The organism is Enterococcus sp. E5-37 (genome assembly GCF_035726925.1).
Lineage (GTDB): Bacteria > Bacillota > Bacilli > Lactobacillales > Enterococcaceae > Enterococcus_B > Enterococcus_B faecium.
In genome coordinates, this window is sequence record NZ_JAPMLG010000005.1 from 57,672 (window position 1) to 115,342 (window position 57,671).

The following is a 57,671-nucleotide window of genomic DNA, read 5'->3' on the forward strand; positions in this document are numbered from 1 at the left end:
CAGGCAGTCGGTGATCGCCAAGGGCTTGCCACCGCTAGCAATAATATTTCTAGCAGCTTCTGCCACTGCTATTTGTCCTCCGATTTTTGGATCCAAATAGAGATAGCGAGCGTTGCAGTCTGTGGTCATCGCTAATGCTTTATTCGTCCCTCTAACCCTCATCACAGCAGCGTCGCTTCCTGGACGGACAACTGTATTGGTTTGTACTTGTGAATCATAAGTTTCATAGATTGAACGTTTCGAAGCAATCGTCGGTTGCTGCAGCAGATCAAGCAATACTTGTCCAGGTTCTTCGATAACTGGCTGATAAGGAGCTAACTGCTGAAATTCTGCGATTCGAGCTGGTTCTTTCATTTCTTTATGATAAACTGGTGCATCTTCAGCTAATGCATCGACTGGCAGATTTGCTACTTCTTCTCCTTGATGATATAGCCGATACTGCCCGTCGTCTGTTACTTTCCCGATAGTGACTGCATCTAGATCATACTTCTGAAATAGTTCTTGGATTTTTTCTTCCTCTCCTGATTTGACACAAATCAACATCCGTTCTTGTGATTCCGATAGCATCATTTCATAAGGCGTCATTCCAGTTTCTCTTTGTGGGACTTCATCTAATGTCAATATAAGTCCTGAACCAGCTTTTGAAGCCATTTCCGCACTAGATGAAACAAGTCCTGCTGCTCCCATATCCTGTATACCTATTAGAGAATCCGAATGATGCAAGATTAATTCCAAACACGCTTCAAGCAGCAGCTTTTCCATAAAAGGATCGCCTACTTGTACAGCAGAACGTTGCTGTTCTTCTTCTTGATTAAATTCTTCTGAGGCAAAAGTTGCTCCGTGGATACCGTCGCGACCTGTTTTTGCACCTACATACATGATCGAATTACCGACGCCAGCGGCTTGCCCTTTCTGGATATGTTTGTGTTCAATCAAACCTACGCACATTGCATTGACTAATGGGTTTCCTTCATAACAAGGATCAAATGCAATTTCGCCGCCTACAGTCGGTATGCCGATACAATTGCCGTATCCGCCGATACCTGCAACTACTTCTTCTAGTAAATATTTCGTTCTTGGATTATCTAATTCGCCGAACCTCAATGAATCTAGCAACGCAATTGGACGAGCCCCCATGCTGAAAATATCTCTGATGATTCCGCCAACTCCTGTCGCAGCTCCTTCATAAGGCTCCACGGCTGAAGGATGATTGTGACTTTCTGCTTTGAAGACAACTGCTAGTCCATCACCGATGTCGACGATGCCTGCGCCTTCTCCAGGGCCTTGCAACACATGAGGTCCACTAGTAGGAAATTTGCGTAGAACCGGTTTAGAATTTTTATAGGAACAATGTTCGCTCCACATAACAGAAAACAGTCCAGTTTCCGTATAATTAGGCATTCTTCCTAAGATATCTTCTTCGATCATTCGATATTCTTCATCAGTCAATCCCCATTCGGCATAGATTCTTTTTTTCTTGATCTCTTCAGCTGTCGGTTCATTCAATGTTTTCATCTATACGGTCACCTTTCCGAAGTTTTTTAAAATGGAAGCAAAGAACCGTTTCCCATCTTCTGATCCTAGCAAGTCTTCTACTGCACGTTCTGGATGAGGCATCATTCCTAACACATTCCCTGCTTTGTTCGTAATCCCTGCAATGTTTTCCACGCTGCCGTTGATGTTGTCATTATAAGTAAAGGCAATCTGATTATTTTTTTTTAGTTCTTGAAGTGTTTCTTCGTCACAGAAATAATTTCCTTCCCCATGAGCAACTGGAAGATAGATTATTTCGTCGGCTTCATACTCTGAAGTAAAGGCCGTCTTGGGGTTGACTTTCAATGGTACAGTTTTGCAAATAAAATGCAAAGACTCATTTCGTCTCAGTACACCTGGCAAAAGTCCTGCTTCTGTCAATATCTGGAATCCATTGCATGTACCGAATACTGGTTTCCCTTCTTCAGCAAAACGAATCACTTCTTCCATGATTGTAGAAAACCGGGCAATCGCACCACATCTTAAATAGTCTCCATATGAGAATCCTCCTGGCAGTAAAACACCATCAAATCCTTCTAAAGAGGACTCATCATGCCGAACGAATTCGGCATCAGCACCCATGATCTCGCGAACTGCCCATAACATATCTGCGTCACAATTTGAACCTGGAAAAACGATGACCGCAAATTTCATGTTATACTTCCTCCATTTTTTTGATTTCATATCGGTATGTTTCCATATTTACATTTGCAAGCAGCTTGTCACAAATCATTTCAATCACTGTATCGATTGGTTCTTCTGCATCAGCAAGTTGTATCTCAAAGTATTTTCCTATACGGATATCTTCGATTGTTTCATATCCCATACGATGGACTGCTTTTTTTACTGCCTCCCCTTGAGGATCTAACACTGAATCTTTATAGGTTACATATACTTTTACGAAATACATCAAACTCGCTCCTTTTCTTCAGTTAGTTCCGATAGACGGTTATATACTTCTTGATAGACTGGGATCAAATCACCTAGATCTCTGCGGTAAACGTCTTTGTCCATATGTTCATTCGTACGTTCATCCCATAATCGGCAAGTATCCGGTGTTACTTCATCCGCAAGCAAAATTTGTCCATTCGACCGGCCAAACTCTAGCTTGAAATCTACTAAAATCAAACCGATCTTAGCAAATAATTCGGTCAAAATTTCATTAATAGCCAACGCTTGGGCTTTCAGCTCACTGATTTCTTCCGGTTTTGCAAGTTGTAAGAAATAGATATGCTCTTCATTGATAAATGGATCATCCAACTGGTCATCCTTATAGTAGAATTCAACGATTGGTTTGATTAATTCTTTACCTTCGGGAACACCTAGACGTTTTGAGAAACTTCCTGCTGCAATATTTCGGATAACCACTTCCAGAGGGATAATTTGTACTTTTTTTGCTAATTGTTCGGTTTTAGACAATTGTTTAATAAAATGATTTTTTATTCCTCTTTGAGTCAGATAACGGAAAATTGCACTTGTGATTTGATTATTCAATTCTCCTTTTCCACTTATCTGGTCTTTCCTCGCTCCATTCAACGCAGTTGCTTGATCTAAATATTCTATCCAAATCAAGTTCTCATCAGAAGTAAGATATATTTTTTTGGCTTTCCCTTCATACAAAAGTTCTTTCTTCTCCATGTACGTCTCTCCTTTTTATTTACATTAAAAGCAAATAAATCGTTTTTTGTTCGTGTTTTCACTTTAAATTTTAGCAATCATCTTTTTATAAATCAACAAAAATATGTACATTTAAGGCATTAGATTCTTTTAATGTTCGTGTTTTATCAGAAACGAAAATCTTACACCATCAACAAGCGTTTACATTTATACTTAATGATGGTATATTAGAATTAACTAAAAATTTGGATAATGGGTTCGAGGAGGCACTTGCCGATGGAAGATGCAATAAAACAAGGTCAGCTTTTTTTATCAGAATTAACAGCTGAAGAACGTTCCTGTCTATATAATGATTTGCTGTCGATCAAAGACGTTTATTTATGCAATAAAGATACTAGTTTTTATACATTCCGAAAAATCCGCCGAGCAACCAAGCGCTGTGCTGAATGCCGTAAAAGGACTTTTAGTTATCGGACAGAACACAAAGGCGAACTTTTAATCAGTCAGATACACGAGCAGAAACGTTTCAAAAATCATTATCGTATCCAGATCTTATTCAATGGGCAAGAGATGGAATACGCTTTTCTCGAAAACTTGCTGCAACATCTCCATAACGAGCATTTTAGTTATAATAGTCACGCCATTTATGCTTGACTCCTACATTTTGTATAGATAAAGGTACGATAAAGCAGTAGTATGTCGCTTTTAAAGTCAGGTTCCTATCATTGATAAGAAAACATAATAAACTAAAAGAAGCAGAACCGCTAACGGATCTGCTTCTTTTTTGGTTATTTTTGCTATTCTATTTTAATTGAATTTTGCAACTCACTCTTCTTTATTCCAAACCTACTCGTTTGAATATCACGTCAACGTTTTTCAAATGATGATGATAATCAAAGGCATCGTCTATTTCTTCTTTAGATAATACCGATGTGATGGTTGGATCTTCTTCTAACAGCGGGCGGAACTGCACTTGGTTATCCCAAGCGTACGCAGTTTTTGGCTGAACAAGATCATAAGCTTCTTCTCTTGTCATTCCCTTATCGATCAATTTCAGCATAACGCGCTGGCTATAAATCAAACCAAATGTTGCAGACATATTCCGCTTCATGTTTTCAGGAAAGACCGTTAGATTTTTAACGATATTGCCAAAACGATTTAACATGTAATTCAATAAAATCGTGGTATCAGGCAAGATGATTCGTTCTGCTGAAGAATGAGAAATATCTCTTTCATGCCATAATGTGACATTTTCATAGGCAGTGACCATGTGTCCGCGCACCACTCTGGCTAGACCAGCCATATTTTCTGAACCGATCGGATTCCTTTTGTGCGGCATAGCAGAAGAACCTTTTTGACCTTTCGCAAAAAATTCTTCTACTTCACGTGTTTCGGATTTTTGCAATCCGCGTATCTCTGTTGCAAAACGTTCAATACTTGTAGCAATAAGCGCCATCGCTGAGAAATATTCAGCATGTAGATCCCGAGGGAGAACTTGAGTAGAGATTTCTTGCGGACGGATCCCCAATTGTTTACATACATACTCTTCAATAAATGGCGGGATATTTGCGAACGTCCCCACTGCTCCTGAGATTTTTCCTGCTTCTACTCCTTTTGCCGCATGTTCAAATCGTTCGATGTTCCGTTTCATTTCTGAATACCATGTGGCAAGTTTCAATCCAAAAGTAGTTGGTTCAGCATGGACACCGTGTGTCCGACCCATCATCACTGTATATTTGTGTTCTTTTGCTTTTTCGCCAATGATTTCTGTAAAACGTTTCAAGTCTTCCCGTAAAATATCATTTGCTTGCTTGATGAGATAGCCATAAGCAGTATCTACGACATCCGTACTTGTTAGACCATAATGGACCCATTTTCTTTCTTCTCCCAATGTTTCAGAAACCGCTCGTGTAAACGCAACGACATCATGGCGTGTTGATTTTTCGATTTCCAAGATCCGATCGATATCAAATGATGCATGCTCACGGATTTTTTTCACATCTTCTTGCGGGATTTCACCAAGTTCTGCCCAAGCTTCATCTGCTAAAATCTCGACTTCAAGCCACGCACGGTATTTGTTCTCTTCCGTCCAGATATTCCCCATTTCAGGGCGTGTATAACGTTCTAACATGTTTTTTCTCCTCTAATCCCAAATATTCGTTTGTTTGATTTCTTCCAGCGTTTGCTGGATGTCTTCTGTCAAGATAGTGATATGTCCCATCTTGCGACCTTTTTTCGCTTGTTTTTTTCCATAGAAATGGAATTGCCAGTCTGGCTTATTCTCGATCAAGCGATAGCTTTCCAGCAGTTGTTCTCCCAAAACATTGACCATCACTGCATTGCTTGTCAGACGCACTTTTTCTCCTAATGGCCATCCGCAAATACCTCGAATATGGGCATCGAACTGACTCATAGAACAAGCTTCGATAGAATAATGTCCAGAATTGTGAGGACGAGGAGCTAATTCATTCACATATAGCCCGCCTGTTTTTGTTAAAAACATTTCTACCCCTAAAACACCTGAAAGGCTCACTGCTTCTGCAATCACACGGGCAATACGCTCAGCCTCTTCAATCACATCCTGATCAATCGCGGCTGGAGCAATCGTTTCATGAAGAATATTGTTGTGGTGGATGTTTTCCACGACCGGAAAAGTCGTGAAATCTCCTTGACCATTTCCTGCCACCATGATCGAAATCTCTTTTTCAAACGGGATCCATGCTTCTAAAACACAGGTTCCTTCTCTTAAAAGGTCCATGGCAGGAGCTAGATCCGCCCGACTTTTCAAAACATACTGCCCCTTGCCATCATAGCCGCCTCGAGTGGTTTTCAAAACACAAGGATAGCCGATCCCGTCAATCGCATCTTGGATATCCGTCGGACTGACGATCGTTGCATAAGGAGCAATCACGATGTTGTTCGTTTCCAAAAAAGATTTTTCTAACAGGCGGTCTTGCGTAATCGCAAGCAAGTCTGTCCCTTGAGGAATAAATGACATGGGTAAAATCGCATTTAACGCCTCTACACTGACATTTTCGAATTCATAGGTAATGACATCTGTTCTTCTGGCAAGCTCTTTCAGCGCAAAGGTGTCATCATAGACACTTTCAATGTGCCAATCTGCAACTTGTGCGGCTGGACAATCGCTCACAGGATCCAGCACACCTACTTTAAAGCCCATTTCTTTTGCACTAATCGCCATCATACGACCTAATTGACCGCCACCGACGATCCCGATCGTTGAACCAGGCAACAAAGGTTTAACCAAGTTGATCACTACTTTCTATAACAGTTTTAGCCAACATTGAACGTCTTTCAGCCAATTTAGCCTCCAATTCTAAATCATACATGGAAAGCATCTGTATCGCAAGTAGTCCAGCATTAATTGCTCCCGCTTTTCCGATTGCTGTAGTAGCTACAGGTACTCCTCCAGGCATTTGGACAATCGAAAGAAGCGAATCCAAACCATTTAATGTTCGTGATTGGACCGGTACACCGATAACCGGCAAAGTTGTTTTTGATGCGACCATACCCGGCAGATGCGCGGCTCCCCCTGCCCCTGCAATAATGATCTTGATTCCTTTCTTTCGAGCGTTTTGTGCATATTCAAACATCAAATCTGGGGTTCGATGAGCAGAAACGACCTTTTTTTCATAAGACACACCGAATTCATCCAATATTTGACATGCTTCTTTCATTGTTTCCCAATCTGAAGTACTCCCCATAATCACAAAGATTTTTGCTGTCATTGTTTTTCCTCCCAGTTTTTCTACATTCATATTTTAACAATCACTTTTTTTGATGTCAAAGAAATTTCGAATGTTAACAAAGAAAAACATTTTATTGTTCGTGTTTATTAAAGATGAAAAAAAGGAATGTGACAAAAGTTAGGTCACATTCCTTTTTATGGATAAACGGTGTTCTCCTGCCAACTCCTCGGTCACAAGTCACAATATTCAACAAACATGAGAAGCTGTTTTTTGAAATTGTTCCTTGTGACTCGGAGATGAACGGCAGGCTCACGACCTCTTCCTTCAACGGTGTTCAATCAGCTGCCCCTCGGTATTAGCTCAAACAAACGGCAAAATACGAGGAACTATTTTTCCGTTTGTTTCTCTAATAATCAGGTAAAAACGCTGATTTCACAACCTTTCTTTTGCTCTATTACTTCTTGAAGGCTTCTTCCAATATTTCTTCATCTTTTTTCAATCCATTAAAGATCAAATTTAATATGATAGCCGTAATGCTACTCATTACGATGCCATTTCCAGTAAACATTTGCAATGTTTGCGGCATTTGACTGAATAATGTCGGCGTAACATTGAAACCTAGCCCAAATCCAACAGAAACAGCAACGATCAATAGATTTTTATCATTGCTGAAATCAACTTCCAACAGCATACGGATTCCTTGGACTGCCACCATCCCGAACATGACTAACATTCCTCCACCAAGTACCGGCTCAGGGATGATTTGTGCTAACGCACCGATTTTAGGGAATAAACCTAAAACAATCAAGAAGAATGCAGAGAAATAGATGGGTTTTCTTGTTTTGATTCCCGAAAGTTGAACCAATCCGACATTTTGAGAAAAGCCAGTATAAGGGAATGTATTGAAAATACCGCCTAAGATAACGGCAAGTCCTTCTGCACGATATCCCTTTTTCAATTCTTCTTCTCCAACATTTTTCCCAGTAATGTCACCAAGTGCAAAATATACACCTGTTGATTCTACCATGCTGACCATGGAAATGATGATCATTAGTAAAATCGACCATACGTCGAAAGTTGGTTTACCAAAATAAAAGGGTTGTGGAACATGGAACAACGGCGCATCTCCAATCGCGCTCAGATCAATCATTCCCATGAAAGCAGCTAAGATGCTTCCTCCGACTAAACCAATCAGTACCGCGATTGAACGAATGAACCCTTTTGCCAGCATTTGCACGCCTACAATTAGGAGAATCGTCACAAATGCAAGTAGCAGATTTGTTTTGTCACCAAAATCAGCTGCTGTTGCATTACCTCCACCCATTTTCTCGATTGCTACAGGAATCAAAGTCAAACCAATAACGGTGATAACCGTTCCTGTTACTATAGGAGGGAATAGTTTTTTAATTTTAGAAAAGACACCAGAAACTAACACAACAAAGATCCCAGAAGCGATAATAGATCCGTAGATAGCTCCTACTCCTTCATTGGTTCCGATCAAGATCAGTGGAGCTACTGCTTGTATCGCACATCCTAAAACGACAGGCAAGCCAATTCCGAAAAATCGGTTAACTGTCAATTGCAATAATGTCGCTAATCCACACATAAAGATATCAATTGAAATCAAATAAGTCATCTGTTCTTGATTAAAGCCTAGTCCTGTACCGATCAAAAGAGGCACCGCTACTGCTCCTGCATACATCGCTAGCAGATGCTGCAGCCCTAAAACCGCAGCTTTTCCATTTTGTGTTTCTTTTTCCACGATTATGCGTCCTCCTCAAGAAACTCAACTTGTCCATTCGTCAAGGAAGCAATACGCGCAAGAGAAACGACTCTCAATCCCATTTCTTCAAGTAACTGACGTCCATCTTGGAAAGACTTTTCGATGACGATCCCGATTCCTTCTACTTGAGCTCCAGCTTGCTGGCATAATTCGATCAATCCTTTTGCCGCTTGTCCGTTTGCCAAGAAATCGTCGATAATCAATACTTTGTCTTCTGAAGATAAGAATTTACGAGAAATAGAAATCGTACTTGTCACTTGTTTCGTAAAAGAATAAACAGAAGCTGTCAATAATTCTTCATCCATCGTCAAACTTTTTGCTTTTCTAGCGAAGATCATTGGGACATCTAATTCTTTTGCAGCAAATAAAGCTGGTGCGATCCCAGAAGCTTCAATGGTCACAACTTTCGTGATTCCTTGTTCTTTAAATACTTCTGCAAACCGTTTTCCCATTTGTTCCATCAATACAGGGTCTACTTGGTGAGTGACGAAGCTGTCGACTTTTAATACGCCCTCGCCTAATATACGTCCGTCTTTTTGAATACGTTCAACTAATTCTTTCACTTTATTTGCTCCTTTATCATTTATTAATACCGAAATAACCGCTTTTGTGCAAAAACCTACTATGTTTCTGTTAAAGAAAAACACCCTCCACTTTATCATAAGAAAAGAAGGGTGAAATAGCCAATCTTTTACTTATAGTCCAGCATTTACGGTACTGGCTAGAAACTGTCATCCATATTATGACGATATATAAGTAGGTATGTAAAACTAATAATAGTGTAAATTCATTTTCTTGCAACTGTTTTGCACGTGAAGGCAGTTTGCCATATTTGAATAAAAAATGTTGTTTCAAATATTGAAAACAGTCTAACACTACTTTCTGAAACTGACAACGTGGTTTACTTATTTTTTTGTAAAATCTAATGATTTTTAATGCATTATTCCTTTTTGTTCGGGTTTAAATAGTTATTTTTATTTTCTCCTATCTAAAAAAGCAGCCCACATAAAAAGAAGGCATGACAAAATGCATGTCATAGCCCCTTTTTCCGAATAAATAGTGTTCAAAAGACAGCCTATCGGCAATAAGGCAAGATTTTATAAACTACGGGAAGTAATTTCCGTAAATCTATTCTTATTCTTTTAAGCTGACAAGCTCGTCAATCACTACTGCTTTTCCTGAAGCAATAGAATGATTTGCTGCGATTCCTGTCAAAATCGACAAAATACCATCTACGTGAGTTGCTGCCCGATTCCACGAATCTTCTTTTTCTTCACCAAATAGATCATCTAATAAACGCGGATCTCCTCCGCCATGTCCGCCCGCTTCTTGTTCGACGATTACCTCATATGGCTCACCGAACATCGGATAGACATGGATGGACTGAAGAACAGCTGCTCCTTCATCCTTTTTATCTCCACCTGCATTGATGTAAGACTTTTCGATCACTTTCATTTCGATCCGTCCTTTGCTGCCATTGAAAGAAACATTGAATCCTTCCCACGGCATATACGCATTTAGCGAATACGTCAAAATCGCACCAGTTTCATATTTGACCGTTACGCCTAGTGTATCTTCAATAGAGATATCATCGGAAAATACACTGCGGTCACGAATATATCCACTGTCTTTTTCTGCTTCTAAATACATTTCTCGCAATTCCTCATTGGCTGACAGGTCTATAGCAAATGGATCAGCTTTAGCTAGTTCGCTTCCATAGCATCGACTGTAAAATGTTTCTACTCCGCGTTTCTCCGCATTATGCATCCCATAAAAGTTTAATCCACCGAATGCAAATACCTTTTTGGGACGGCTGTTCAACCAAAAATTCACTAGATCAAAATGATGGGTAGATTTATGAACAAGAAGCCCGCCGCTATTGTGCTTATTTCGATGCCATCTTCTGAAATAATCTGCCCCGTGTTGCGTATTTAACAGCCATTCGAAGTGGATAGAAAACACATCACCAATCACATCACTTTCTATCAGTTCCTTTATCTTCGTGTGATACGGTGCATAACGATAATTGAAAGTGACTCGCAGGCTTCTCCCCGTCTGTTTTTGGACCGTTATTATTTCTTGAGCTTTTTCCTCATCGATAGTCAGAGGTTTTTCGCAAATAACATCATATCCTTTTTTCATTGCACGAATGATATAATCATGATGCGTTCGATCTACTGACGTAATAATGACTTCAGCCGGCCGTACGTCATCCAGTAGTTGCTCAAATTGTGATGGCATACATGTCTTTACTTTTTTCTGTCCATACTTGTTCACAAGTATCCGATTTGCATAATCCATCCTTGTTTGAGATACATCACAAAAACCGACTAGTTCACAAGTTTGATGATACGTAGAGGCAATTGCCTCATAAAAAAAACGCGCTCTCCCACCAAGTCCGACTTGTACATATTTTTTCTTCATTTAAAGTCATTCTCCTTTTCTTTTAAGCAAAATACTGTGACAAATGGCAACCCTGGATACAGTAATGCAGTGAGTAAAAAATCATGCTGTATACACCAGAACAGTCCATACAAAAGGCATAAATACCACAGAAACCCTTTGACGTTTTTTGACAACAGCCAGATATTCCTTTTGATCAAATAACCAAGACTATCTGCTTTATCTTCTTTGCAGATATCAATTAGCGTACTAAAAAAACTATGGGATACAAAAAGCAACAGACACAATAGAAAAGGAATCAGATACCAAGCTCCAATCTTTCCCACTAATAAATACCAATCAACTGCAAAAATAATGACAAACAGCTGAAACAACGTAATGATGAAACACATCCGTTTGATTTTTTCTTTCCTCCAACATACCTTTTTTTCTGCCAAGTAATGGACAGATAGATAATAAGAAGGATACATCATCAAAAAATAAATCAGATAGACAACACGAGCAGACAGCACTAATCCTAAAGTGAACAAACATCCTAGGACTAAAGCGAAAAGAGCATTACTGATAAGACTGGTTAAAAAAATCCGACAGAAATAGTAGTTGAGCTTGTAAAGAAACATCTCTTCTATTGGCTTTTTCATATTCAGCCCTTCAGACCGCTTGTACTGATTCCTTGGACGAGATATTTATTGAAGAATAAGAAAATCAGAAAAACCGGTAGCAGAGACAGCGTAGACATCGCAAACATACTGGCGTAAGTCGTGCTAGATCCAGCGTCTGCAAATAATTTGATGGCAATCGATACCGTGTAAGATCTCGGCTTGTTTAAATAAATCAATGGTCCCATGAAGTCGTCCCATTTCCAATAAAACTGGATGATGATCGTCGTGATGATCGAAGGTTTCAGCAAAGGAAAAATAATTTTGGTAAAGACACTATACTTGCTGCATCCGTCAATAATCGCTGATTCATCTAACTCTTTGGGGATGCTGACCATGAATTGCATGATCTGGTAAATGAAAAATGCTTGTCCAAAAAAATGTGGTAAAATCAGCGGCACATACGTCCCAACCAAATTCAGCCGATTGTAAATAATAAACTGCGGAATCAAAATCACTTGTGCAGGAATCATCATCGTTACTAACATGACGACGAACCAGAATCTTTTTCCTTTGAAATCGATTCTCGATAATGCGTAAGCAATACAAGTCGAGCTCAGAACTGTCCCCATCGTCGAAACTGCAGAGATGACAAACGAATTCCTAAAGAAAGTAAAAAATGAAATTCCAGCAAACCCTGCCCATCCTTTTGCGTAATTTTCCCATTGAAAAGTCTCTGGAATCAAATTCAGCGAACCACTCAGGATCTCTTGATCCGTTTTAAAAGAACCTGCGATCATCCATAAGACCGGATAAATCATGACTAGACCTAATAGCAAAATAAAACCGTATTGAAACCATTTCGTTACTGTTTTATTCATTTCTTCCTCCTCTCATTCACACAACGACCCATTTTTTTGATGATTTGAAAATCAGAAAGGTGACAGCTCCCATAATCAACAGCATGATCCACGAAATAGCACTAGCATACCCCATAGAATTAAAAGAAAAAGCTTGGTTATACACATAAAGAGCATAAAAGTTCGTGGCATCATTCGGACCACCTTGGGTAATGATAAATGCCTGCGTAAAAGTCATAAACGCCGCGATTGTCTGCATGACCAAGTTATACAAAATGATCGGTGAAAGAAGAGGTAACGTGATCTTGTAAAACGTCTGCCATTTGTTCGCTCCATCGATCTCTGCCGCTTCATAATACGAGCCTGGGATCTCTTTGATACCTGCAGCAAAGATGATCATTGCCGAACCGAATTGCCAAGCAGACATCAAAACAAGAGGGATCATGACCAGTTTTTGATCGCTAAACCAGGAAAGCGCAGGTGCGCCTAATCGTTCCAGAAAAATATTCACTAACCCGTTTTTAGAAAACAACTCCCGCCAAACTAGAGCGATAGAAATGCTGCCACCAATCAAACTAAGCACATAATACAAAGAACGAAAGAAAGTCGTTCCTTTGATATTCCTCGTTAAAAGATAAGCAATCAATAGACCAAAGATCAGTTTCACAGGTACAGATGCAAATACATAGAGAAAAGTGACTCGGATGGAGTTCAAAAAACGGGCATCACTCAGCATCTTTATATAATTATCCAAGCCGATCCATGAGACTGGATTTCCCAAACGATAATCGGTGAACGAATAATAAAGTGACAAGATCATCGGTATCACTGTTATCAATAGAAATCCTAGGATGAAGGGAGAAGCAAATACGTAACCAACCACATTGTCTTGATCCAAGAACCGTTTTAGTTTTTCTTTTTTCATGCCTTCCTCCTGCTGCTATCCTAGAATGTTTGACGCAAACTCATAAAGACTCTCTGCTGCTTCTTCTGCTGTTACTTCTTCATAAATGACTTTTTCAACTAAAAGATTGTATTGGTCTTGAATTTCCGGATTCAAAGCACTATCAAAGACATTCACTTTACCGTTATCCATATCGGAAATCATTTCTAAATAGTCAAATGTCGCTTGCAAAGTTGCATCATCTGTACGAGCGAGCTGTTCTCGAATATTCGACATGATTGGTACACCACGTTCTCCTTTTAAAATTTCATTGGCTTCTTCACTGTTTTGAAAGAAATCAATAAACTTAGCAGCTTCTTCTTTATGTGCTGAGCTTTTTGCCATACTCAGCATTTGCGAAGAACGCAAAGGGATACCAGATTCTCCATCTGCTTTTCTGCGAGGTGGATTAATCAACTGGATCTCCATATCTTCAGGAGCCCCTGACAATATTTCTGTCAACTGGTTACTTGATAGAAACACCATTGCCGCTTCTCTATCCCTAACCGCCTGAAAAGACAGATCCGTCGTACTTGCAGCTCCACCACCTGGTTCCGGATGGGCCCCTTTGTCTACCAGATTTTTACGCAGCTGGAAAAAATCTGTTAGATAGTCTGGATTTTCAAATCCCAAGCTGTTAGATAGATCTTCCCGATTATAAAAATTCAATCCTTTCTCAACTTGTGGTATTTGAATAATACAGCCAGCTATAAAATCTTCGAATCTTGAAATAGCATAGATTCCTAATTCTTCAGTGATTTGATAGCTGATTTGTTCAAATTCATCCCATGTCCAATTTGAAGCAGGTTCAGGGATATTTAATTGTTCAAATATATTTTTATTGTAAGCAATCGCAAACGAATTCACCCCGTTAGACAGTCCAACTAATTGCCCGTCGTAAGTCGTCGTTGCTAAATAGGATTCATCTGCATTAGAAATATCAATTATCCCTTGCTCCACATATTCATCTAATGGTTCAATCTGATTGATGTATTGAGGAAATTGATTGTTCAGTTGGAAAATGTCCCAGATATCATCTGATGCTGCTAGTGTACCTAATTTTGTGTAATATCCTTCATAATCATAAAATTCATAATCGATCGTCACATGGGGATTTTTTTCTTCATAAAGCTCGATTACTTTTACTGTTGCATCGTGTCGGACTTGCGAACCCCACCAAGCCATGTTCAGCGTGATTTTTTTGTCATCTTCTTGCCCACAAGCCGTCAAGAAGAATAACATAACACTTAAAGCTAAGATGATTCTCATTCTTTTCTTCATTCTCTGCACCTCTACTTCCATTGTTATTTTTCAATATACTGTATTTTTATACAGAACATATTTATTAAACGATCTTTTTTAAGGGGAATAAAAACCAAGACTTGCCTTATCGTTCTGCCTAGGATGAACAACTCAATACTTTCAAGGAAAATTAGATCGTGCTGATTCTTCTTTCATCGCTAAAAACACTTCTTGCTTCAAGGATGGGAGGATAATTACGCAAAGAAAAAAGGATATCAGACAACTGTCCAATATCCTTGACATAGCTAAATAAGCATGCTTCTTCGTGTACGCTCTTCCCTAAAAAACAGAAAAATAACTAGTAATTCTTTATGAAATTAGGTACAATATACACGTCGATGCACAAGCATTGACTATGGCAACTTGATTGGTCAGTTCCCGCTGACTTTTCAAGCCCCGACAATTTAGCTGCTACTAAATTGTCGGGTGCCTTTTTTAGTTTTTATTCGTTTTTCATTCTATAGAAAGCGCTTCAATAAATCAAGACATTTTTTTGTTAGAATGCTAATAATAACAAAAGGTTTTGACTCTTCTTATGTACATTACAGATAAAAAAACAAAAAAATTTCTCTTTTTTTGAATTCTGAACAAATAGTACTGGAGTACAAAAGACGAGGAAGAGCCACTATCTGCTCTTCCTCGTCTTTTGATTCTCACCTGTTATTCATGATTCTTTTTCTCAGTTTCCCGATATTTTTCCATTTTACGACTAAAAAGCTCTCCGCTACTTGGTGGCGTATATGTGATGGCATTTGCTCCTGCTTGAATGGTCTCAGCAATACTTTCTTCCGTTGGACCACCTGTCGCAATGATAGGAAGTTCAGGATATTTTTTACGAAAATGGCGTACTGCTTCTGCAGTTTCTTTACCTGCACTGATATTGATAATCGAAATACCAGCTGCTAACTTTTCATCTATTTCTGTATATTTCGACGTTACCGTACTGATAACTGGAATATCAACTACTCGACAAACTTCTTTTACTGTCTCTAAAGGCGTAGGACCGTTCAAAACGACCCCTAACGAACCTTGCGCTTCTGCGAACATGCTCATGTAGGAAGAACGAGTACCTTGTGTCAAACCACCACCTACACCGGAGAAAACTGGAATGTCAGCTGCCTCAATAATGCTTTTAGTAATCGCTGGATGAGGTGTAAAAGGATACACAGCAATTACTGCATTCGCATTTGTATTACGTATGATCGCAATATCCGTAGTAAAGATGATCGAACGGATCAATTTTCCAAATATCTTGATCCCGCTTGCTTCTAAAATGATTTCCGGTACTCTTACGATATCTTTTCTCAATTCCGTCATGATTTCTGGCGTAAATTGTTCTGCCATCAGCCACTTCTCCTTTGCTATCTCCGGTCATACTGATTCAAATGATACGTCTCGATGACCTGGATGATTTTTTGCGCATAACCGGGGTCTGTCGCATAACCTGCATCTTGCAATGCTTGTGCGGCTTCCTGATAGTTGGTGGCCGTAATCACTTTTTCATACAGCGCAGGATTCCAATCTACTCCTTGAACGAACAGTTGTGTATGGTCATCCATGGACTGTTCCCATGAATCATACACTTTGAAGTCTCCTTGGATAGTTATCCATTCTTCGTTAACAAATTCCTTTGTTTCCAGGCTTACTTTCTTCTGATCCCCATAAGCCTTGATCCCGAAAAGATTATTGTATTTGCTAGCCAAGGTACTTTTTCCCCAATTTGATTCTAATATAGCTTGTCCTAAAATGATACTAGGAAGCACTCCATAACCATCTTGTAGTTCTTGGGCATGCGGAACAAGCCGTTCAATAAATTGCTGATGGGATTGCGCTTCATTTTCTTGCTGATTATCAGTAAAAGGAGAAGACAGATTCTTCAAGGAAAAAACAAAGGCTAAGAGTATCACTGCTACACCGGCAACCACTGCTGGCCAACGGATATTCTTGCGCTTTTGCTTTTTCCACTTTTTTTTCGCCATGATCAATTCCTACTTTTCATTTAATTCATTCAGATATTCTTCTAGCGTCAATTGGTGTTTGGTGATATACTCAGCATTTTCTTTACCGACATAACGTAAGTGCCAAGGTTCATATGTGATCTTAGTTATATCTTCGTGTCCTTTTGGATAACGAACGATAAATCCATACTGCGCAGCATTATCTGCGATCCATTTAGCTCCAGGCTGATCTCCGTAACTTGCATCCAATACAGTAGAAGGATAACTGTTGTACCAGTTTTGATCGACGACATCGACTGCCAGACCTGTGTGGTGTTCGCTGTATCCTGGCTCCGTAATCGTCTCTTTAGTAATCTTTGTCGCCTCCTCTTCTGATACACCTTGACGACTCATCACATCGTGGACATTTTGTTCGAAAACTTGTTGTTGGGATGATACAGACCGGTAAGCTGAGACCATCACTAATGGAAATCCAGCTGCTTCAGCAGCCTTAGCAAATGCTTCATATTCTGGAGCAATGCGTTTGTCGATCAAGTATCCGTTACTTAATGATGCCAATTGAGTAGACTCATCGATTTCTTTTTCTAATTTGTGATCTGGACCAACCAAAACTAGCTTCCAATCGTCTGTTTTAACATCTGGCAATTGTTTGGACGTACGATCTTTTGTTTCTTTGTCCTTTACCTTGCTGCTGGTTGTTTGACTGTTCTTTTCTTTACTAGCAGTTGTTTTGGTGCTTGTTCGTTCGACTGCTTGATTACCGGCTTGAACATGCGAATCATCATCGCTAAAAATAACATAGCCCATTGCTGCGATCATAATCACAACTGCTCCAAATCCTAAAAATTTATTCACTTGAAAAATCCTTTCGTTGTTCTTCACGTTCCCCGTTCACCTCATGAACGTAAGTTTCTTCCAGATTTTCATTCACCCAATCGAGAAGTTCGATTTTTTCTCCTTCGATCTGTTTTTGAACATCTGCTGGCAGACGAAAATTCAAAATATCATCATAGCCCCATTCATCATATTGAATACTTACTTTCAAGTCAAGGTATCTACCAGCCTGCTGATTATTTTTCAAAGGGATCAGCTCGACTTTTGCTGCTTTGCTGCTAAGCCATTTTTGCGCGATGCGTGTTTTGATTTGCTTGTACTCTGCAACGGCAACGTTTCGTTTTTCGGGAAAAATAATCGTTTGACGCAAAATCTTTTGCGTTAGCATCCATTCATAATCAGTGAAAAGATTTTTTACTTTCTGCATCGCTTCAGATGGCAGGTTTTTCTCGCCATCTTTCCATTTTTGCCATTGTTCTGGACTGATCAGCAAGTATTCATCTAAAAAATTTTTTTCAGTTTCAAACTGTTCTAATAATACACTCATAATAAGATCAATATATACTTGATGCACGTTTATCCCCTCCTTTTAACTATTCTACTTAAGTTTTGATCAAAAAGCACCTCTTAAATCGCTGCTTTCATTTTTTTTAATGTTTCAAGTCCTCTCCCCTTTATTCTTCGTGATTTTTGTTATAATAATAGACAGACAAGAAACTCAATCCAACTATGAAGGAGCGTTTTCAGATGAAAAAATATCAATGGGGAATCGTTGGTCTTGGTACCATCGCACATGAGTTTGCCGAAAGCTTCAATCAAGAGACGAGCGAGCTAACAGCAGTTGCTTCCAGAACTTCAGAAAAAGCGGAAAACTTCGCTCACCGTTACAATATTCCAAAAGCTTACGGAAGCTATCAAGAAATGTTAGACGATGCTGAAATCGACATCGTGTACATTGCTGTACCAAATAGACAGCATATCGACCATATCTTGGCAGCCTTGGCAGCAGGCAAACACGTTCTATGTGAAAAAGCCATCACGATGAATAAAAAAGAACTGGCTGACGCTATGCGCTTAGCAGAAGAAAAGAATTTGATCTTAGCAGAAGCGATGACAATCTTCAACATGCCACTTTATCAGCAGTTACGCTCAATAATGGATACAGGAAAACTAGGGGCTTTAAAAATGATCCAAGCACCTTTCGGCAGTTACAAAGAACCAGACCCCAAAAACCGGTTCTTCAATCCAGAATTAGCTGGAGGAGCTCTGTTGGATATCGGTACGTATGCTGTATCTTTCGCTCGTTTCTTTTTAAGCTCTCAACCTGAAGTAGTTGCCTCTACAATGGTTCCTTTTGAAACAGGCGTGGACGAACAATCCGTCACTGTCTTGCGTAACAAAGAAAATGAACTTGCTGCTGTCAGCTTGACTTTTCAGGCAAAAATGCCAAAAGTCGGCATCGTTGCCTTTGAGAACGGTTATGTGACGATTGCTGATTACCCGCGTGCTGATCGTGCGGAGATCTTATTTACAGACGGTACAAAAGAATTCATCGAAAGCGGGAATACATCTGAAGCAATGAATTACGAAATAAAGAATATGGTACACATGATTGAAGGTGACTTGCCCAATCGCTCTCTCTTCTTGACAAAAGATGTCATCGACATCTTGGATCAGATGCAAGTTTTATGGAAAAAGATGTAATTTTAAAAGATTGTGAAAAAGATGTTCTGCATCAAGTAATAAGAACAGCCAAACAAAAATAGCTCCTCCTATTTTCGTTTGGCTGGACTTATTACCGCAGATGCAAGCTTTTGAACACCGTTTAAGAAAGAGATCGTGAGCCTGCCGTTCAGCTCCGAGTCACAAGGAGCAATTTCAAAAAACAGCTTCTCATGTTTGTTGAATATTGTGACTTGTGACCGAGGAGTTGGCAGGAGAACACCGTTTAAAGAAGAGGTTGTGAATTCAGCTAATACCGAGGGTCAGCTGAATTCACAACCTCTATTTTTGGATTTTTTGTTGGGAGAATTCTGCCTTGATTTCAATAAAACTTTTAAAAGACTGCAAAAACTGGAACAATTCTGCTCGATCCTCGAATTCAGGGCGGCTAGTCGGCAGAGGCATTTGCCGATACAATACATAAACTTCTTCAATACGTGCTAAAATTTGTCTGCCATCATTTGACTCTGAAAATGTTTCTGCAGTATAAATCAATAAACCATAGATATGTTTTCCATAATAAGCTGGTTGCTGGATTCTCTCTAGGTTTTCCAACATGTCTTTAATCACATTGGCCTGTGCTCTTCTCATAGAGAAGTAAGTTTCGTAGTATAGCGGCTGTCTGAGCCAGTAGTTTTCTTGATGTTCTCTGGCATCTTCTTGGCTTTCGCGAATGAATGTCAGTAAATGTTCGCATTTGATCTGCACATCTTCTTTATTTTCTGATAAAAGAAATTCTGCCATTTGTCTCAAAATATTTCGAAATTCTTTTTCGATCTGTATTTGGTTTTCCTTCAGCTGCTTCGTACGATCTGGCATGTAAACATTTGCAAGCAAAGCAAATACTAATCCAATCGCCATTAATCCCGCTTCATTGCCGATCAGCTGCCAAGACATGTTTTCCTCCACTAAATAATGAGTGACCAAAACCGAATTTACTACGATCCCTTCGGTTAATTTGAAGCGAGAGGCAAGCGGGATGAACAGGAATAAAAAAAGACTGAAGCCAAAAATAGTATACCCAACAGCAAAAAAACTGAACAGTGCTGTTGCCGTAGCTAATATAAAGGCTGCGATTCGATTCATGCCCGTACGCAATGTAGAGCGCTTGGTATTTCCTACACTTAATAATGCAATGATCCCTGCAGCTGGCCAATACAACAGCGATAAGCTACCCGCTGTGACCATCGAAAAGAAGACACTGATCACTGTTTTGACTGTTCGCATTCCTATACGCATTTACTTCCCCCTTTTTTTATTTTAATTATACTTGAATAATGAAAAACTAGCTATCAGACAAAAGTTTAGGTATGATAGTAAAAAGACCAAAAAGGAGAATCTCTATGCAATTTGGCCGTTTTCGACTAGGTATGCGTACGATCAAAAGTGCCTTAGCTGTTTTTTTATGTATCTTATTTTTTCATTTGACTCAACGAGGAATCCCGATGATTGCTGCATTATCTGCTGTTTTTTCTTTGCGTCAGGACTTGACTACAACCGTTTCTTTTGGAAAGTCTAGGATCATCGGCAATACATTAGGTGGTACATTAGCTATCATTTATTTTTTTGTCAAAAGCTATTTTCACAATGATTTTTTGGTAGAATTGATCTTGCTTCCTATTCTAGTTATTATTGTGATCGTCGTGTCAGATGGTATTAACAATAATTCCGGTATCATTTCCGCAATCGCTACGTTGTTGCTGATTGCGTTGAGCATCCCTCAAGGCGAATCCGCTTTGTATGCGATCCAACGTGTACTAGATACTTTTATAGGGACATTCATTGCAATCGGTATCAATTTCTTTCTTCGTCCTCCTGAAACAGAAAAGAAGGAAGAACTATCAGAAGATTTGGTCGAACTCCAAAAGAAAGAACGATTGCTAAGAACAAATTTACAAGAGATAGAAGCTAAGATCCAAAAACAAAAGAAAAATAGCGAGGACTAATTTTCTTTTGCAATAAAATAAAAAAATGGAGAGAAGAACTTTAAAAAGTCTTCCTCCATTTTTGATTGAACGGTGAAGTGTACTACTTTATTCTTCCTTCATCGAGTTTTGTTCTGCCTCTTTTGGTGCTTCATACATATTTACTTGGCTAGTAGTCCCACGTGTCGACAAATTCTCTACGATTTCCTTCAAGTCAAGTCCTGTTGTCGCTTTTAATGTTTCTTGAGTAGTAGAAAGCAAGTTTGTGGCATAATTTGTCACTCGGTTCGCTCCACTGGTTTCTCCTGAGCTGCTTCCTGTATCGACAACAGAGATTTTTTCGATATTTCCTAGCGGCTGTGCTGCTTCGCGCATTAATTGCGGTAACATATCGATAACCATGCTCAAGACAGCTGCTTCGCCATATTCCTTGAAGGCATTGGCGATCTTTTGTTTTGCTTCGGCTTCGGCTTTTCCTTTTGCTAGTGCTGCTTCGGCTTCAGCTTGTCCAGCTAAACGTGTCTTATTGGCTTCGGCTTCTGCCAGTGCTTCCACACGGAATCGTTCTGCTTCGGCTTCAGTCACTTCTTTGACTTTTTGAGCTTGTGCTTCTTGTTCTTTGGCATAACGGTCGGCATCTGCTTTTTTCTTCACTTCCGAATCATATTGCTTTTCACGACGTGTGATTTCTTTTTCTTCCAGTTCGATTTGTTTTTGACGTTCTACGATTTTAATCTGCATTTCCTGTTCGATTACTTGTTGTTGTGCTCGGGCACTTTCTAAATTGTAGGCTTGGTCTGCTTTTGCTTTAGCAACATCTTGTTCTTGTTTGTAGGTTGCTAATTTCAGTTCTTTTTCTTTTAATGATTCTGCGATCTCTGTTTGTCGCTGTAATTCAGCTGCTTGTGATTCTTTTTCTGCTTGAGCTTTTTTGATACGCGTTTCTTTTAGAGCTTCCGCTTCTGCTATATCTGCATCTCTTTTGACTTGGGCGATTCTTGGTTTCCCTAAAGAGTCAAGATAACCGTTTTTGTCTCTGACCTCTTTGATAGTGAAAGAAACGATGATCAACCCCATTTTTGCAAGGTCTACAGAAGCGACTTCTTGTACGCTTTGACTGAACTTATCGCGATTTTGATAGATTTCTTCTACAGTCATAGAACCAAGAATCGAGCGCAAGTGTCCTTCTAATACTTCTCTTGCTTCATTTTCCAGTTCTTCTCTTGTCTTGCCTAAAAACTGTTCTGCTGCTGTAGCAATCTCTTCTACAGATGAACCGATTTTGATGATCGAAGTACCATCACACATCACCGGTACGCCTTGTTCCGTATACACTTCAGGGGTGGAGACGTCCAATTTACTCGATAATAGACTGATCCGATTCGAACGTTGAAAAACCGGCAAGACGAATGCGCCACCTCCACGCACAATTTTGATTTTGTTATTGCTTTCATCAATGTGCACATTTTTGCTTCCTAAATAACTTCCACTGATGATCAACGCTTCATCCGGTTTTGCTGTCTGGTACTTCGCTACAAAGACGATCAGCAACATCAGTAAAATCAAAGCTGCAATTGCGATCGCGATAAAAACAACTGGTATTTCCATTTAACACACGCTCCTTTAAGCTTTTATCATGCTTTCATAAGGCATGACATAACAGATTCTTTCCTTGATCTCAATGATCAATACTTTCGTTCCCCGCTCAGCTGTCTGTTCTTGGGGGCTGTAAAAACAAGCTGGACGACTAATGGAACCGGTAACACTTTTCAACTGAATTTCTCCCATACCTCGTACAGGGATCGGTGTGATCACAACAGCTACTTGTCCTTCCAGAGTTTTTTCAGAAGACGACATCGTTGATTCGGCATGTTTCATCGGCATCAATATATAGAAATTAAGCAAAAATACCAACACTATCGATATGCCTCCACTAGCAATAAATAAAAATAAAGATGATTGATCTGTTAAACGCTCACCTAGAAAACCAAATAAGCTTGTGAAAGTTAACCAAGGGATAATAAGCATCGGATCAAGCGGGCCATCAAAATCGAATACATCTCCAAAAATAATCAATAGGACTGCCAATCCTGCACAAATCAGCAATGTATACCAATAAATCGTCTCAAGTGCGATTCCCCCTATCATATACACGCCTCCTTCCATTTCTACGTCTATCATACCAATGTTTGAAAATTCTGTATAGCTTCTTTTACCGACTCAGTGGTGTTTTTTATAGGAAGGTTGTGTTTATCGTTGACAATTTGTTAAATTTTTGTTTTCATGTTAAAATTTTCACAATAAATTCTTTCGAGGTAGCCTATGTTTCCTTTTTTAAGAAAAAACCATTAAAGCTCCAGAACACGATCATCCTTGTCGTTTGTTTCTCCACATTCGTTTCTTTGATTGTTTCTGCCATATTGATCAGGAATTTTATTCTTTCGATGAACCGATCTAGTGTGTCAGATAGAATCTCTAGCATTGCTAAAATCGTTGCCAATGATAAACTCATCCAAAAAAAGCTGCAGACTGGTGACCCGACACATGCGATTCAAGGAATAACAAATGAAATCATGATTGCATCAAATTTAGATTTTATCGTTGTCATGGACCCTAAAGGTATTAGATATTCTCATGCGGATCCTAGTTATATTGGTCTTCCTTTCTCAAGTCATGAAGATGTGAAGAAAGTAATTGGCGGACAAGAATTTTTCTCTGAAAAAGAAGGAATGCTAGGGTTCGGCTTCCGCTATTTCGTTCCTATCTATTACAATCAAGAAATCATTGGTGCGGTTTGTGTTGGCTTAACAAACAACACGATTGACAATCAAGTCAAAGATGGACAGAAAATGATTGTTTTTTCCTTGATCATCGGACTTAGCGTAGGCATCATAGGTGCTGTTTTTCTTGCTCAAAAAATGAAAAAAATACTGTTTGGACTTGAACCGCAAGAAATAGCGGAGCAGTTAAGCGAAAAAACGATTATTGAAAATGAAGGAGATGAAGGAATCTTAGCCATCTCTTCTGATAAAACTATCCTCTTGATCAATACACCTGCAAAAAACATTTTCTACCAAACAGAGCAGCTATTGGATTTCGAAGTAGGAAAAAAAATCAGTGATAATCTATATGACGTTTTGTTTAAAGAGACGATTGAGCATCAAACGACCGTTCGCACTCAATCCATGTATTTAAATGGGATAGAAACTATTTCTAGCGTTACACCTCTTTTTAGCAATGACCGGTTTTTAGGAGCAGTCGCAACTTTGCGGAACCGATCGGAAGTAATGAAATTAATGGAGGAGCTTGGGGGGACGAAACAATATATAAACTCCATGAGAGCTCAAACCCATGAATTCATGAATAAACTTCATGTCATTTCTGGTTTGATTGATTTGAAGAAGTATGAAGAAGTCACCCATTTTATCCAGCAGCTAAATCAAAATTATAAAAAAGAGATTGGCCAAGTCTCAAGTCTGATCAAAGTTCCTGCAATTGCCGGTTTTTTATTAGGCAAAATAAATGAAGCCAAAGAACAATCTGTTGAAATGCTGTTAGAAAGCGATTCTTTTATACCTAAAATGGAGATGGATGACTCCATCCATTCACTTTTGCAAGTGTTAGGGAACTTACTTGATAATGCAAAAGAAGCCGTGCTACAAAAGCATGAAAGAAACGGACAGGTCCGGATTCATTTAAACTATGACACAGAAGCTGAAGTATTCATCGTGACCGTCTGCGATGACGGTGTCGGGATATCAGAAGAAATCTCAGAAAAAATATTTACGCTAGGTTTTTCGACGAAGGGAATCAATCGTGGGTTTGGGTTGAATCTCATCCATTCAATCGTCAAACGCCACGGTGGATTTTTAGAATTTTCCAAACAAACAAATGGCGGTACAATCGTCTATCTAGAATTACCAAAAAAGGAAGATCAAAATGATGACAAATGTCCTGATAATCGAAGATGATCCAATGGTTGCAGAATTGAATCGTACTTTTGTGGAAAGCATCCCTAATATGAACGTAATCGAAAGTTTCAGAAATGTAGAAGAAGGAAAAAAATATTTCAGACAAAAAAACGCAGATCTGCTGCTGCTTGATGTATACATGCCTGGCGAAAGTGGTATCCATTTTTTATCTTGGCTTAGACAGCAAGGAAATGATATCCCAGTGATTTTGATCACTGCTGCAGATGATATCGAAACCATAAAGAATGTGATCCGCTACGGTGCCTTAGATTATTTGATCAAACCGTTCACTTTGCAACGTTTTCAGCTGGCGATCGAAAAGTATCTTGCTTTCTCTCAGACAATCCAAACGACTGAAAAAGCCGATCAGAAATTGATCGATCAAGTATTCAACCACACCACTCCCATTCACGAAATACCAGCATTCATCGATTTGCCTAAAGGTCTGTCAAAACTGACTTTAAAAAAAATAAGTGCATTTATTCTAAAAGAAGATACTATTTTTTCAACAAAAGAACTGGCTCAAAAAAGTTCACTGTCACGTATATCCGTCAAGAAATATTTGAATTTTTTAGTAGAACAAGATATATTGAACGAAAGAATCAAATATTTGGAAATCGGCCGGCCGCTAACCTGTTATGAATTGACAAAGAATGGGCGGAAAAAGCTCACAGATTACTGTTGAGTCATCGAATTATCCCATACAAAATAGTCCAAGTATACAGAAGTAACAACTGTTTACTTGGACTATTTTTAAACATTTTATTGACGAATATCCATGTTTTCTTATCTTAATTGACGGGCTTTAGGAAGAGATACCTCATTTTTCGTTTTTCCAGTTTCTATTATTTCACGAAAGTTCTCGAAACTTGTCGAAATCATATTTGATAATGCCTCATCTGTATTTGAACCTACATGCGGGGTTACAAGAACTCTAGGGTACATTTCTACTAATTGCTGGATAGCAGGGTCTGGAATCGTCTCCCATGGCTTGAAGGATCGGAAAAAAACCTCTGTTTCATTTGCAAAAACATCGGTTGCAAAACCAGCTAAATGATTGCTTTTCAAAGCTCTTAAAATAGCTTCATTATCTTGAAGCTCTCCACGGGCTGTATTGATCAAGATGCTGCCTTTTTTCATTTGAGCTAAAAATCCTTCATTGATCATTTGATCGTTTTCACCTGGGATATGAGGTACATGAATACTGACAATATCGCTTTTGGCTAATAACTCTTCAAGCGAGTGGAACGTCAATACTTTTTTAGCAGCTTCTGTCTGATGAATATCGTAGCCGATCACTTTAGCTCCTAGTCCCTTAAACAAAACAGCTTCCGTCAACCCTATCCTGCCTGTTCCTATGATCCCTACTGTGCAATTTCTGATTTCACGACTAAACATTTGCTCATCCACTCGAAAATCTTTGAAAGATGTTCGGATCGTCGTATACGCAGTATTTCTCAAAAGCATCATGGCAAAAGTCAAAGATAACTCTGCTATCGCATTTGGCGAATACGATGGTACACGGGCTACCGTCATACCAAAATCAGCTGCCGCTTGTAGATCGATATGATTGACTCCCACAGTCCGTGTAAAAACATAACGAATCCCATATTCCTGCATTTTTGCAAGATTGGTCTCATCTGCTATACAATTTCCCCTCAACAATACAGCATCATGGTCCTTTGCTGACACGATATTGTCATGTGTCAACAGTTCTTCATAAAGACTGAGATCATAATGGTAAATATTCAATTTTTCAAAAAAATCTATCTCGTTCGGACGAACACCGTAACATGCGATTCTCATACTTTCTTCCTCCATTTCTTATGAAAACAAACCTATGCCATGAATCATTTGTAATACAACGATCCATACAGGTGTCAGTACCACAGCAAAAATAGTTGACAGTAAGGATGCATTGGAGGCTAAAAGTGCCTCCCTATCAAAACTGATAGCATAGGCTGCTGCCACTGTTGCAGCTGGTGTAGCCATCATGATAACGATTGTTGCCAGTGCTTCAAAATTGACTGGTAGAATATTCGTTGCCGTCAAAACTGCTAGAATCACGATATTCAATGCAGGTACAAATACCACTTTGACTAGACTGTAATACCATGAAGTTTTTTCAGATGCAGCTTTTTTGAAGCTTACTTCACCTAATGTTGCGCCGATTGCTAGCCACGCCAATGGTGAACTTAAACCAGCTAAATAATCCATCGGCTGAAATAGCCACGGTGCAGTCTGGTCAATTCGCAAAAACGCTACTTGGCTTATCTCTCCTTCTGCACCTATAACTGACACTTGTGGCAGATACCCTTGGAACAGCCAAATGAAAAGGCCGGCAAAAGTAGCGATAATGATTGGATTGACGAACATCGCTTTGATATTTTTAGCTTCCATCTTCAAGCCACTCATTTTTATGTATCCATAAGAATACAAAAAGATTCGGTACCCAATATTGAAAATTGAGGAATACATCACGCCGACAGGACCATAAATCGCACTGACGATAGGCGTTCCGAAAAAGGTCGTAGAACCAAAGATCGTCAGGACACGCAACGTTGTTTGCTTATCCCCTTTATAGCTTAAGAAAAAAGGTTTTGAAACTAGAATAAGAATAATATAAATAACTAATCCCCAAATCAAGACATTGATTCCTTGCATCAGTAATTCTGTATTGATATCTTGCATGAAAGCTCGAAATGCCAGTGCTGGCAAAGCCACTGTTAAGACGACTTTCGATAGAATTTTTCCAACAGATTCAGAAAAAATCCCCTTTTTTCTACAAACAAACCCTAATAATATAATAAAAACTGTTGAAGTGATTGCACTGACAATCGACATATCTGTCAAAGTCGATCGAAAAATGTCAAATAAGTTCATCTTTCTCCTTCTAATTATGTTCATTTATTCACAATAAAAAACGCTTTTATTTTGCTAATACGTATTAACATTTTTAATTTTATCTTTATATTGTTACTTATTGAACAATAGGAAATTAAAGAAACTTTTGAAACTTATGTAAAGTGATTTTTACTAGAACGCAAAAAAAACCTTAAAACCAAACTTAAGAAGTTTAGTTTTAAGGTTAACTTAAATTATATTATGCGTGGAAACGTTCCACGCCATCTAGATAAGTTGCTTCCAATGTCATATCAGGGTTCAATACGATAAAGTCTGCATCGCGTCCTTGAGCGATTTTTCCACATGTATCATCGATTTTACAGCTGATTGCTGGAATCAGACTAGCCATCATGACTGCTTGTTCTGGTGTTGCTAATCCCCAGTCTACAACATTTTTAATTGCTTCTTTCAATTTCAATATACTTCCAGCTAAGTTGCCAGATTCTAGACGTGCTGTTCCTTCTTTTACTACTACTGGAAATTCGCCTAAATTGTAATTTCCATCAGGCATCCCACCTGCCATCATACAGTCTGTAATTAATGCGACATGATCATGTCCTGCTTTTTCCATTAGGATTCCTGCAGCATTTGGATGTACATGATGGCCATCACAAATCAATTCAGAAAAGACATGTTCTAAAGATAATAACGCACCCACCATACCTGGTTCGCGATGATTCAATCCACGCATACCATTGAAAGCATGGACAAATACACTTGCGCCTGCTTCAACAGCTTTTTGCGCTTCTTCTAGTGTAGCATTACTGTGTCCTAGAGAAACAACTACTCCTTCTTCAGTCACTTGTTTGACAAACTCTTCCACACCTTGACGTTCTGGTGCTAAAGCAATCTTTTTGATCAAACCGCCTGAAGCTTCTTGCCATTCATGGAAAGTATCCAAATCAGGATCACCAAAGTAACTTGGGTTTTGTGCGCCTTTGTGTTCTTCCGTGAAGAAAGGACCTTCAAAATAGATTCCTTTGATTTTAGCTCCAGGTGCTTCTTGATACATTTTACCGATTGTTTCAGCTACATCTTTCAAACGTTCTTTGCTTGACGTTAATGTTGTTGGTAAAAATGATGTCACACCACAAGATAACAGACCTTCAGACATCACTTTGATGCCTTCTGCATCATTATCCATTACATCATGATTCATATAGCCGTGAATATGTGTATCTACCAAACCAGGAGCAATCCATTTGCCGCTTTGGTCAATAATGTTGACTTCTCCCTCAGGTAGTTCTTTAGTGTATTCACCAAAACGTCCATCGGTAATTTCAAGATAGCCTGCATGTTTGACACCTGACGCTAAAAAGAATTTGTCAGCATAGATAAAAGTTCTCATTCTATTCTCTCCCTTTGTTTTTCTACCTCTAAAGTACTCTTATTTAGAGAAGAAGTCAAGAATGGTCTACACCATTTACAAATTTTTTGAAATTTGTTTCACAGCTTGTGCTAAGCCTTCATAGAATGCTGCTCTTTCTGGTTCTTCTTTACGCTTGTATATTAAGCTTTTAAGCACAAATAAATCATTGAGATAATAGTAACTATTTTTCTCTTGAGCCCAATAGATTCCTTGGTTCACTTGCTCTAGTGCTTCGTCAATTTCATTTTGATGGAATAAGAAATTTCCATAATTATAAAAAATTTGCGAAAATTCACTTTTTGATCGTTCGTCAGCTGATTGGTGCAACAGTTGAATGCTTCGACTCAAATAATAGCGTGCTTCAGCCGTTTTTCCTGCAACACCATATATTTTTCCAATGCAACTGATCAGTTGTATTTCTGTGTCAGAGACATGAATTCTTTCTTTTTGGCTAGAGTAACTCAATGCTTCTTTCAAATAATAAAGGGAATGAGAGATATTTTGACGCAACGTGAATTCGCAAACACCGAGATAATAATAATAGCGTTGAAAGTCAGTTGCTTGATACAGATTTTCAGAAATATCAGAAGATTTTAGTACTTGTTCTAACTTCCGATAATCACGTTTTTGGAAACAACTATCCAACAGTTCAAATAATTTATCGTTTGTCCGAGTAGTTTTTCGAGAGAGATTCATCACATGATCAATCGTTACCCCTAGCCGTTGACAAATCTGCATCATCACCAATACATTCGGCAGTTCCTCATTATTTTCGATCCGACTTAATACACTTTGTGAACAAATATCTTGCGAAAGCATTTTTTGCGTCATTTTTTGTTCTTTTCGAATCTCTTTAATGATCGTTCCAAAGGACTCGATTAACGTTTCCATAAGTATCCTCCCCAAAATATGCGTATTCGCATTCTATTCGTATTTTACTTTAGGAAGTCGCAAACTTCAAGAAAAGACTTGCAACTAAATAATATACTTTAGTTATTTAAGAAAACTCCACTAGAAAGAGAGCCTCAGTGTGTTTGTCTGTGGCCCTCCTACTGAAAAATTTGGTTTTTAAAATCATTTTTGGCGATAGGTTGCTAGGAATTCTCTCATTTTCTTAGCTGTTTGTTTCAAATCATCCATTTTAGGAAGATAAACGATTCGAAAATGATCTGGCTGGTTCCAATTAAATCCACCACCATGTACAAGTAGAATATGATGTTCATGTAAAAAGTCCAAAACGAATTTTTCATCATCCAAAATATTGAATCGCTTTGTATCAATTTTTGGGAATATATAAAAAGCAGCTTTTGGTTTTACGGCTGAAAGACCAGGAATATCATTGATTGCATTATAGATATATTCTCTTTGCTCATAGATCCTTCCGCCTGGCAGGAGCAGCTCATCGACACTTTGATAACCGCCTAGCGCGGTTTGGATAATTTGCTGAGACAATACATTGGAACACAAACGCATGGAGGACAACATATTCAGCCCTTCTATATAGCCTTTGACGTGTGACTTATCTCCACTTAGGACCATCCAGCCTACTCGAAATCCTGCTACACGATGAGATTTGGATAAACCATTCAGCGTAACAACGAACAAATCAGGCGCTAATGTAGCAATCGGAATATGTTCTAGACCATCCATCACTAAGCGATCATAGATTTCGTCGGAATAAATAATCAGGTTGTTTTGTCGAGCAACTTCAACGATTTCTTCTAATAATTCTTTTGGATAAAGTGCCCCAGTAGGATTATTAGGATTAATGATAACAATAGCTTTTGTCCGACTCGTTATTTTTGATGTGATATCATCAATATCAGGATACCATTCTGCCTCTTCATCGCAAATATAATGAACAGGTGTGCCTCCAGCTAATGCAATAGAAGCCGTCCACAACGGATAGTCCGGCATTGGAACCAGTACTTCATCTCCATTGTCCAGCAAACCCTGCATACACATCGTGATCAATTCGCTCACTCCGTTGCCGGTGTAGATATCATTGATCGTCACATTCGGAAAATGTTTCAGTTGGCAATATTGCTCAATTGCTTTTCTAGCAGAAAAGATCCCCTTGGAATCTGAGTAGCCTTCTGAGTCACGGGCATTCATGATCAAATCACGAATGACTTCGTTTGGTGCTTCAAATCCAAAAGGTGCGGGATTTCCCGTGTTCAATTTTAAAATACTAATGCCCTCTTCTTGCATCCGCTCCGCTTCTTCTAGAACGGGACCGCGAACATCGTAACTGACACCTTCTAATTTGTTGGATTTTTCAAATTCTCTCATCACTTAGCCAATCCCTCATTTCAAAAAGTTAGAACTTTCCAAATTTTTTGTTATTTACTATTTCAATATCATACTCCATCCTAGAAAATTTTGCCACTTATTTAGGAAAAACGTAAGTATTAAAAAAACACAAACAAGCGTTAAGAACTTAATTGTCATGATAGTCATTCCATAGATTCGCTGCCCAATCCATTGCAATTCCACAAATGATTCCTAGCATAAAACCAAGCAAAAAACGTCCGAATGCAAGTCCAATCAATACACCTAAGATCATTCCCAGTCCTGAAAATTCTCCGTCATATTTCTCCATCTTCATAAGTCCTCCCATTTTTGAGCTTGACAACTATGTAAAACCTCGCTATCATTATTGTGTTATTATTACGCAGACGTGATGGAATGGCAGACACGCCACTTTCTATTAGTAGATCTGTAGTTTTATATCAAGCAGATGTGTTGGAATTGGCAGACAAGCATGATTGAGGGTCATGTGAGCGTATGCTCGTGTGGGTTCGAGTCCCATCATCTGCATCCATCTTTCCAAAACAAGCGGCTAGGACATTTTTGTCTCAGCCGCTTGTTTTCTAGTTTATTCTTTCATCCTGTCGGACCTTTTTTCTTGGGTATAGACTTTTCTCATATTCTACCACAATTTTGGGTTTCCCTAACACATGATAGGATCTCACAACAAATTGCTTTCTATTATTATAATAACCTGTAACGACTAACTTCATCCCTTCGTCTACTTCAGCTAGGAAGTTCAAACTATGGGAAGCAATCAAACAATTGACCCCATTTAAACTGAAACGGATCAACGGTCTGGCACTGACTTGCAAAGTACGGATCTTATCTACTGTTCCATATTTTTTCTCCATAACCTTCACCTCAACACCATTATACGAACATACATTCCCTTTGTAAAGAAGAAACTCTGTTTTATCTTGTTGACTTTTTGTCTATTACCTTTCTTAAAATCATATTGGCACTTCCTGCGAAGATGAAGGACATGTACTAAAAAAAGAGGCAGCAGTATAGATTACTGTTGCTTCTTTACTAATTCAGGTTTACTTGTTAAGAAAGATTATTTACGCAAATGTTGTTCAACAATTTGCTGAGATTTATCAGCTGTATCTTCCACTTCATCTTTTGCTTTTTCTAACTTTTGAATATATTGTTTCAAGCTTGAGTTTTCAGCAGTTGCTTCGTCTAATTTCTTTTGTGTATCTGTTAACTGAGTTTCTACATTTGTTTTTTCTTGTGTAAGTGTTGTGATTTGTTGGTTCAAACCATTTACAGTATTTTGTAATTCTGAAAGTTTTGCTTGTGCTTCTTGTAGTCTTGCAGTCCAATCTGCATTCAAACGATTGATTTCATCATTTTTTTGGTTGATTTCGTCTAGTTTCGCATTGATTTCATTTTGTTTGCTTTGTAGTTGTGCATCCTTGCTGACTAATTGACTTTCTAAGTTTTGTTTTTCTGCTGCCGATTGATTTTTTTGGTTTTCTAATTCATTTACTTTTGTTTGGTATTCTTGGACATCTGCCTTTGAATCTTGCAATGTCTGTTCTTTTTGTGCTAGTCGAGCGGTAAGATCTGTAATCGCTTGCTCTTTATCTGTCAATGTATGATCAAGCTGTGTCAGATTCTCATTGATTGTATCAATATCTGTCTCTCCACCCCACAAAATAATTTCATTTGCGTACCGCGTGCCTGTGTAGCCAATTAGACATAGAAATGCAACGACAATCCCACCAGTAATAAATTTCTTTTTCATTTGCATAGCTCCTTAATCCAATACTTTTACATACTAAAAGTAAGTGATCTCAAACACAATGTCAAGCGTTTTCAAATTACATATGTAATTTTAATATAATTACTATCAAATACTCATTTAATCCTCCTTTTTTATAGAGAAAAATGCAGGTTAATACTTTCTTAAATAAATATTTATGGTGAACAAAAACAAAAAAGCAAGTTTTATTAAACGTAACCCTTTTCATTTCATAGATTACTGTATTTATTACAAAAAACGTGGATTTGTCATAAATTGTCATGCTTCTTTTACCTATGAAATATTTTCACGTGTTAAAGTATTCCTCGTTGAACACAACAAATAAAACTTTTTAACGAATAAAGGAGATTTTTCATGACATCACTTAAAACTTTACTTTTTGGAACAACTTTGGCTGCCGGCGCTGCATTCTTCATGGGAACGACTGCTCATGCGGACGAAGCTTATACCGTTCAATCAGGTGATACTCTATCAACGATTTCTCAAAAATACGTTGGTGATAACTCCTTGATCAATGCCATTGCAGAATCAAATTCAATTTCTGATATTAACCTGATCTACTCAGGACAACAATTAACAATCCCAACAGAAGGCTCTGCACAAGCAGCTGCTGAACCTCAAGCAGCCGTTCAAGAAGCACCCGTCCAAGCTGAACCTGTTCAAGCTGAACAACCTGTTGTACAAGAAACGGTTCAAACGGAAACACAAGCAGCGCCTGTAGCTGAAACACAACCTGCTCCTGCTGTAACAGAAACTGCTGCTACTCCAGCAAGCACAAGCTCTGCAAAAGAATGGATCGCACAAAAAGAATCAAGCGGTTCTTACACAGCAACGAACGGACGTTACATCGGACGTTACCAATTAGATTCTTCTTACTTAAATGGTGACTACTCTGCTGCAAACCAAGAAAGAGTAGCAGAACAATATGTTACTTCACGTTATGGTTCTTGGGAAGCGGCGAAAGCATTCTGGGAAGCAAACGGTTGGTACTAAGATTCATTTATTAATCGAACGGTTTACTTTTATACAAAGAAAGCCAAAAAGGAGGTGTGACACAACTAGTGTCACACCTCCTTTTTATTTACCTAATCTAATGAAACGTTCCAAGTTTTGATAAGTATTTTTCTTAACTTCTTCAACTGATAGCTCTTTGATCTCAGCGATTGTCTTTAACTGTTCTTCAAGCAGTGAGACATAATCTTTTTCTGAAAAAATCCCCCCTAATGCCCACTCTGCTGCATGTAGTCCATCCGTTTCAATAAGTAAGTGGTCGATTGGGACTGCTTTAGCTAGTTGCCAGACTGCTGGATTCTTTTTCAAATCAAGACCAATGCTGAAATAACAGCCTAAATCAATATAGTCTTGTTGATAGTCCAAAGAAGAATACCAATGGATCAAATAGTGATTAGGGTAAGCTTGGATATAACTTAAGATCTCTTTTTCGCATCCTTTTGTATGCAGTACAACAGGTTTCTTATTTACGGCTGCAAAAGCAAGCTGTCGCTCAAATACTTTTTTTTGTGTAGTCATCGGTACATTCGTCCAAATATTATCTAACCCTATTTCACCGATTATTCTTGTTTTTTTCAAAAAAGGCTCAACTTGTTCAAACGTATAGCTATCTGCTTTCCAAGGATGGATACCGTAACTTAAGGCTTGATTCTTACTTGCTGCAAGCTGTCTGTTTTCCTCCCATTCTTCTGGCGAATCACAATTGATGATCGTCAAAATCGTGTGTTCCTGCTGAAGGAGTGCTAAATTTTGACTCCCATCTAAATGACAATGAGCATCACTTAACATCTAATTCACCTGCCAATAACTGATAAATCGTTTGCTTCAACTCTGATTGCTGTAGCAGCCATTCACGTGACCGTCGTTTTTCAGGCACTTGAATCTCAGCAATCACATGTGCCGGACGGGCGGAAAGCACAAGAATCCTGTCTGATAAATAAATTGCTTCTTCAATATCATGTGTCACGAGCAAAGTAGTCCGCTTTGCTTTTTTAGGCAGTTTCAGCATCCAATCTTGCATCTGCCCTCTGGTCATAGCATCTAACGCTCCAAATGGTTCATCAAGAAGCAAGTAAGAAGAAGGATTCATGATTGTTCGTAACAAGGCCGTTCGTTGCTTCATCCCGCCAGATAATTGTTCCGGCAAAAAATGTTCATAGCCGTTTAACCCAAAGATATCCAAATAATCCCTTACTTCTTCTTCATCAATTGCTAGATGATTGATTTTTTGATATAACGTAACGTTTTGATAGACGCTCAGCCAAGGAAGTAACATATCTTCTTGTGGCATATAACTAAATGCTGTATGAAGACCAGTTATTTTTTGACCGTCTACTTTGATCGTTCCAGAAGTCATAGGCTGGACTCCTGTTAAAGTCTTCAGCAATGTTGACTTACCGGCTCCGCTTGGCGCGACAATCGATGTAAAGGTATCTTTAGGGATAGTGAAATGGATGTCTTCTAATATTTTCAGGTTTTCAATGACTACATTCAAGTGGCTGATTTGGATTGACATATCTATCACTCCTATTTTACAAATTGATTAGTGAATAGTTCTTGCGAAGGTACGTTTTGCTTGATCAATCCGTTTTCTTGCATGAAATCTGTATAATTGCCCCAAACTTTTTCTTCCATCATTCCCCATTTCTCAGGATCATCCGTATAATTTTTTGACAAGAATGCTTGTGATTCTTCTAAAAATGACAATTCATTTTCTTTTGCATATTTTTGCAACAGTTTAGCACTGTCATTTGGATCCTTAATAGCTTCCTGATAGCCTTTTTTCGTTGCATTCATAAAAGACTGTACCAATTCTGGATCACCTTTGATTAGCTGGTCATTCGTAATAATTACTGGAGTATAGTAATCTAACCGTTCATCTAATTCTTTCAATGGGATATAGTTGAGTTTGATACCGGCTTCTTTTGCTTTGATCATATCCCAACCTTCAAAGTACCATTGGATATCTGAGGATTTTCCTAAGCTTTCTGGCCCTTCTCCATTGCTTCCTACCATTGTCAGTTTCGAAAAGTCCCCGCCGTCTTTTTCCATCACAGCTTTTAAGACAGCTTCTTCACTTGGACTTTGCCAACCTGCATATGTTTTGTCTTCAAAATCTTTTGGTGAATGGATATTACTGTTTGATAAGGCAGCAAACCCAGAAGTATTATGTTTGATCACTGTAGCAATTGCTTTGACTGGTATATTCTGTCCATCTGCGTGAGCATAAGTGACGTCTTCTTGATAACTTACACCAAATTGTGCTTTGTCAGCACCTACTAGACCAATACTTGTCGAATTGTCTCCTGGTTCGATGATTTGGACATCTAAACCAGCTTCTTTATAGTAGCCTTTTTCTTTTGCTAGGTAGATACCAGTATGATTAGTATTCGGTACATAATCCAAAACAAGTGTCACTTTTTTCAGATCCTTCGTTTCTTGCTTGCTACTCGTTTCTTTTGCTGTGCCACAAGCTGATAGAAGCAACAGTAGCGGTAATAAAAGCCATATTTTTTTCATTTGATCCCCTTCTCTTACAAAATATAAAGCATACGATAATACCCTTTTTTCAATAATGAACAAGCGCCATTGAGCAATAAACTCAGTAGAATAACACAAATGATCGCAGCAAAAACTTTATCGATCTGGTAGCTGTTTTTTACGCGTATCATATAATAACCCAAACCTGCTTGAGCACTTAGCCATTCTCCAACGACTGCTCCGCTGACACAATAAGTAGCAGCCACTTTTAAACCGGAAAAGAAGCCGGATAAACCCGCTGGTATTTTATATATTCGATAAATCTTCCCTGTATCTGCCCCCATCGTTTTCAAAAAGATGATTTGCTCTTTTGATACTTTCCTCAATGTATCCGAAAAAGAAACTACGATCGGAAAATAGCTTATCAAGACAACAAGGATCACTTTTGGAAGCATACCGAATCCAAACCATAGGGTCAGCAATGGTCCTAAAACCATAATTGGCAACATTTGTGAAATCACTAGTAACGGATAAAAAGACATTTCTAAAAACTTCCAATAATCCATTGCCAAGGCAGTAATAAAAGAAAGAACGCTAGCTATTACCAAACCAAGCACTGCTTCATTTAATGTCGTGACAGAATGGGAAAGTAATACTTGTGCATCTGCCGTTAATGCAGAAAATACAGCAGCAGGTCCGGGTAAAATAAAGGCAGGTATTTTCCAAACTATGACAACAATCTGCCAAATAATTAAAATGAATGCCATACTGACTGCTGGATAAAGATTTTTCTTCATTTTGTTACCTCCTTTCTTCTAATATGAATAACAAAAAACGCTTGAAATGGGCACGACATAGTAACCTGCTTCAAGCGTCTGCTATGTTTCTCCCTTCACCAGTATTAACTGACAGGTTCAATGGGTCTAAGTTCACAACTTACTCTCATGTCGTCTACGACATCCCCAGAAACAGGTATTCATTTTTTAAAGTGTAGCACACAAGAAGGAAAAAGCAACAAGCGCTTTAGTCATCATGCTGATTATTTCAATAAATAGGAGAGATCACTTGCCAATGTCGGATACCCCATGATATAGCTATCCAACTCTTTTTTAGTCAATTTTTGATTGATGACTAGTGTCAAATCATCGATCAATTCGTCTGCTTGCTCGCTAATCACTGCAGCACCAATCAAATAATTTTGCTGGTCAAAGGTCAATTCAGCCTTAGCAACTGGTTCATTGACACGATGATAGGTGAACCAATTGGTAAGATCCATCTCTACCACTTGATCTGACAAAGAGGCGTGACTTTTTGTAACTCCTACTTCAGCAAGTTTAGGACTAGCGTAGACGATCGTGGGTATAATTGGATATTTGATAGGGTCGCCTGTTGCATCCGTTATCCGCTTAGCTACATAATTTCCTTCAAAAGTGGCGACTGGTGTCAATTTGGGTGTTTTCCTTGAAACAATATCTCCACACGCAAAAATTTTTGGATTGCTCGTTTGTAGATAATCATTGACTGAAATTCCGTGTTTATCAAAGACGACATTCGCTTGTTCAAGTGCTAAAGATTCTGTATTCGGCTGTCTCCCAGTCGCACAAAAAATCATATCTGCTACTAATTCCGTCTCTTTTCCGACTAAACGATAGCGAGTACCTTCTGAAATGATTTTTTGGGTTTCAACATCAAAAGCAAACTGAATGCCAGATGCTTCCATTTGATGGACGGCTTCCTCTACCAAAGACGCCTCAAATTCTTTTAATGGCCGTTGATTATGATGGACAATGGTTACTTTGCTCCCTGCAGCATTGGCAATCGTAGCTAGCTCAAAAGCAATATAACCACCACCGATAAAAATGATTTCTTTAGGCAGTACAGGCAATGATAAAAAGTCTGCACTAGTTTTCAAGTATTCCTTTCCCTCCACTGGTAAGATCGTAGGTCTTTGCCCGGTTGCCAAAACAAAGTAATCCGCATGGAAGACTTCTTCGTTGACTTCAATAGATGAATCATCCAAAAAACGAGCGGTTCCTGAAAGATGATCGATTTCAGCTTCTGCTAATTGTTTTTTTCGGCTTTCTGGGACTGGATCCGTAAATGTTCGTTTGAATTTTTGAAGTTCTTCCCAGTTGGCAGTTGGGATCTCGTTAAAACCTTTTCCACTCAATTGTTTTACCCGATTACGTGCCTCTACTGCACTTAACAAGACTTTTTTAGGATCACATCCACGGTTAGGACAAGTCCCGCCCCATAGATCTTCTTCGACCACTAGTACTGTTTTACCTGCTTCTTTCAATCCATAAGCAGCACTTAAGCCGCTCACACCTGAACCGATGACAATTGCATCATATGTTTTCATTTCCTTCCTCCTCTCGACTTAAAAAAGCAAAGATTTCTTTACTTGTCAGCGACCCAATACTTCTTTGCTTTTCTACTATCACAATGCTTGGATACACCGAAAGAAGCGAATATACTTCTTTCATAGGCGTATCAAAGCAAACTTGTTGACGAGCATTTTCTGGTATTTCATTTAAGAAATATCCATTGACGACTAAATCTTCTACTCGCCACTCTTTCGTCTGTTTCGGTTCATCAAAGAAATGCCGAACGTAGTCGTTTTTAGGATTCATCAATAACTGCTCTGGTGTGTCACATTGGATAATTTCTCCATCCTTCATAAATGCAATACGATCACCTAGCTTGATTGCTTCTTCCATATTGTGCGTAACGAAAACGATGGTCGTGCCCAATTCTTCGTGTAAGGACAAAACCAATTCTTGTAATGAGTTTCTTGAAATCGGATCTAATGCGCTAAATGGCTCGTCCATCAAAATCACATCTGGGCTTGCAGCAATAGCTCGGATGATCCCGATCCGTTGCTGTTCTCCTCCAGACAACTCTCTAGGCATACGATCTCGATAAATATCAGGAGATAAGCCAACTTTTTGAAGAAGTTCATCTACACGGTCTGCTCTTTTCTGCTTTTCCCAACCCAACATTTCAGGGATGACTTCAATATTTTGCTTGACTGTCATGGTCGGGAACAAAGCGATTTGCTGCAACACATATCCCATATTCCACCGCATTTTCTGCAGATTATATTCATTTAACGATTTTCCTTTGAAGTAGATGTCTCCTGCTGATGGTTTAGATAATCCATTGATCATTTTCAAAGTAGTTGTTTTTCCACTACCGGAAGGACCAACCAAAACAAAGATTTCTCCTTTTTTGATTGCCAGATTTAGGTCATCGATGACATACTTTCCATCATACTTTTTTTGCACATGTTTGAACTCGATTAATTTAGTCACTGATCTTCCTCCTTTACTAATCCTTCATTTTTCAGGAAGATTCGTGCTACTTCTGTCGGCTTTTTCTTTTCGACATTGACTTGGTAATTCATATCAATCATTTGATCCTCTGTTATTTTTCCGCTTAATTTATTCAGTGCTTTAACGATTTCAGGATGTTCTTTAGCAAAATCTTTTTTCATCAGCGGTGCGCCTTGATAAGCTGGGAATAACCCTCGATCATCTTCTAGAGTCACTAGATCGTACTCCTTGAGCTGGCTATCTGTGGAATAGGCATCCACAATATTGACATCTCCATTATTGATTGCTTGGTAACGCAAACTTGGCTCCATGCTTTGTACACTTGAAAAATTTAAGCCATATGCTTCTTGGATTCCTTTATATCCATCTGAACGATCAATAAATTCCAGTGTGAATCCCGCTTTGATCTGATCAGAGATAGCTGCCAAATCGGAAATCTTTTTAAGTTGATGTTCGTTCGCAAAAGATCTCTTGACTGCCAAGGCATACGTATTTTGGTAAGCCATTGGTTTTAATAATGTCATATCGAATTGTTTATTCAATAATTCTTCTGCTTCGTCATATGTTTTTTCTTTTGTCAAATCAGCACTTTTCATTGCTTCAGGTACCTTCACCAAGCTTTCTAGGACAGTACCTGTGAACTCAGGATAGATATCGATTTGACCTTGATCCAGTGCATTGAACAAAAAACTCGTCTTGCCAAAATTCGGTTTTAATTCAACTTCTGTTTTTGTGTTGTCTTCAATCAATTCTTTATACATTTGGATCAGGATTTCAGGTTCCGCTCCTAATTTTCCAGCAATCGTGATGGTTTCATTTTTAAACAAGGCAGACTGATATAAAGAAACGCCGCCAAATAAACACACCACTGCTGCTAAAGTAATGATGGAATATCGAGGTTTCTTATGCTGCAACCAGCGAATCAGTTCGCTGAATATAATGGCAAGCAAGGCAGAACTGATCGCACCAATCAATGTCAAAACAGGTGTATTTCGGTCAATACCTAACAAAATAAATGTCCCTAATCCACCTGCTCCGATCAATGCTGCCAAAGTAGCCGTACCGATGATTAAAACTAAGGCAGTTCGGATACCTGAGATAATGACAGGTAATGCGATTGGAAGCTCTACTTTCAGCAAGCGTCTCATTCTGGACATACCAAATGCTACCGCTGCTTCTTCAATAGACGGGTCAATTTCAGCTAGACCAATATACGTGTTTTGGAAAATCGGAAGCAAAGCGTAAATAACAAGTGCAATCAATGCTGGAACAGTTCCGATCCCTACAAATGGGATAAGTAAACCTAATAAGGCAAGTGAAGGAATCGTTTGGAGCACACCCGTGATCTGTAATAAGACTTCTGCCATTTTTTTATGATTGGCTGCCCAAATCGCTAAAGGAATAGCAATCAGTGCTGCAATCAGCAAAGAAATGAGAGAAATGGACAGATGTTGAAATGCAGCTTCCAGCAACTCGCCTTTTCTTTCACTTAATGTTTGTATAAAATTATTCATGCGACCTTCCTTTCTGTTATTCTTTAAGTATAAACATTTCTTTCCTTTTTCCCAACTAACTTGTCTTGCCTTAACCTTACAGCACGAACAAAAAAAAGGAAAAAATACCTCTAAATATGCGGACAAAAAAGAATCCAAGCAACAAAGTCGGATCAACTTTTTGGTTCTCGTTTTTTCACTACGAATACCATAAAAATCTATACGAAATTGTCACTTGGAATCAGCTATATCTTTTTTACACACACAACTTTTATTTTAATAAAAAGAAACAGCCAATAAAGTAGAAATCTCGTGGGGGAGAACACCTTTATTGGCCTGTTCAACGAATATTATACTGTATCATGACACTTTTTTGCCAAAAATGTAAAAAACGGTTGTTTTGACATCATAAACGTCTTGTTTTCTTATTTTTACTTATATCACCACTTTATTTTCTATCTCTTTCACTCCATAAAGCGGAATGAGTTCTTCTTTTGACTGATAATAAACAGCTTTCTCACGGTTCTTCATCAAAAAAATAAAGATGTCTTTCATAGCAAGTGGTGCTTTGCCGTGTTCAAATAAAAAGATAAATTGATTTGCTTTATTTATCTGGACCATTGTCACAGGCACCAGTTTTTGTTCTTGAGCCAAAAAAACTCCTTGATACTCTGTTTTTTTGGGTGATTTTGTAAGAATTGTCAATAAGTCTGCTGCTCGCATTTTTCCACTCCTTATTTGATAAATAAAAAGAAACAGCCAAAAATAATTTTTTTTCATTTTCCTCTTGAAGTAAGAGTATAAGTCAGTATAATAAAGAAGTTGCTGAAAATTTTCAAAAGAAAAGAGGCTAGAAATGAAAAAATTAAATTTATTTACAGAATTGTGCGGAATCATTTTAGGCGCAGGAATCTACGGATTAGCTGTGACAGGAATCAATATTCCATCTAAGCTGGCAGATGGTGGGGTTACTGGTATTGCTTTGCTCTTGCATAATCTTTTTGGATTCGCTCCTTCTGTCACTTCACTGCTTTTTAATTTACCTTTATTGCTTATCTCATTGTTTCTTTTTGGAAAACACGCTTTTCTCCGGACGATCGTTGGAACATTTGCGCTAGTTTTCTTTTTACATTTATGGGAGAGCCTTCATATACATTTTGCTGTAGATAGTCTACTGATCAATAGTTTGATGACAGGTATTCTTTCTGGCATTGGTTGCGGTCTCGTCTTTCGATTCGGCGGAAGCACAGGCGGAACAGATATCATTTATCAAGCCATTGAAAAATATTTTCATATTAAGATTGGCAAAAGTCTTTTCTTGATTACTTTTGGTATTTTAGTTGTCTCCTTGCTTTATTTGGATCTCACACATTTTCTGTATACATTACTTAGCTGTTCTATTCTATCTTATACATTGAATAAAGTGAAGTATCTGGAAATTGGATCTGTTTTGCCCCAATTGGAAGCAAAACAGACTACAGAAACATTTGAACCACTTGACCCTCTTGAACAGTTAGAGCACTGATTCTTATTTTTCACTACTTTATTTAATTTACAGAAATATCATTATGTAAACTAAAATGATATTATTCAGTAAAATCTTCTTTATAAAAATAAAAAATAAACTATTTTTGCAAACGATCTGCGAAAATAGTTTGTTTTTTTATTTTGTCATTATTTTCTTACTTATTGGGAGAAAAAATTCGCTTAAACTCAAAAAAATCTGAGGATACGATATAAACTTTCGGATAGAGTATAAAATAAGGAAACGCCGCAGCGTTTCCTTTCCAACTGTAGCCGAATATAAATTTGTATATCACTTATTTAAAATAGCTATTTTCTTCCAAAGAGTTTCCTTGATCATCGATCAATCCTTGTAATGAGCGTTCTAAGATACCATGGCTTTTTTTCGATTTTTTTTCTTCTGACTGCTTTGTTTCCTCTAACGTTTTTGTTCGATTGAATGTCCGTACAGACGGCTCACCATTTCTTTTTTCTTGATACGGCGTCGGTTCTGTATCGAACAACAGATAAGAGTCATCCGTTTTTTTCATCGATTCGATTAAATGATCCTCAGAAATTTTGCTTTCTCTAGGGTCTGGAATAATCGATGCGGGTACATATTTAGGAACAAAATAAGAACGCTCCCGCACCTTCGTGTCAACAGATGCGTTTCGTGTAGTATGCTTGGACTCTGTCCTTGTTTCACTTTGTCTGACAGAACGAGAGGAATCACCAAAAAGTTTTTTTCGTCCTGTCGATGTGATTTCTGATTGGTAATGGCCGGTATAATCCGGTAATTTTCCTTTATGCTTTTCCAAATTTTCCTTACGCGGAGCTGACTTCAATCCATTTGTTGCACGACGCTTGCGACGGATTTTCTCGGTGTTCGTGTTCGTAAAATGAAATTCTTTCATCTGCTCAAACGGGGACTGATTCTGTTCAGTCAAAAGATCTTCTTGTCCGTCAAATAATACTCGCTTCTTGTCGTTGGTTAATTTTACGCCTAACTCATCATCGTACGCAGGAAAACGGAAATGTTTTCGTCTGATTTCTTTCATTCAAACCATCCTTCTCAAAAATGGAACTTTTCTCAATAATAGCACAGTTTCATTGTTTTCAGTAGCAATGCGCTGATTATTTTAAGAAAATAGCGATGAATTTCATAAATATATATAGTAATAAGACTTAATTCGTTGTCTCTCTGATAACTAGTTCAGGAAAAAAACGACGATAACCTTGACTCGCCCCTTTTTCTTCTATTTTTTTTAACAACATTTCTCCACATACTTCACCCATGCGTATAATATCTTGCTTGATCGTTGTCAATTTAGGTGAACTGATTTGGTCTAAAAATACCCCATCAAATCCAATCACACCAAATTCTTCGGGCAAGTGTCCTCCAGCATTTATAATCCCTCTTACTGCTCCTAGTGCTAGCCGATCTGAACTACATACAAAACAAGTTTTATCTGTAAAATCTGCCCAGTTTTCTGTCATATATCTTTCTACTTCTGTCGAATGATTTGGAAACCGCAAGATTTTACTAGGAAGATCAGCTTCCTTCATCACATATAAATAACCAGTTTCCCTTGAAATTTCAAAAGGCTCGTCCACTTCGATACCGATATAAATAATCGTTTGATAATCTCTTTCTAAGGCATATTGCGTTGCTTTTGCTGTACCATATTCATTATCGCTGTCTACATAATCATATCCTTCAGAATTTTCCCCAAACAAGACAACTGGTTTTTCCAAACGGTCGATCCAATCGAAGTCTTTTTTTCTGACACCTGTGATGATGTATCCATCACAAGAACCGACGTCGAAGGCATCATTTGTAACTAATTGGAGAGAATAATGCGCTTTACCGATCCGTTTAGCGATTCCCATCAGCAAATTCATGTAATAGGGCTCAGTTGTGTCGATTTCTTCCAGTATAAATAATTTGATGATCTGCGACCGATTCGTGACAAGTGCTTTTGCAGCAATATTTGGACGGTAATCCAGTTCAGCCATTGCTGAGAAAACTAACTCTTTCAATTCGTCAGTCACCTGTTCCGGATGATTGATGACTCGAGAGACCGTCATTTTTGAAACATTGGCACGTTTTGCAACATCTGCTAAAGTGGGCATGCTCTCTTCCTTTCTAACATGTTGTCATTCTTACTATCAATTATACCAAATTTTCCTAACAGAGTTCATTATAGCCCAAAATAAAAAACGGAAAATCCTCTATCGTCATGAGTGATTTTCCGTTTCAATTATTTATACTTTTTTATCAAATTTTTTGCTAAAAAAGTGGAAGCTTCTTCCATTAGTGGTATTTGTACCATATGTCGCTGTGTTTTTGAGGAACGAAAAACAATTTCTTTTCCGTAAGACTTATGCCGGTTTTTTTCTACAAATCGTTCCGTTTGTATATAAGGAATTTTTTCGTCAGCTTGTCCATGCCAAAAGAACAGAGGACGTCCAGCTAACTTTTCCGGCTGCAATGACAAATCATAGCTCTTAACCCATGAAATCAAATCAAAATAGTCTTTTGGTACGACATAATTATATTCCGATGCGCGCCTTACGATTTCTTTTCCATATTCCAAAGGTGCAGGGGAACCCATCAAACACACGCCCGCTACTATATGAGGATGTTTAGCCAACAAGGCGCATGTTGTCATTCCCCCCATCGAAACCCCGCCAACTGCAAGCTGATCATGTAGAAGACCTCTTTTTTCTAAATGCTTGATAAGTGTGTCAAATTCAAACAGATTTCCGTAGATACTATCCCAAAATGTATAGGATGGAATAGAAGAAACCGGCTGTTTGCGCTCCCCATGATTCATCGCATCTGGCAGGATCACACGAATGCCCTGCTGCGCAATTTTTCTTCCTTGCGTCAAAACTAACTCCTTACTTGTCTGCCATCCGTGATAATAGATGACAACGGGAATACGTTCCTCTCTTAATTCTTTCAGAACAACTTCTAACACTGGAATATGATGGACAGAACGTTTCAATATAATTGGATTCAATTGTTACTCACCTATTTTCATTAAATTTCCTGATCGCCATAGCAACCATGCTCCAACAGTTGTCTGGAACAGGTTCAGTGTACCAAATAATATAAATGCAGGACTGAATGGCTCGGGAAATAAGCACAGAGAACAAAGTCCCACCACTCCTAATGCTAGCGAAAGGAGTGGATAAATAGAAAAATTCAAAAAACTGGCAACGCTACCGAAAATATTACCAATAAACAGTATCAAAAAGAAAAAAACGCTTAAAATTAAACCATCTGTCAGCGACATCTGAAAAACAATGTTCTCTACCTCAATTGGCTGTTGAATCGAATAGACACCTAAGTATATACTGAGAAGGAGACTTAGCACGTGGCTGGCACAAAACACACGATTGACCGTTTTCATTTTAATCACCTAACCTATCTTTATAATTCTATTATAATCATTTTATCATTTTTTTGTATGTATAAAGTTTCAATTTTTCTTCACTTACGATTTTTTTTGATATTGTTGTTATATAAATGAAAGGAGTTTTACAAATGATTGATCCAAAAATGTTGGGGATGATCTTCCTCATTAATTTTGCTTATATCACTCTGAACACGTTACGTTTCATGTTGACAATGAAAGGCTATCGACTGATTGCTCCACTTGTCAGTATGGTCGAGATCACGATTTATATCGTCGGCTTATCCCTTGTTTTAGATCGTTTAGATAATCCACTGAATTTATTTGTCTATGCGTTAGGTTACGCAGTAGGTATCAGTGTCGGAATTTTGATTGAAGACAAATTGGCATTAGGATACATCATGGTCACAACGATTTTGCCAGCAAATAGCGCAGAAGATAAAAGTTTGCCGGGTATACTGAGAGAACACGGTTATGGTGTGACACAGACTTCTGCAATGGGGCTGGAAGGTGAGCGGCTAGTTCTCGAAATACTTTCTCCTAGAAAAAGCGAACGTGAACTGTATCGCCTGATCAAAGAAATCGAAGAGCGTGCTTTTATCATTTCTTATGAGCCAAAATATATTTCAGGTGGTTTCTGGACTAAAAAAGTGAGAAAACGACAAGGAAAATAACTCACAAACTTAAAAACTGTCTAATATCTAAATTAAATTTTAAATGTTAGACAGTTTTTATTTATTATTTTGATTAAAAAACATCGACATATACTCATCAATTTGTTATTATACTTTATATACTTATCAATTTAATTTGGAGATATTATGGAAATTCAACGTAGAACCACTAATTTTTTACATTTAGGCTCTTTTTTTGCAACTTTGACGATCTTATTTTTTCTATGTTATTCATACCTTAAGACCTCACATGCGCCTTCTAGTGCATTAGGCTGGTTGCTTTTGGATCATTCTGATATCACAGAAGCCGAAGAAAATCCGTTTTTTTTGATTTTGTCTTCTCTTTGCGGTTTACTGTTTTCTGTTTATTTCGGTGCCTATTTTTTTCATCGACATCCTGGTACGTTAAACGAAGCTTCAAGCGTATTGATTGCATTTAAAACGTTTTCTTTTTTAGCAATTCTTTTTTATTCGTTTAATCACAATACGCTTTTCTTCTTTATCATGAATGGTTTAGTCGTGATTTTATCCATTTTTACTTATTTTATTTTTTCACTCATTTTTAGCCAATTGAAATGTCCACTCTTCTTTCGATTAGTTCCTGTCACCTGTTTTATTTACAGCTTGTTTTCCTTTTTTGTCCTTGCTTTAATGCCACTGACCAACCCTTCGACGATCCAAGTTGCAGGAAATCTGTTGGATATGCTCTTCATCGTCAGTCTAGGTGTATTTATGTGGCAAAGAAAAAACAAACAAAATAAAAAGCATTTTGAAGCCTGACTATTACGACTTCATAAATGCTTTTTTAGTTTTAAACACTTCAATCTAAAAGAATAACCCAAGATTGGATAAATTATTAATGACTCGCCATTCGTTTCTTAGTGATTCTGGATCATCAAATGGACTTCCTAATCTAATCGGCTAGTTCTTCCCTTAAAATGCCATACTTGACTGAATCATAATATTGATTATTTAAAAATCTGACTTTTCTTATGACTCCTTCCTTTGTCATTCCACATTTCTCACCATTTTTTTGCATTCCTTTGTTTCCAGACCATGTAGTGAATCCAATAGGTGGTAGATAGGCAAAATACTCAAATAATTCTTTTAACCATAAAGGAAGAGAAAGGCTCCTCCTGCAAGAGTCAGTATAATTTTTGCTTACTGCTCTCTTAGGTTTTACTCACTAAAACTGTTCTATATTGCTCCATATTCTTTGATATAAGAAAATGCATGCGGTATAAATTTCTTGCTCAGCTCAGAAAAGATTTGTCGTTTAAGAAAGGCCGTTTCCTCCATTGTCAATGAAGGATCCAATGTTGGTAATTCAATCTCAAAATTGTTTTTTTCGACAATAGGTAATTCTAATGTGAATGATTCTTCTTCCTTTATAGTATTCGTCACAAGTAGAGACTGATGGAAAATACTAGGCCGGCGATTTTTATATTTATTCTTACGTATCCTGTCAACGATAACTTCTATTTGATCAAAAAAGTACGCTTCATTTACGTCTCCAATAAGTTCGGCTAATTCTTTGAATGCCTTCGTTACAGGAAGCTGATTCTTCTGTACAAAAAAGTAATTAGCCAAAGTAAGCGGGAAGTGTTCTATAGAAGAAAGTGTGATAAAACGGTACTTCTCATTTCCTGCAGTTGTCCTCAGCAATTCTGTCTCTCGGCTGTTTCTTACTCCATAAAAATACGCTTCTTTCCGTTCATCTTCGAAACAATACGCCCAAATAACTTCTCCCATCGCTAATTTTTGTTCATCAAAAGAGAGTCTCTTCAATTGTTCAGCTATGGTTTCAGCAGCCGAAATGGTTTGTTGCAAGTAATCTTTAGGATCAAATATTGGAAAGTTCAAATGATATCTTCGTTCTTCCCTCTTGATTAATCTTGCATCGATCAATAGATCAAGAAAATGGGAAAATTTATTTTGCGAAAATTCTTTTTTCAATTCTCTTAGAATCGTTTCTTGTTCTCGATGTTCATATAGATAATCGGTCAATGAAGAAAAAAGCGGATCATCGGTCAGTTTTTGATAAAAGTTTTCCTTATTTTTTGAATAATAATAGTTCATATATGTTCTCTTTTCTATCCGTTTTATTTTACTTAAAAGGCTATTACGTAAAAAGGAGGAAGAACAAGAGTCATAATTGACTGTTATTCTCCTCCATTTCTTCGGCCTTTAGTATGTTCTATGTTTCTTTTTATATCAATCGCTTATCCATTCATTTTGAATGCTTCATACTACCATTTGATTAGCTAAATACAGCCGTCAATTGAGGTACGACTTGTTTTTTACGTGAAACGACACCTTTAAGCAAAGCACGATTGTTGGTCAAAGTTGTTTGGAAAGCTTCTTCTACTTTTTCTTTTCCTTTACCAGCAACAAGTAATTCTGAATCACTGTCTAAGATGTTTGTGACAACTAATACGAACAGATCGTAGCCATTTGCTTTCATTTCATCTTCCATTGCTGCTTCTAGCTCTGCTTGTCGATCCATCACTTCATTAAGGTCCACTGTATTGACTTGAGCGATACGAACGTTGGAACTGCCCATTGGGAAACTTTTTGCATCCAAATCAAGAAGAACCGCAGCTGATTTATCACTTAGATTTGTTCCTGCTTTCAACATTTCAAGTCCATAAGTGTTTAGATCGACTTCAGCGATTGCTGCAAGTTCTTTTGCAGCTGCTTCATCTTCAGGCGTACATGTTGGTGATTTGAACAACAATGTATCTGAAATGATAGCTGAGAGCATGATTCCTGCGATTTCTTTAGGAATTGTTACTTGGTTTTCTTTATATAGTTTTAAAATAATCGTACTTGTACATCCAACTGGTTCTGCACGATAGTACAATGGATTAGCTGTTTCAAAGTTTGCAATACGATGGTGGTCTACTACAGCTAAAATATTTACTTCGCTGATATCTGAAATACTTTGTTGGAATTCATTATGATCCACAAGCATGACATCTGCATTTTCTGCTTTAGCTGACTCTACTACTCGTGGTGCAGATAGCTGAAAGTGGTCTAATGCGTATTGTGTTTCTTCATTAGGTGTACCTAGAGCAACTGCTTCTGTTTCTTTACCTAATTCATTTTGCAAGTATGAAAACGCAATGGCTGCCCCGATTGCATCTGTATCTGGATTTTGGTGACCAAAAACTAAAATTTTTGACATGTCATTCGCTCCTTTGTGATTTCTCCTATTTAATAATAGCAAAAAAACGGAAAGAAGCAATACTTATCTTCTTTCCGATGCGACCTATCGCGTTAAATATTTTGTATACTCTTCTGTATGAAGCAATCGTTTAGCATTTTCGACACGTTCTTTTGTAGGTGGTTCGATCCCTTCTAATGGATATTTCAAACCAAGTGTTTCCCACTTGTATTTTCCCATCGTATGATAAGGAAGAATCTCTACTCTGTCTACATTTGACAAGGTTTGAATAAAGTTGTCTAGTCGGATCAAATATTCATCATAATCACTTCGCTCAGGAACTAGTACATGGCGAATCCAAACCGGTTTGTTGATTTTTGACAAATATTGAGCCATTTCTAAAATATTTTCATTGTCCCAATGCGTTAGTTTTTTATGCTCTTCATTATCGATGTGTTTGATGTCAAATAACAGTAAATCTGTATACTTCATCAATTCTTGAAAACGTGAAAAGAAAGGTTCTTCATACGTAAAAGGTTTTCCGCATGTATCCAATGTAGTATGCATCTTCCGCTCTTTTGCTTTTTTAAATAGTTCAATCAAAAAATCGATCTGCAATAGAGGTTCTCCACCACTAACAGTAATACCACCTTTATCTCCCCAGTAAGGTCTGAAGCGTTCTGCTTTATCTAAAAGTTCATCTGCTGTGTATTCTTTCCCTCCGCCAATATTCCAAGTATCTGGATTGTGACAAAATTGGCAACGCATGCGGCATCCTTGCATAAACACGACAAAGCGCAGTCCAGGTCCGTCTACTGAACCGAAAGTTTCGATAGAATGAACATAGCCGATTGTTTTTTCTTCCATTTAAGTTCACATCTTTTCTTTGATTTCATTTTAAGTACAAGTTAGCTGTCGAAGCGAAGCTTTCTGAACAAAATTTTTCGCAATTGCCGCTTCGTTATGTGTAAAATTTACAGGGACGGAACATACAAGTCCTGCCCCTGTAAATCGTTTCTTTCAAATAAGCATACTGATTATTCGATTTTGATGCGATGGCTATTCAACGTCCTTTCGACGCTAAGTCGAAAAACTTTTTTCACGAACTTTTTACATTCTGTCGTGTGAAGTTCTCATCAAGACATCTAATTGTTGTTCTCTTGTCAAGTCACGGAATTTAACTGCATAACCAGATACCCGGATCGTCAAGTTCGGATATTTCATTGGATTTTCCATTGCATCACGCAATAAATCATTACTGAATACATTGACATTCAAATGATAAGCTCCTTTTGAGAAGTATCCATCTAAGACATTACGCAAGTTTTCGATTCTTGTATCTTGTTCTTTTCCAAGACCTGAAGGATTGATTGTTTGGGTATTTGAAATTCCATCCAATGCACAGCCGTAATTCATTTTAGCTGTTGAGTTCAGGCTAGCTAATAACCCACTTTGTTCCGCATTGTAACTTGGATTTGCTCCTGGCGCAAGTGGTTTTCCAGCTTCACGGCCATCAGGAGTATTTCCTGTATTTTTACCGTAAACAACATTTGAAGTAATCGTCAATAATGAAGTTGTTGGTTTTGAGTTGCGGTAAGTTTTATGACGTTTGATTTGTCCCATGAAGTATTCCAAGATCCATGAAACTAATTCATCTGCACGGTCATCATCATTTCCGTATTTAGGGAAGTCGCCATCCACTTCAAAATCAACTGCTATTCCTTTTTCATTACGGATTGCTTTTACTTTTGCATATTTGATCGCTGACAAGCTGTCTGCCGCATGAGAGATCCCAGCAATACCTGTAGCAAATGTGCGTTGCAAGTCAGAATCCATCAAAGCCAGCTGAGCTGCTTCATAAGAATATTTATCATGCATATAATGAATGATGTTCAACGTATTGACATATAGTTCTGCTAACCAATCCATCATATTCATGAAGTTATGTTTCACTTCTTCAAAGTCTAGTATTTCTGATGTGATTGGACGATATTCTGGTCCAACTTGGGCGCCAGTCACTTCATCGACTCCGCCATTGATGGCATATAATAGTGTTTTAGCCAAGTTAGCACGAGCACCAAAGAATTGCATGTCTTTTCCGACAACTGTTCCTGATACACAGCAAGCAATCGCACAATCATCCGAACCCCATTGTTCACGAAGCTGATTATCATTTTCGAATTGAATCGAAGAACTTTCGATAGCGATTCTGCTAGCATATGTTCTGAATCCTTCTGGAAGGTGTTCAGAATACAAAACAGTCAAGTTTGGTTCTGGTGAAGGTCCCATATTTGTTAATGTATGAAGCAGACGGAAATCATTCTTTGTAACTAATGAACGACCATCTAATCCCATACCTGCAATGGATAAAGTAGCCCAGATAGGGAATCCTGAGAATAATTGGTTATATTCAGGTGTACGCGCGAATTTGACCATACGTAATTTCATTACTAAGTGGTCGATCAATTCTTGTGCTTCTTTTTCTGTGATTACTCCATTATCCAAATCACGTTGGATATAGATATCAAGGAATGCTGAGATACGTCCGATTGACATCGCAGCACCATTTTGTGATTTGATTGCTGCTAAATATCCGAAGTATAGCCATTGGACAGCTTCTTTTGCATTTGCAGCTGGTTTAGAAATATCATAGCCATATTTCGCAGCCATTTCTTTCATTTGCGCTAATGCACGATATTGTTCAGTGATTTCTTCACGTAAACGAATCACTTCTTCACTCATTGTATGATAACCAGTCATATCATGATCTTTTTTCTTTTGTTCCATCAAATAGTCGATTCCATACAATGCCACACGACGATAGTCACCGATGATACGTCCGCGACCGTAAGCGTCTGGAAGCCCTGTAATGATTTTGTTTTTACGAGCAGCACGCATTTCAGCAGTATAAGCGTCAAATACACCTTGATTATGTGTTTTGCGCCAGTCAGTGAAAATATGTGTCAATTCATCGTTTGGTGTATAGCCATTGCTTTTTAGCGCATTGTTAGCCATATTGATTCCGCCGAACGGCATGAATGCTTGTTTCAAAGGTTTGTCTGTCTGTAGACCGACGATTTTTTCCAAATCTTTATCCAAATAGCCTGCATCGTGTGAAGTAATAGTTGATACGATTTCTGTGTCCATATCATAGACACCGTTACGTTCGAATTGGATATCATTTAACTTTTGCAATTCATCCCATAGTTTTTCTGTTGCTTCTGTTGGGCCTTCCAAAAAGCTGTCATCACCGCGATATTCAGTGTAGTTATTTTGAATAAAGTCTCTAGTGTCTACGCCTTCTTTCCATTTGGTACCTTTAAATCCATTCCATTGCTCCATTGTATGGACCTCCTAAATTTCTGTTTTATGTAACAGTTTTTACGTGATTAGTATAACACAGCACCCTATCTTTGCAAGGGTTTTCTTGTTTTTTATTTAACAATTTTTATGTTTTATTTACATATATTTAAATCAACGTTGACATACCAACATTTAAGCATTGTGAACACTTTCATCTTTTTTTGCAAACGTATAAGGATTTATTAAAAATGAATGAAAAAGAGACGCCATCTGTATTAATACAGACGTCGTCTCTTCATTAAAATACTACAACAGTTACGACTCGATGAAAATCTCAGGAGCATCGATAACTTCGATGACTTCTCCACCTTTTTTCTCATCCATCGCAAATGATCCATTCGATGTTCGATCACCTATAGGGAAATCAGTTGGGTCAATCGTTAACTGCTGCCCTTTTTGATTCATCAAGGTTATTTCTTTTGATCTTCCTTCCGACATATAGATAATACGGTGCGGATTTTTTTTCAGCTCACGCATGACCGTCACTCCCCGCTTCGCACGTGAAGTTTGGCTGATTTCTTGAGCAAGCATGCGTTTAACAGCTCCTCGCTGAGTAACGATTACGATCGGCGTATCACCTTCTGCTAACACAAGCAGCCCGTTGATAATCCTATCTCCATCTTTCAAATTCATAGACTTCACTCCAGCTGCCTTTGCTCCAACAACGGGAACATCTGTTAAAGGATAGCGCAAACCCATTCCTTGATGCGTTACTAAGAAAACATCTAAGCCTGGCTGATCTTCTTTCAGATACACAGCAATCAGTTCATCTTCTTCCGCCTTTAGCTTCATACAGCTGAGCGGACGGCTCTTATAGGTGCGCCATGGTTCGAACTCTGTCATTCGTGTTTGCTTGATCAATCCATTCTTGCTGATGAATACAAATGTTTTCTCTGCTTGAATTTTTTGATATGGGAAAACAGCTAAAATCGATTCGTCTACAGACAGATTGGAGATTGTTTGAGAAATGTGCTCACCAGCATCTTTCCATTTCAAATCGGGTAGTTCATGGACAGGGCGGTAGATCACATTTGCTTTATTTGTGATCAGAAGAACATGGTCCAATGTACTCAATTCACCTGAGTATAGCAAGTAGTCGCCTTCTCGCATCCCGATTTCTTCTGGTTTGGAAGCACTATAAGAACGAAGGCTTGTTCGCTTCACATAGCCTTCTCTCGTCACACTGACAATTACGTCTTCTTGTGCCACTAAGACTTGCGTATCAATTTTGATTTCTTCTATTTCGTCTTCGATTGTCGTTAGACGAGCGGAAGAATAATTTTTTTTCACTTCTCGCAATTCTTTTTTCATAACAGAGAAAAGCTCTTTGTCATTTGAAAGGATTTTATTCAACTCTGTGATTTGCGCAATCAAGCTTTCAGATTCCTTTTGAAGCTCTGTGATATCCGTGTTCGTCAAACGGTATAATTGCAATGTGACAATTGCTTCTGCTTGTTCTTCTGTAAATTGAAAGACGTCGACTAAATTCTTTTTGGCGTCTTTTTTGTCTTTACTTTCACGAATCGTTGCGATTACTTCATCCAGAATCGATAAAGCTTTCATCAAGCCTTCTACGATATGCTGTCTTTTTTGAGCTTTGGCTAAATCGAATTGACTACGTTTTGTTATGACTTGCTTTCGATGCTCGATATAACTTCTTAAAATGTCTTTCAGTCCAACTTGATGCGGAGTCATATGGTCGATAGCGACCATATTGAAATTGTAATTGATCTGTAGCTCAGTGTTTTTGAACAAATAATTCAAAATTCCTTGAGCATTGGCGTCTTTTTTCAATTCGACGACAATTTGCAGACCTGTTCTATCACTTTCATCTCGTACTTCAGCTATTCCATCGATTTTCTTATTCAAACGGATCTCATCCATTTTTTTCACCAAGGTCGCTTTATTTACTTCATATGGGATTTCTGTGATCACGATTTGCTGTTTATTACCCTTCATTGCTTCTATCTTTGTTTTCGAACGAAGAATAACTTTTCCTCGCCCTGTTTCATAAGCTTTTTTGATTTCATCTTTTCCTTGCAAGATCCCTCCTGTTGGAAAGTCAGGTCCAGGAATATATTCCATCAATTTTTCAAGGCTTGCTTGTGGATGATCGATCATATAGATTGTGCCATCGATCACTTCAGCTAAGTTATGAGTCGGGATTTCTGTCGCATATCCAGCAGATATACCTGTCGATCCATTGACGAGAAGGTTTGGGTATCGAGCTGGAAGGACTGTTGGTTCTTTTTCTGTATCATCAAAATTCCACACGAGATCGACTGTTTCTTTTTCGATATCTGCTAGCATCTCTCCACTTAACTTGGATAATCTGGCTTCAGTATAACGCATCGCAGCAGGTGGATCACCGTCCATACTCCCGTTATTCCCGTGCATTTCGATCAGTACTTCCCGCAACTTCCAATCTTGGCTCATGCGGACCATCGCTTCATAAATACTGCTGTCACCATGAGGATGATAATTCCCCATGATATTTCCGACAGATTTTGCTGATTTACGGAATCCTTTGTCATACGTATTGCCATCTTTGTTCATGGCAAATAATATCCGGCGTTGCACTGGCTTCAATCCATCACGGATATCAGGCAGTGCACGTTCTTGGATAATATATTTGGAATAACGTCCGAAGCGGTCACCCATCACTTCTTCTAAAGTTAATTCTTGTACTTCTTGTCGATTTTCCATCAGGTGACCTCCTATTCTACTTCAAATAACTGATTGTTTTCATTTTTATCTGCTCGTTCTTCATCTAATAAATCATTAGAAACTGAAGGAGAGATTTCAGTATCCTCTTTTTTATCTAAGATACTGCCATCTTCTTCGAGCGTAAATTGCACGTGATTTTCGATCCATTTTCTTCGAGGTTCTACTTTGTCACCCATCAGTGTGGTTACTCGACGTTCAGCTTGCGCAGCATCATCGATACGGACGCGGATCAGCGTACGGGAAGTCGGATCCATCGTTGTTTCCCACAATTGTTCCGCATTCATTTCTCCAAGTCCTTTATAACGCTGCAGCATATATCCTTTGCCGACTTTTTTAATCATTGCTGCCAATTCGTCATCTGTCCACGCATATTCAATGACTTGTTTCTTCCCTTGTCCTTTGGATACTTTATATAAAGGCGGTAACGCGATATATACTTTCCCAGCTTCAATCAGCGGTTTCATATAGCGATAAAAGAAAGTAAGCAGCAATACTTGAATATGGGCGCCGTCTGTATCCGCATCGGTCATGATGATTACTTTGTCGTAATTACAGTCTTCGATAGAAAACTCAGGACCGACTCCTGCACCAATCGTATAGATCATCGTATTGATTTCTTCATTTTTCAAGATATCTTGCATTTTAGCTTTTTCGGTATTGATGACTTTTCCTCGTAAAGGTAGAATTGCTTGGAACTTTCTGTCTCTTCCTTGTTTAGCAGATCCGCCAGCAGAATCCCCTTCGACTAAATACAATTCATTTTTCTTAGGGTTTCGGGATTGTGCGGGTGTCAATTTTCCTGAAAGAAGAGATTCGCCTTTTTTACGCTTCTTCCCATTTCGGCTTTCTTCTCTGGCTTTACGTGCTGCTTCTCTCGCTTCTCTGGCTTTGATTGCTTTACGGACCAACATCTGGCTCATTTCGCTATTTTCCTGCAAATAAAAGCCCATTTGTTCACTGATGACGTTATCTACTACAGTAC

Annotated in this window: 56 protein-coding genes, 1 tRNA gene, 1 pseudogene and 2 riboswitches (2 of these 60 cut by a window edge); of the genes and pseudogenes, 10 read left to right on the plus strand and 48 right to left on the minus strand. The window is 38.3% G+C overall.

Going from position 1 to position 57,671, the window contains the following annotated elements:
- The 4 genes in view from purL to purC are tightly spaced (at most 1 nt apart) and all read right to left on the minus strand, a layout consistent with a single transcriptional unit that may run on beyond the window.
- Positions 1 to 1,515, minus strand: the 5' portion of a protein-coding gene (purL, locus tag OS138_RS05505; protein ID WP_325069791.1) for a phosphoribosylformylglycinamidine synthase subunit PurL. 708 nt of this gene lie to the left of the window's left edge; the window shows 1,515 of its 2,223 coding nt (coding positions 1-1,515); it begins with the start codon at positions 1,513 to 1,515; the stop codon falls past the left edge of the window.
- Positions 1,516 to 2,187 carry a phosphoribosylformylglycinamidine synthase subunit PurQ gene (gene purQ / locus OS138_RS05510; RefSeq protein ID WP_002288017.1) on the minus strand — a complete coding sequence of 224 codons (672 nt, stop codon included), beginning with the start codon at positions 2,185 to 2,187 and terminating at the stop codon, positions 1,516 to 1,518.
- 1 nt (position 2,188) lies between these two features.
- The gene (gene purS / locus OS138_RS05515) at positions 2,189 to 2,443 is read right to left on the minus strand and encodes a phosphoribosylformylglycinamidine synthase subunit PurS (protein WP_325069792.1); all 255 of its coding nucleotides are present in this window, start codon (positions 2,441 to 2,443) and stop codon (positions 2,189 to 2,191) included.
- Positions 2,443 to 3,171, minus strand: a complete 729-nt coding sequence (gene purC / locus OS138_RS05520; RefSeq protein WP_325069793.1) for a phosphoribosylaminoimidazolesuccinocarboxamide synthase — start codon at positions 3,169 to 3,171, stop codon at positions 2,443 to 2,445. The genes purS and purC overlap by 1 nt, the downstream gene beginning before the upstream one ends.
- A 255-nt stretch (positions 3,172 to 3,426) precedes the next feature.
- Between purC and OS138_RS05525 the strand changes: the two genes are divergently transcribed.
- Positions 3,427 to 3,804, plus strand: a complete 378-nt coding sequence (locus OS138_RS05525; RefSeq protein ID WP_002318414.1) for a hypothetical protein — start codon at positions 3,427 to 3,429, stop codon at positions 3,802 to 3,804.
- A 181-nt stretch (positions 3,805 to 3,985) separates the two neighbouring features.
- Here OS138_RS05525 and purB read toward each other — a convergent pair whose 3' ends face one another.
- The 14 genes from purB to OS138_RS05595 form a co-directional block, all read right to left on the minus strand.
- The gene (gene purB / locus OS138_RS05530) at positions 3,986 to 5,281 is read right to left on the minus strand and encodes an adenylosuccinate lyase (RefSeq protein ID WP_002306865.1); all 1,296 of its coding nucleotides are present in this window, start codon (positions 5,279 to 5,281) and stop codon (positions 3,986 to 3,988) included.
- Positions 5,282 to 5,293: 12 nt separating this feature from the next.
- Entirely contained in the window at positions 5,294 to 6,418 is a 1,125-nt protein-coding gene (purK, locus tag OS138_RS05535) for a 5-(carboxyamino)imidazole ribonucleotide synthase (protein WP_002306867.1), read from the minus strand.
- Positions 6,411 to 6,899 (minus strand): 5-(carboxyamino)imidazole ribonucleotide mutase, encoded by a 489-nt coding sequence (purE, locus tag OS138_RS05540; RefSeq protein ID WP_325069794.1) that lies wholly within the window; start codon positions 6,897 to 6,899, stop codon positions 6,411 to 6,413. The genes purK and purE overlap by 8 nt, the downstream gene beginning before the upstream one ends.
- 415 nt (positions 6,900 to 7,314) lie before the next feature.
- Positions 7,315 to 8,622: a nucleobase:cation symporter-2 family protein gene (locus OS138_RS05545; protein ID WP_002295470.1), complete on the minus strand. Its 1,308-nt coding sequence runs from the start codon at positions 8,620 to 8,622 to the stop codon at positions 7,315 to 7,317.
- A gap of 2 nt (positions 8,623 to 8,624) precedes the next feature.
- Entirely contained in the window at positions 8,625 to 9,206 is a 582-nt protein-coding gene (locus OS138_RS05550) for a xanthine phosphoribosyltransferase (RefSeq protein WP_002306871.1), read from the minus strand.
- A 115-nt stretch (positions 9,207 to 9,321) separates the two neighbouring features.
- Positions 9,322 to 9,419, minus strand: a riboswitch (purine riboswitch).
- A gap of 358 nt (positions 9,420 to 9,777) precedes the next feature.
- Entirely contained in the window at positions 9,778 to 11,067 is a 1,290-nt protein-coding gene (locus OS138_RS05555) for a Gfo/Idh/MocA family protein (protein ID WP_087625736.1), read from the minus strand.
- Positions 11,064 to 11,687, minus strand: a complete 624-nt coding sequence (locus OS138_RS05560; protein WP_325069795.1) for a hypothetical protein — start codon at positions 11,685 to 11,687, stop codon at positions 11,064 to 11,066. The genes OS138_RS05555 and OS138_RS05560 overlap by 4 nt, the downstream gene beginning before the upstream one ends.
- A 2-nt stretch (positions 11,688 to 11,689) precedes the next feature.
- Positions 11,690 to 12,526 (minus strand): carbohydrate ABC transporter permease, encoded by an 837-nt coding sequence (locus OS138_RS05565; RefSeq protein WP_325069797.1) that lies wholly within the window; start codon positions 12,524 to 12,526, stop codon positions 11,690 to 11,692.
- 16 nt (positions 12,527 to 12,542) lie between these two features.
- Positions 12,543 to 13,430, minus strand: coding sequence for a carbohydrate ABC transporter permease (locus OS138_RS05570; RefSeq protein ID WP_325069799.1), 888 nt, complete (start codon positions 13,428 to 13,430; stop codon positions 12,543 to 12,545).
- A gap of 15 nt (positions 13,431 to 13,445) precedes the next feature.
- On the minus strand, positions 13,446 to 14,729 hold the full coding sequence (locus OS138_RS05575; RefSeq protein ID WP_248269482.1) for an ABC transporter substrate-binding protein: 1,284 nt from the start codon (positions 14,727 to 14,729) through the stop codon (positions 13,446 to 13,448).
- A 681-nt stretch (positions 14,730 to 15,410) separates the two neighbouring features.
- Positions 15,411 to 16,094 carry a hydrolase gene (locus OS138_RS05580; RefSeq protein WP_002298744.1) on the minus strand — a complete coding sequence of 228 codons (684 nt, stop codon included), beginning with the start codon at positions 16,092 to 16,094 and terminating at the stop codon, positions 15,411 to 15,413.
- A gap of 17 nt (positions 16,095 to 16,111) precedes the next feature.
- The gene (locus OS138_RS05585) at positions 16,112 to 16,729 is read right to left on the minus strand and encodes a glycoside hydrolase family 73 protein (protein ID WP_002327096.1); all 618 of its coding nucleotides are present in this window, start codon (positions 16,727 to 16,729) and stop codon (positions 16,112 to 16,114) included.
- A 9-nt stretch (positions 16,730 to 16,738) separates the two neighbouring features.
- Complete coding sequence (locus OS138_RS05590; RefSeq protein ID WP_002327097.1) at positions 16,739 to 17,563, minus strand: M15 family metallopeptidase; 825 nt, start codon at positions 17,561 to 17,563, stop codon at positions 16,739 to 16,741.
- Positions 17,556 to 18,116: a hypothetical protein gene (locus tag OS138_RS05595; protein ID WP_002318405.1), complete on the minus strand. Its 561-nt coding sequence runs from the start codon at positions 18,114 to 18,116 to the stop codon at positions 17,556 to 17,558. Before OS138_RS05595 ends, OS138_RS05590 begins: the two co-directional genes overlap by 8 nt.
- Positions 18,117 to 18,289: 173 nt before the next feature.
- On the opposite strand from OS138_RS05595, the gene OS138_RS05600 reads away from it, so the two are divergent.
- Complete coding sequence (locus tag OS138_RS05600) at positions 18,290 to 19,246, plus strand: Gfo/Idh/MocA family protein (RefSeq protein ID WP_325069806.1); 957 nt, start codon at positions 18,290 to 18,292, stop codon at positions 19,244 to 19,246.
- Between the two features lie 300 nt (positions 19,247 to 19,546).
- On the opposite strand, the gene OS138_RS05605 is transcribed toward OS138_RS05600, so the two are convergent.
- Positions 19,547 to 20,503 (minus strand): aromatic acid exporter family protein, encoded by a 957-nt coding sequence (locus OS138_RS05605; RefSeq protein WP_002295453.1) that lies wholly within the window; start codon positions 20,501 to 20,503, stop codon positions 19,547 to 19,549.
- 104 nt (positions 20,504 to 20,607) lie between these two features.
- On the opposite strand from OS138_RS05605, the gene OS138_RS05610 reads away from it, so the two are divergent.
- The gene (locus OS138_RS05610; protein WP_002295450.1) at positions 20,608 to 21,210 is read left to right on the plus strand and encodes an FUSC family protein; all 603 of its coding nucleotides are present in this window, start codon (positions 20,608 to 20,610) and stop codon (positions 21,208 to 21,210) included.
- 87 nt (positions 21,211 to 21,297) lie between these two features.
- Here the strand turns inward: OS138_RS05610 and OS138_RS05615 are convergent, their stop codons facing one another.
- Together OS138_RS05615 and OS138_RS05620 are read right to left on the minus strand one after the other, a co-directional pair.
- Positions 21,298 to 22,797: a flotillin family protein gene (locus OS138_RS05615; protein WP_002306891.1), complete on the minus strand. Its 1,500-nt coding sequence runs from the start codon at positions 22,795 to 22,797 to the stop codon at positions 21,298 to 21,300.
- Positions 22,798 to 22,812: 15 nt separating this feature from the next.
- On the minus strand, positions 22,813 to 23,337 hold the full coding sequence (locus OS138_RS05620) for an NfeD family protein (RefSeq protein ID WP_002295447.1): 525 nt from the start codon (positions 23,335 to 23,337) through the stop codon (positions 22,813 to 22,815).
- A gap of 152 nt (positions 23,338 to 23,489) precedes the next feature.
- Between OS138_RS05620 and OS138_RS05625 the strand changes: the two genes are divergently transcribed.
- On the plus strand, positions 23,490 to 25,160 hold the full coding sequence (locus tag OS138_RS05625; protein ID WP_325069853.1) for an ATP-binding protein: 1,671 nt from the start codon (positions 23,490 to 23,492) through the stop codon (positions 25,158 to 25,160).
- A complete protein-coding gene (locus tag OS138_RS05630; RefSeq protein WP_025477743.1) occupies positions 25,129 to 25,845 on the plus strand; it encodes a response regulator in 717 nt (238 codons plus the stop codon). Before OS138_RS05625 ends, OS138_RS05630 begins: the two co-directional genes overlap by 32 nt.
- Positions 25,846 to 25,946: 101 nt before the next feature.
- Here OS138_RS05630 and OS138_RS05635 read toward each other — a convergent pair whose 3' ends face one another.
- The 6 genes from OS138_RS05635 to OS138_RS05660 form a co-directional block, all read right to left on the minus strand.
- Positions 25,947 to 26,966: a 2-hydroxyacid dehydrogenase gene (locus tag OS138_RS05635; RefSeq protein ID WP_002289800.1), complete on the minus strand. Its 1,020-nt coding sequence runs from the start codon at positions 26,964 to 26,966 to the stop codon at positions 25,947 to 25,949.
- Between the two features lie 18 nt (positions 26,967 to 26,984).
- On the minus strand, positions 26,985 to 27,986 hold the full coding sequence (locus OS138_RS05640; protein ID WP_306433635.1) for an AEC family transporter: 1,002 nt from the start codon (positions 27,984 to 27,986) through the stop codon (positions 26,985 to 26,987).
- A 277-nt stretch (positions 27,987 to 28,263) separates the two neighbouring features.
- On the minus strand, positions 28,264 to 29,412 hold the full coding sequence (gene nagA / locus OS138_RS05645) for an N-acetylglucosamine-6-phosphate deacetylase (RefSeq protein ID WP_325069807.1): 1,149 nt from the start codon (positions 29,410 to 29,412) through the stop codon (positions 28,264 to 28,266).
- A gap of 75 nt (positions 29,413 to 29,487) precedes the next feature.
- On the minus strand, positions 29,488 to 30,324 hold the full coding sequence (locus OS138_RS05650; protein ID WP_325069808.1) for a helix-turn-helix domain-containing protein: 837 nt from the start codon (positions 30,322 to 30,324) through the stop codon (positions 29,488 to 29,490).
- Positions 30,325 to 30,507: 183 nt separating this feature from the next.
- Positions 30,508 to 31,725: a pyridoxal phosphate-dependent aminotransferase gene (locus tag OS138_RS05655; protein WP_002317674.1), complete on the minus strand. Its 1,218-nt coding sequence runs from the start codon at positions 31,723 to 31,725 to the stop codon at positions 30,508 to 30,510.
- Positions 31,726 to 31,873: 148 nt separating this feature from the next.
- The gene (locus OS138_RS05660) at positions 31,874 to 32,053 is read right to left on the minus strand and encodes a hypothetical protein (protein WP_442784207.1); all 180 of its coding nucleotides are present in this window, start codon (positions 32,051 to 32,053) and stop codon (positions 31,874 to 31,876) included.
- Positions 32,054 to 32,169: 116 nt separating this feature from the next.
- Here OS138_RS05660 and OS138_RS05665 point away from each other — a divergent pair.
- A tRNA-Leu gene (locus tag OS138_RS05665) sits at positions 32,170 to 32,253 on the plus strand.
- A gap of 53 nt (positions 32,254 to 32,306) precedes the next feature.
- Here the strand turns inward: OS138_RS05665 and OS138_RS05670 are convergent.
- Both OS138_RS05670 and OS138_RS05675 read right to left on the minus strand, forming a co-directional pair.
- Positions 32,307 to 32,597, minus strand: coding sequence for a hypothetical protein (locus OS138_RS05670; RefSeq protein WP_002295437.1), 291 nt, complete (start codon positions 32,595 to 32,597; stop codon positions 32,307 to 32,309).
- Positions 32,598 to 32,803: 206 nt separating this feature from the next.
- A complete protein-coding gene (locus OS138_RS05675) occupies positions 32,804 to 33,496 on the minus strand; it encodes a hypothetical protein (protein ID WP_002327956.1) in 693 nt (230 codons plus the stop codon).
- A 372-nt stretch (positions 33,497 to 33,868) separates the two neighbouring features.
- Between OS138_RS05675 and OS138_RS05680 the strand changes: the two genes are divergently transcribed.
- Positions 33,869 to 34,507: a LysM peptidoglycan-binding domain-containing protein gene (locus OS138_RS05680; protein ID WP_002289111.1), complete on the plus strand. Its 639-nt coding sequence runs from the start codon at positions 33,869 to 33,871 to the stop codon at positions 34,505 to 34,507.
- A gap of 84 nt (positions 34,508 to 34,591) precedes the next feature.
- Here OS138_RS05680 and OS138_RS05685 read toward each other — a convergent pair whose 3' ends face one another.
- The 8 genes from OS138_RS05685 to OS138_RS05720 form a co-directional block, all read right to left on the minus strand.
- Positions 34,592 to 35,314: a TatD family hydrolase gene (locus tag OS138_RS05685; RefSeq protein ID WP_002327958.1), complete on the minus strand. Its 723-nt coding sequence runs from the start codon at positions 35,312 to 35,314 to the stop codon at positions 34,592 to 34,594.
- Positions 35,304 to 36,041 (minus strand): ABC transporter ATP-binding protein, encoded by a 738-nt coding sequence (locus OS138_RS05690; protein WP_325069809.1) that lies wholly within the window; start codon positions 36,039 to 36,041, stop codon positions 35,304 to 35,306. Before OS138_RS05690 ends, OS138_RS05685 begins: the two co-directional genes overlap by 11 nt.
- 11 nt (positions 36,042 to 36,052) lie before the next feature.
- The gene (locus OS138_RS05695; RefSeq protein ID WP_325069810.1) at positions 36,053 to 37,045 is read right to left on the minus strand and encodes an ABC transporter substrate-binding protein; all 993 of its coding nucleotides are present in this window, start codon (positions 37,043 to 37,045) and stop codon (positions 36,053 to 36,055) included.
- 14 nt (positions 37,046 to 37,059) lie between these two features.
- A complete protein-coding gene (locus OS138_RS05700; protein WP_325069811.1) occupies positions 37,060 to 37,803 on the minus strand; it encodes an ABC transporter permease in 744 nt (247 codons plus the stop codon).
- 73 nt (positions 37,804 to 37,876) lie between these two features.
- Positions 37,877 to 37,981: riboswitch (TPP riboswitch) on the minus strand.
- A gap of 64 nt (positions 37,982 to 38,045) precedes the next feature.
- Entirely contained in the window at positions 38,046 to 39,368 is a 1,323-nt protein-coding gene (locus OS138_RS05705; RefSeq protein WP_325069812.1) for a dihydrolipoyl dehydrogenase family protein, read from the minus strand.
- Positions 39,355 to 40,320 carry an ABC transporter ATP-binding protein gene (locus tag OS138_RS05710; protein ID WP_002289763.1) on the minus strand — a complete coding sequence of 322 codons (966 nt, stop codon included), beginning with the start codon at positions 40,318 to 40,320 and terminating at the stop codon, positions 39,355 to 39,357. Before OS138_RS05710 ends, OS138_RS05705 begins: the two co-directional genes overlap by 14 nt.
- Positions 40,317 to 41,855: an ABC transporter permease/substrate-binding protein gene (locus tag OS138_RS05715; RefSeq protein ID WP_325069813.1), complete on the minus strand. Its 1,539-nt coding sequence runs from the start codon at positions 41,853 to 41,855 to the stop codon at positions 40,317 to 40,319. The genes OS138_RS05710 and OS138_RS05715 overlap by 4 nt, the downstream gene beginning before the upstream one ends.
- Before the next feature lie 414 nt (positions 41,856 to 42,269).
- Positions 42,270 to 42,557, minus strand: a complete 288-nt coding sequence (locus OS138_RS05720; protein ID WP_010726467.1) for a hypothetical protein — start codon at positions 42,555 to 42,557, stop codon at positions 42,270 to 42,272.
- A 133-nt stretch (positions 42,558 to 42,690) separates the two neighbouring features.
- Between OS138_RS05720 and OS138_RS05725 the strand changes: the two genes are divergently transcribed.
- Complete coding sequence (locus OS138_RS05725) at positions 42,691 to 43,359, plus strand: YitT family protein (RefSeq protein ID WP_002297002.1); 669 nt, start codon at positions 42,691 to 42,693, stop codon at positions 43,357 to 43,359.
- A 295-nt stretch (positions 43,360 to 43,654) separates the two neighbouring features.
- Here the strand turns inward: OS138_RS05725 and OS138_RS05730 are convergent, their stop codons facing one another.
- The 4 genes from OS138_RS05730 to OS138_RS05745 form a co-directional block, all read right to left on the minus strand.
- Positions 43,655 to 44,395: a hypothetical protein gene (locus OS138_RS05730; protein ID WP_325069815.1), complete on the minus strand. Its 741-nt coding sequence runs from the start codon at positions 44,393 to 44,395 to the stop codon at positions 43,655 to 43,657.
- 127 nt (positions 44,396 to 44,522) lie between these two features.
- Entirely contained in the window at positions 44,523 to 45,470 is a 948-nt protein-coding gene (locus tag OS138_RS05735; protein WP_325069816.1) for a LacI family DNA-binding transcriptional regulator, read from the minus strand.
- A 128-nt stretch (positions 45,471 to 45,598) separates the two neighbouring features.
- Entirely contained in the window at positions 45,599 to 46,363 is a 765-nt protein-coding gene (locus tag OS138_RS05740; RefSeq protein WP_002289259.1) for an alpha/beta fold hydrolase, read from the minus strand.
- A gap of 3 nt (positions 46,364 to 46,366) precedes the next feature.
- The gene (locus OS138_RS05745) at positions 46,367 to 46,756 is read right to left on the minus strand and encodes a hypothetical protein (protein WP_002297001.1); all 390 of its coding nucleotides are present in this window, start codon (positions 46,754 to 46,756) and stop codon (positions 46,367 to 46,369) included.
- A 134-nt stretch (positions 46,757 to 46,890) separates the two neighbouring features.
- Here OS138_RS05745 and OS138_RS05750 point away from each other — a divergent pair, with 134 nt between their 5' ends.
- Positions 46,891 to 47,433 carry a DUF2179 domain-containing protein gene (locus OS138_RS05750; protein ID WP_002289260.1) on the plus strand — a complete coding sequence of 181 codons (543 nt, stop codon included), beginning with the start codon at positions 46,891 to 46,893 and terminating at the stop codon, positions 47,431 to 47,433.
- A gap of 147 nt (positions 47,434 to 47,580) precedes the next feature.
- Entirely contained in the window at positions 47,581 to 48,213 is a 633-nt protein-coding gene (locus OS138_RS05755) for a hypothetical protein (RefSeq protein ID WP_002289266.1), read from the plus strand.
- A gap of 133 nt (positions 48,214 to 48,346) precedes the next feature.
- Here the strand turns inward: OS138_RS05755 and OS138_RS05760 are convergent.
- From OS138_RS05760 to parE, 7 genes and pseudogenes are all read right to left on the minus strand, one after another.
- Positions 48,347 to 48,556 (minus strand): annotated as a pseudogene (locus tag OS138_RS05760) (GNAT family N-acetyltransferase); the annotation flags it as partial.
- A 74-nt stretch (positions 48,557 to 48,630) separates the two neighbouring features.
- The gene (locus OS138_RS05765; protein ID WP_325069818.1) at positions 48,631 to 49,512 is read right to left on the minus strand and encodes a DUF1803 domain-containing protein; all 882 of its coding nucleotides are present in this window, start codon (positions 49,510 to 49,512) and stop codon (positions 48,631 to 48,633) included.
- Positions 49,513 to 49,693: 181 nt separating this feature from the next.
- On the minus strand, positions 49,694 to 50,620 hold the full coding sequence (locus OS138_RS05770; protein WP_325069820.1) for a manganese-dependent inorganic pyrophosphatase: 927 nt from the start codon (positions 50,618 to 50,620) through the stop codon (positions 49,694 to 49,696).
- A gap of 84 nt (positions 50,621 to 50,704) precedes the next feature.
- Positions 50,705 to 51,466 (minus strand): pyruvate formate-lyase-activating protein, encoded by a 762-nt coding sequence (gene pflA / locus OS138_RS05775; protein WP_002289264.1) that lies wholly within the window; start codon positions 51,464 to 51,466, stop codon positions 50,705 to 50,707.
- Between the two features lie 243 nt (positions 51,467 to 51,709).
- Positions 51,710 to 53,941 (minus strand): formate C-acetyltransferase, encoded by a 2,232-nt coding sequence (pflB, locus tag OS138_RS05780; protein WP_002289265.1) that lies wholly within the window; start codon positions 53,939 to 53,941, stop codon positions 51,710 to 51,712.
- 276 nt (positions 53,942 to 54,217) lie between these two features.
- Positions 54,218 to 56,668, minus strand: coding sequence for a DNA topoisomerase IV subunit A (gene parC, locus OS138_RS05785; protein ID WP_002296998.1), 2,451 nt, complete (start codon positions 56,666 to 56,668; stop codon positions 54,218 to 54,220).
- An 11-nt stretch (positions 56,669 to 56,679) separates the two neighbouring features.
- Positions 56,680 to 57,671, minus strand: the end of a protein-coding gene (gene parE / locus OS138_RS05790) for a DNA topoisomerase IV subunit B (protein WP_002306915.1). It continues 1,054 nt past the right edge of the window; the window shows 992 of its 2,046 coding nt (coding positions 1,055-2,046); the start codon falls outside the window, past its right edge — the gene reads right to left on this strand; it ends in the stop codon at positions 56,680 to 56,682.

Bases quoted from the DNA above. Each gene is read 5' to 3' on its own strand.
- purQ (WP_002288017.1), bottom strand. From the start codon at position 2,187: ATGAAATTTGCGGTCATCGTTTTTCCAGGTTCAAATTGTGACGCAGAT.
- purS (WP_325069792.1), bottom strand. From the start codon at position 2,443: ATGTATTTCGTAAAAGTATATGTAACCTATAAAGATTCAGTGTTAGAT.
- purC (WP_325069793.1), bottom strand. From the start codon at position 3,171: ATGGAGAAGAAAGAACTTTTGTATGAAGGGAAAGCCAAAAAAATATAT.
- OS138_RS05525 (WP_002318414.1), top strand. From the start codon at position 3,427: ATGGAAGATGCAATAAAACAAGGTCAGCTTTTTTTATCAGAATTAACA.
- purB (WP_002306865.1), bottom strand. From the start codon at position 5,281: ATGTTAGAACGTTATACACGCCCTGAAATGGGGAATATCTGGACGGAA.
- purE (WP_325069794.1), bottom strand. From the start codon at position 6,899: ATGACAGCAAAAATCTTTGTGATTATGGGGAGTACTTCAGATTGGGAA.
- OS138_RS05555 (WP_087625736.1), bottom strand. From the start codon at position 11,067: ATGAAGAAAAAATATGTACAAGTCGGACTTGGTGGGAGAGCGCGTTTT.
- OS138_RS05560 (WP_325069795.1), bottom strand. From the start codon at position 11,687: ATGAAAAAGCCAATAGAAGAGATGTTTCTTTACAAGCTCAACTACTAT.
- OS138_RS05565 (WP_325069797.1), bottom strand. From the start codon at position 12,526: ATGAATAAAACAGTAACGAAATGGTTTCAATACGGTTTTATTTTGCTA.
- OS138_RS05570 (WP_325069799.1), bottom strand. From the start codon at position 13,430: ATGAAAAAAGAAAAACTAAAACGGTTCTTGGATCAAGACAATGTGGTT.
- OS138_RS05575 (WP_248269482.1), bottom strand. From the start codon at position 14,729: ATGAAGAAAAGAATGAGAATCATCTTAGCTTTAAGTGTTATGTTATTC.
- OS138_RS05580 (WP_002298744.1), bottom strand. From the start codon at position 16,094: ATGGCAGAACAATTTACGCCAGAAATCATGACGGAATTGAGAAAAGAT.
- OS138_RS05585 (WP_002327096.1), bottom strand. From the start codon at position 16,729: ATGGCGAAAAAAAAGTGGAAAAAGCAAAAGCGCAAGAATATCCGTTGG.
- OS138_RS05600 (WP_325069806.1), top strand. From the start codon at position 18,290: ATGAAAAAATATCAATGGGGAATCGTTGGTCTTGGTACCATCGCACAT.
- OS138_RS05605 (WP_002295453.1), bottom strand. From the start codon at position 20,503: ATGCGTATAGGAATGCGAACAGTCAAAACAGTGATCAGTGTCTTCTTT.
- OS138_RS05610 (WP_002295450.1), top strand. From the start codon at position 20,608: ATGCAATTTGGCCGTTTTCGACTAGGTATGCGTACGATCAAAAGTGCC.
- OS138_RS05615 (WP_002306891.1), bottom strand. From the start codon at position 22,797: ATGGAAATACCAGTTGTTTTTATCGCGATCGCAATTGCAGCTTTGATT.
- OS138_RS05620 (WP_002295447.1), bottom strand. From the start codon at position 23,337: ATGATAGGGGGAATCGCACTTGAGACGATTTATTGGTATACATTGCTG.
- OS138_RS05630 (WP_025477743.1), top strand. From the start codon at position 25,129: ATGATGACAAATGTCCTGATAATCGAAGATGATCCAATGGTTGCAGAA.
- OS138_RS05635 (WP_002289800.1), bottom strand. From the start codon at position 26,966: ATGAGAATCGCATGTTACGGTGTTCGTCCGAACGAGATAGATTTTTTT.
- nagA (WP_325069807.1), bottom strand. From the start codon at position 29,412: ATGAGAACTTTTATCTATGCTGACAAATTCTTTTTAGCGTCAGGTGTC.
- OS138_RS05650 (WP_325069808.1), bottom strand. From the start codon at position 30,324: ATGGAAACGTTAATCGAGTCCTTTGGAACGATCATTAAAGAGATTCGA.
- OS138_RS05655 (WP_002317674.1), bottom strand. From the start codon at position 31,725: ATGAGAGAATTTGAAAAATCCAACAAATTAGAAGGTGTCAGTTACGAT.
- OS138_RS05660 (WP_442784207.1), bottom strand. From the start codon at position 32,053: ATGGGAGGACTTATGAAGATGGAGAAATATGACGGAGAATTTTCAGGA.
- OS138_RS05670 (WP_002295437.1), bottom strand. From the start codon at position 32,597: ATGGAGAAAAAATATGGAACAGTAGATAAGATCCGTACTTTGCAAGTC.
- OS138_RS05675 (WP_002327956.1), bottom strand. From the start codon at position 33,496: ATGAAAAAGAAATTTATTACTGGTGGGATTGTCGTTGCATTTCTATGT.
- OS138_RS05680 (WP_002289111.1), top strand. From the start codon at position 33,869: ATGACATCACTTAAAACTTTACTTTTTGGAACAACTTTGGCTGCCGGC.
- OS138_RS05685 (WP_002327958.1), bottom strand. From the start codon at position 35,314: ATGTTAAGTGATGCTCATTGTCATTTAGATGGGAGTCAAAATTTAGCA.
- OS138_RS05690 (WP_325069809.1), bottom strand. From the start codon at position 36,041: ATGTCAATCCAAATCAGCCACTTGAATGTAGTCATTGAAAACCTGAAA.
- OS138_RS05695 (WP_325069810.1), bottom strand. From the start codon at position 37,045: ATGAAAAAAATATGGCTTTTATTACCGCTACTGTTGCTTCTATCAGCT.
- OS138_RS05700 (WP_325069811.1), bottom strand. From the start codon at position 37,803: ATGAAGAAAAATCTTTATCCAGCAGTCAGTATGGCATTCATTTTAATT.
- OS138_RS05705 (WP_325069812.1), bottom strand. From the start codon at position 39,368: ATGAAAACATATGATGCAATTGTCATCGGTTCAGGTGTGAGCGGCTTA.
- OS138_RS05715 (WP_325069813.1), bottom strand. From the start codon at position 41,855: ATGAATAATTTTATACAAACATTAAGTGAAAGAAAAGGCGAGTTGCTG.
- OS138_RS05720 (WP_010726467.1), bottom strand. From the start codon at position 42,557: ATGCGAGCAGCAGACTTATTGACAATTCTTACAAAATCACCCAAAAAA.
- OS138_RS05725 (WP_002297002.1), top strand. From the start codon at position 42,691: ATGAAAAAATTAAATTTATTTACAGAATTGTGCGGAATCATTTTAGGC.
- OS138_RS05730 (WP_325069815.1), bottom strand. From the start codon at position 44,395: ATGAAAGAAATCAGACGAAAACATTTCCGTTTTCCTGCGTACGATGAT.
- OS138_RS05735 (WP_325069816.1), bottom strand. From the start codon at position 45,470: ATGCCCACTTTAGCAGATGTTGCAAAACGTGCCAATGTTTCAAAAATG.
- OS138_RS05745 (WP_002297001.1), bottom strand. From the start codon at position 46,756: ATGAAAACGGTCAATCGTGTGTTTTGTGCCAGCCACGTGCTAAGTCTC.
- OS138_RS05750 (WP_002289260.1), top strand. From the start codon at position 46,891: ATGATTGATCCAAAAATGTTGGGGATGATCTTCCTCATTAATTTTGCT.
- OS138_RS05755 (WP_002289266.1), top strand. From the start codon at position 47,581: ATGGAAATTCAACGTAGAACCACTAATTTTTTACATTTAGGCTCTTTT.
- OS138_RS05765 (WP_325069818.1), bottom strand. From the start codon at position 49,512: ATGAACTATTATTATTCAAAAAATAAGGAAAACTTTTATCAAAAACTG.
- OS138_RS05770 (WP_325069820.1), bottom strand. From the start codon at position 50,620: ATGTCAAAAATTTTAGTTTTTGGTCACCAAAATCCAGATACAGATGCA.
- pflA (WP_002289264.1), bottom strand. From the start codon at position 51,466: ATGGAAGAAAAAACAATCGGCTATGTTCATTCTATCGAAACTTTCGGT.
- pflB (WP_002289265.1), bottom strand. From the start codon at position 53,941: ATGGAGCAATGGAATGGATTTAAAGGTACCAAATGGAAAGAAGGCGTA.
- parC (WP_002296998.1), bottom strand. From the start codon at position 56,668: ATGGAAAATCGACAAGAAGTACAAGAATTAACTTTAGAAGAAGTGATG.